Origin of the sequence: Hyphomicrobium sp. 2TAF46, assembly GCF_052114865.1 — a bacterium.
GTDB lineage: Bacteria > Pseudomonadota > Alphaproteobacteria > Rhizobiales > Hyphomicrobiaceae > Hyphomicrobium_B.
This window is the reverse complement of record NZ_JBFRFO010000007.1, coordinates 169,228-225,988: the sequence shown is the minus strand read 5'-3', so window position 1 is coordinate 225,988 and position 56,761 is coordinate 169,228. Positions and strand designations below refer to the sequence as shown.

The following is a 56,761-nucleotide window of genomic DNA, read 5'->3' as shown; positions in this document are numbered from 1 at the left end:
CCTGCAGATTTGGAAAAGCGTAGTCGAAGGTTGGGTCGAAACAGCTGGTCCAAAGGAGGCACTGGCCTCGGATATTTTTTTCGACAGTGTGCCTGTCGCCGGCGATCTCGCACTCGCAAATGATCTCATGACCTACAGTTATGCGCGAGCGGAAGCAGCCCCTTTATTTATCGCCGCATTAGCTCAGTTCGCAAAGGACTGGCGTCCCCCGATTGGCATCTTTGGCCGCCTCATCACAGACGACCATGGACGAGTAGATCTAAAACAAAACGGACTGCTTCCAATCGTGACCGCGGCACGGACACTTGCTTTGAAGCATGGAATTCGGCTCACCTCGACCATTGACCGTCTCACGGAGCTCAAGGCTCGATCCTTGGTCGACGCTGGCCTGATCGAAAAAGCCATTTCCGCGTTTACGGTCATTGTAAGGAGTGTGCTCAGTCAACAAATCAGTGACTCCCATCGCGGCATAAAACTTTCCGCGCAAGTCGAGGTCGCTACTATGAGCGCAGAGCAAAGAAGCTCAATTACGAAGTCCATGCGCGTCATCAACGAGCTGATCACCGCGACCTTGGAACGGTGACATTACTTGTTCCCGGTTCAGGCGGTTTGCGAGAACGTCCGGAAAAATCCAAATCGGCTGCGGCCCTCGTAGTCCCCGCCCGTAGGCGACGAGTGCTGCATGAAGTAAAATTTGACGGCTGGCGCGCTCAGATCCACCTCGAAGACGGCGACGCGGCGATCTTCAGCCAGAGCGGCGCGGATCTGACGAAGCGGTTTCGCGCCCTGTTGGGCGGTTGACCATCGGTGGCGCGGTCGTCTTCCTCGGTACCCAGACGACACTGCCACCAACGCTTCGTTCGCCGACCCCTTGGCTATGAAACTAGGCCTCAACCAAGCTACAGCGAACACGAACTAGCGGAATTGCAAAACAATCTGCATTTCCTGCCTAGTATCGCGCTTGTTCGTATCTGGGTGCCAGCGCTTCACGAGATCTTTGAAAGTTTCACGCTCGCGAAAGACATGGCGCTTGTGCACGTGCCACTCGTACAACTGATTGGTTCGCGACCGAGCGAACCGAGCCAGATACGCGCTCGCGGCACCGACGAACACTGCACCGAGAGATGATTATTGGCTTCGCTGAAATCTGTTGAGGCGGCAACTTGTTTTCCGATCTCAGAGAGGTCCACGCGCGTGAGTTCAATTTCATGCCGATCTTCCAGTACGGAGATAATAGCGTCGGTCAGGGTCGCGTCTTGGATGGCGATTTCCAACTTCCTCTGACGGCGGCCACCTTGAAGGTCTTAGGCGTCGTGCGGAAGTCACTCTGCTCGGGAACGATCATGGTCAGGCTCGTTGTGTTGGTGTGGAAGGTGCGGTGGGCAAAATGTGGAGCTCGGTCCACATTCGGGGCCGGGATATTCGTTTTTCTTCTATGCTATTCATCTAATTTGTGCTTTCCAGCTGCTTGTCCTGATGGCTGGCGCGCACTGATCCATGCTCACTAAAAAAGGAAAATACGGGCTGAAGGCCCTGATCTACTTGGCCCGGCTTGAGCCTGGTGCCGTTGCTCTGATCAACACAATTGCCGAGACCAATCAGATTCCTAAGAAATTCCTCGAGGCTATCTTGAGCGATCTCAAGAAAGCGAGTTTCGTTCATAGCAAGAAAGGCAAGGGCGGAGGCTATTGTCTCGCGCGTGCGCCAGAAGATATCTACATTGGTCAAGTGATCCGCGTCCTCGATGGTCCACTAGCGCCGATCGCGTGCGCCTCATCAAATTTCTTCCAGAGATGCGACGATTGCGAAGATGACGATATCTGCGCCGTCCGGTTGACGATGCTGAATGTGAGGAACGCCATCTCCAGCCTACTGGACAATCAGACACTTGCCGAACTTCGGGACTTGCCACGCCAACAACGCAAGCAAAGGCGCCGCGTTCGCTAAGGCTTGCCCGCGTCGATCCACTGCACGAGACGCTCGATTCCAATGGTCCCTGGGTCGTTGTTCGTGATGTCGGGCAGGTCTTCTGCAAACTCGTGGATCAGGCGAATGGCACCAGCATGGAAGTGCCCGAGTTCTCCAACGAGCCGCTCGCCTTCCGCTTGAAGTTCCGCCGCGGGTACGCTCCGGTTGAGAAGACCGAGGCGCACCGCTTCTTCTGCAGAAACGTCGCGCCCGGTATAGATCAATTCCTTTGCGATCTTCGGTCCAACGTAATCCGACAGATAGGTCAACACGACCAGCGGAGCGAGGCCATGCTTGATCTCATTGAAGCCGAGAACGGCATCGTGTGCACCCACTGAGATGTCAGCATGGAGCGCCAACCCACTCCCAAAGCCCATGGCGCGTCCTTGAATCAACGCGACGCTCACACCGGGAAATGCGCGGAGCCTGCTGTTGGCCTGGAGGATGAGCTTTAAGCTGTCTCGCCGGCTGACATTCTCCAGCTTCTCGCTTTGATCGCGCCCTAGCGTGAAATCAGCGCCGGTAGAGTCGAGCAACAAAATTGCAGCACCACTGCTCGCGGCAGAGGTCAGAGCAGCGATGAAATCGAGCATCAGTTTGTAGGTGAACTTGTTTCCAGTCTCGGGCGTATCAAGCGTAATTCGCGCTACGCCGTTCCTGGTCTCGTACCGGATCATGAGGATTTCCTAAGCCTAGATTCTCACGCAGCGTGTCGCCGCGATACTCACGCTGAAAAGTGCCCCGCCGCTGCAGCAGGGGCACAACCTCTTCGACGAAAGTGCGCAGTCCAGATGGCAACTCATCAATCATCAGATTGAAGCCGTCAGCCGCCCCCGCCCGATGCCAGCTTTCGATGAAGTCGGCGACCTGCTCGGGCGTGCCGACGACCTGCGGATGGCCGCCACCGTTGCGATAAAGAATTTCGCGAACTGTCAAATTTTCAGAGGCCCCGAGTTGCATGGCGGCGGCCTGAAATCCCCGCGAGGCGTTGAACTTGTCGTTCGCTTTGATCCGATCGAAAGGCAGCGGCTTGTCCAATGCGAGTTCGCTCACAGGGATGCCGACGCGCGCTGCCAACTTCCTGAGTTCGGCCTCCCCTGCAAGCTCATCGAGCTCCGTCTTTCGCTGCTGAGCTTCACGCTCGGTACCGCCGATTACCGGCACGAGACCGGGCAGAACCTTGATGCTGTCCGGGCTTCGCCCTTCGCGCACGGCCCGTTCGCGAATGTCCTTCCTGAAGGCGATCGCGCTTGGCAAGGTGTTCTGTACGGTGAAAATCACATCGGCGGCTCGCGCCGCGAGCGCGCGGCCTTCCTCGGACGAGCCTGCCTGATAAAGAATGGGCCGGCCCTGCGGCGAGCGCGGCAACGTGCTCGGTCCACGTACCGAGAAGAAGCTGCCGTCATGATTTACCGGATGCACGCGATTGCGATCAGCGAAAAGGCCGGAGGCCTTATCACCAACCAGTGCGCCATGCTCCCAGGATTCCCAGAGAGCAATAACGGTATCGACGAACTCTTCCGCCTTTGCATACCGCTCCGCATGCGGAAGTAGCGGGCCCTTCCCGAAGTTCGCAGCGACGTCAGGGATGAACGTCGTCACGATATTCCATGCCGCGCGACCGCGGCTGAGATGATCGAGAGAGGCGATGCGGCGCGCCAGATTGAAAGGCTCGTTGTACGTGGTTGATGCCGTCGCAACGAGACCGAGGCGGCTCGTCACGGCAGCGAGTGCGCCAAGAACGGCAGTCGGATCCATCGCTCCAAGGTTCGGCCGTTCGTAATTCTCCTCGCTCACAGCCAACGTATCGGCCAAGAAGAGCGCATGCAGCCGCCCGGCTTCGGCAAGCTGCGCCACCTCACGATAGTAATCGATGTTGATATAGTCAGACGGGCTTCCGCTTCTGTGCCGCCACGCACCAAGGTGCATACCGACACCCATAATGGTCGCATTCAGAATGATCTCGGAGGAGCTCATGATCGCGGCCTTCTCAAGCCACGCTGTTCGAGAAGCGGGAGGACGGCCTCGGCGAAGAAGTCGAGGTCAGGACCGTAGTCGTAGAAGCCAATCTGAATACCGTCCAAACCTGCTTCGTGAAGCTGAGTAATGGCATCAGCGACATCGTTAGGATCGCCGACGATCTGAATATGTCCGCCGAGGACACGGTCAGCGGGTACGTGCTTCAGCCACCCCTTGGCATCGCCCTTCGCATGCCTGTTGGAGTAGGCCGCGATCGAATCGAGATCCGCTTCAGCGACGATCGCATCGCGATAGGCGTATGCTTCTTCTCGCGTCTTCTTGCAGACGATCAGCGGAAAGATGATGGTTTTTCCGTTTCTTCCGGTCTGCGCGTAGGCCTGCCTGATTTGTCTTACGTGCTCAGGGAGTGCAGCGATCGCATTCTCGAAGACGGCTCCTGCAGGGCTCGACGTAAAAACGATGTCGGCATGATGCGCGGCATAGTCGAACCCGGCTTGAGATGCGCTGGCGGAAACGAGGATCGGACGGCCGAAGCGCGGTCGCGGCGAGATGTAAGCACTTTCGAGGTGGTAGTAATCTCCGTCATAGGTGAGGTTGTCTTCGCCGGCCCAGAGGTCCTCCATGATGGACGTAAACTCGTCGGCTTGCTCATAACGCTTATCGTGGTCGATGCGCGTCATGCCGAACATCAGCGGTTCTTTGGCGTCATATCCCGTCACGATATTCAGGCCGAACCTGCCCCCCGTGATGTGATCCGCAGTCGCTGCAAACCTCGCGAGGTAGAGAGGATGCAGACTGCCGTACAGAATATGCACGGTTGAAATCGTCACGATGCGCTTGGTGAGCGCGCCGATCGCTACAGTCGAGATGAAAGGATCGAGGAAATTCTCTCGATACTTTATCTCACCGCCGAACCCACCCTTCTGCACCCACTGCTGAAGTCCGAATACGAAGTCGAAGCCGTAACTCTCCGCCTTCAACGTCAGATCCTTGTTGTAATCGAAGTTCCACTGCGTTCCACGCGGCAGCTTCGACTGCGAAAAGCCGCCCGTCTGCGTCGGCAGAAAAAGGCCGATCATCATCGGCTGCTCCGCGATCCGAGACAGCGGACTTTCCGGGTAACTCAGCGGGGATTGAGGCTGGCGCAGCCGGACCTTTTCCAATGTATTCGATGTCATTTGTGATCTGCCGCAAGAGTTTCGAGAGGGATCCACGTGTCATCGGCGGGTACCTCAGTCCCTGGGAGCGGGAGACCTTTCGTTTCGGGTCCGATCCAAGGTGTGACGAGCAATCCGATAATGTAGCCAGAGCCAAGAACTGTCGCGGCGACGCTGATGCTTCCGAAGAAATGGATCGCAGCGGCGCTGAGCAACGTGCCTGCCGCAACGACAAAGCGTGTGGTGTTGAAAACAAACGTGATGGCAGTCGCACGTACTTGTGTTGGGAAAAGTTCCGCCGGGTAAAGCGCAACCCACGTCCACTGACCCATCGTGAAGAAGCCATTGATCGCCGCAAGAGCGATGAACTGATTTGGGGACGCGGGAGTAAGGAAAAGAAGCGGCACTACAACCAATGACCCGGCGAAATAGATCATCATCGCCGGTTTGCGGCCGAGCCAGTCAGCGAGCACGCCCATCAGGAAGTAACCGGCGAGCCCCACAACGTTATAGGCAACGACGACCTGCGTTATCGCGGTCGGCACGCTCGGCACTTTGCCCGCGAGCTGCTGAGCGGAGAAGAGCGGAATCCAGCTCGACACGGCCCACCAGCCCATTGTCGTGCTCAGCGCTGCCAGAAAGAGCAGAACGAGACGCCGACGCAGTTCAGGAGACTGAAAAAGCTGGGCGAGCGTGGATTTCGTCAACTGGCGTTCGCCGGCACCAACCACTTCGCCGTTTTGTATGCGCGTTCGAACTTCACGGCGCTTGCTGTCGGCAGCAAGCCAGAGATCGGGATCTTTCACGCGCCGCCTGACGAACAAGGAAACGAGCGCAGGCGCGGCGCCGAGAATGTACATCCACCGCCAATCGTCCGGAGAGCCGTGATTGAGGAGCTGCCATGCTCCCGCGGCAACGAGGAAGCCGACGCCGAAGCTGCCTTGGAGCAACGCGATTCCTTTGCCGCGATTTCTGTCTTCCCAGATCTCGGAAACGAGCGAGCTGCCTGCACCCCATTCGGCGCCCATCCCAACGCCTGTCAGGAAGCGAAGGACTAGAAACACGGCATAGTTTTGAGAGAAGGCCGCAGCGCCAGCAAAGATCGAGTACCAGAGGATCGAGTACATCAACACACGGCGACGTCCGAGATAGTCAGCGAGGATACCTGAAAGCAGACCGCCGAGCCCCCATGCAACCAACGTCGTTGCAAGGATGCCTCCGACATAGATTGGTTGTGCTTGTGCCGTGCCGGGTCCGATCAATTGATTGACGATTGCGGGTGCGACCAGAACCGTCGCAAACGTTTCGTAACCGTCGAACATCCACCCGAGAGCCGCGCCTATAAAGCCATTACGCTGGTTGGTGCGATGATAACGAGCAGGTGAATCACTGATCGCCATGTGATGCTGGTTCCCTCTGAAGAGCTGCGGCGTCCCTGCCGCTTTTTCGATTGGCGCGAAGCATCCCCCGGAAGCACCGCGATCGCTTCTTTTTGGCCTGCGCACGTCGATCCCGGATCGGGTCAGTCACATCGTGACGCGCAAGATGCGGAACCACATTCACAGACGTACCGACCACTTCATCAGAACGCGACGAAAGCGTCGCATCTCGATAGTCTACTAAATCTGTAGAGTCTATTGAATAAAAGATCGCACGATGTTATCCGCGCTATCCGGTTCGCTGCGACGCTCCGCGGCGAAGGGTCGGAAGTGATATGGCAATAGCGAAGCTCGATGTCCGTCGGCCTGGGATTCTTGTCCCGCCACTGACGCCTTTCACCGCAAAGCTGAAAGTCGACTACGTCGCCTTGAAGAAGGGCGTCGATGCCATCATCGAACGCAGCAAGCCAGCTCTCATTATTGCGGCCGGCGTCGAAGCGCAGGAATACCAGTTTCTGTCGTTCAAAGAGCGCTTCGATCTCATTCGAGCAACGATAGATGCGGTCGACGGGCGCGTTCCCGTTGCAGTCGGCATCTCTCACCCGTCCTATAAGATCGCTATCGAACTGGCGCACTTCGGAGAAAAGCACGGCGCCAAGGCCGTGCAATTGCTTGCTCCGCAGAAGCCGACTGGCGGCGCGCCGACCACATCGGAGCTCGTGCGCTACTTCGAGTCGATCGGACGCGAGACGTCTCTGCCGTTCGTTCTCTATCTCAACGCCGGTCCGGGCGCCGACCTCTCGATTCCTGCCACCGTCGAGCTCGCAAAGCTCGAGAGCATAAAATTCATCAAAGAGAGTTCGCGCGATCTTGCACGCGCCTCACGGCTAATCGCCGAAATAGAGCAACCGGGTCTCGCGCACTATTTCACGACGATGCAGATGCTGCTGATAACGCTGCAGCTCGGGGGATCGGGCGTCACCCTTCCGCCGCCCGCGTCGGACATCGCGCGCCTCATCATCGATGCTTACGAAGCAGGCGATCTCGCTCGCGCGACGAAGCTGCAGCAAATCTTCGCTACCTATCCGTCGCGATGGATGTCCTACGGGCTCGCTGCAGTGATGAAGGCGTCTTCCGAGGTGCTCGGTATTCCGGCAGGACGTCCGTATCCGCCCTACGACGCGGTTCAAGGCGCCGACCTTGAGGATCTGCGCGCGTTCGTTTCCGGTCAATTGGCCCCCCTCCAAGGTCTCGTCCATGCTTGAAGTTCGAAGGCTCTCTCTTTCCGATGCTGCGGTTCTCATCGACGGAGCAATCGCGGCTTCGAATGATATCCGCATACCGATGTGCATCGCGGTGACGGATGAATCGGGCCACCTCATCGACTTCAAGAGAATGGACGGCGGCAAGATCAGCAGCATTTCCATCGCTGTCGACAAAGCATTTACAGCCGCAGTCGCTCGCAAGGGAACGCACGTCTACAACCAGCTCTGTGTGCCTGGCCAACCGACATTCGGCATTCACATCACGAACAACGGCCACTTCTCCATCATCGGCGGCGGCCTTCCAGTCTTTGTCAGCGGGGAAATCGTCGGCGGAATTGGCGTGAGCTCGGGCACGGCCATCCAAGACCAGGAAGTGGCCGAAGCTGCGCTCTCGTATTTCTACAAACACACCGACTATCAGCCATGAGCGCAATGGCGCAGCAGTAACACTCAAAAGCAATCGGCCCGTGGGGGGCTTGGGGAGCGTCCGAAGGGGGACAATGATGATCAACTACCGCAACAGATTTCTATCCGGAGTGCTCGGACTGTCGCTTCTATGGGGCTCGATAGCTCCCGCCGCCGCAGTTTCCTGGACGCCTCCGGGCGTGACGATGGGCGTTCCTCTCGGCGCCGCCTTCGCCCCCGGTCTCTACGTCTCGAACCTCACGCATTATGGGGACGGGCCAGATAAAAGCATCACGGCGGATGTACCAGCCTTTACGTGGTCTTCGGGTTGGAAGTTCCTCGGAGCCTCCTACTCCGCTGTTGTGATCCCTGAGGTTCTTCAAGTCCAGAATAAGAAGACATCAAAAACCAGTACCGGCATTTTCAGCCCATTGCTCATTCCAGCAAGCCTGTCATGGAACCTGGGACAAGGCTTCTTTGTCTCCGTTGGCGAAGGCATCTATTTTCCGTTCGACAGCAACGTCTCCTTCACCACCCCCGGCCAAACCAGCGGATGGGCGGCTGAAACGCGCGTTGCGTTCAGCTATTTGAAAGATGGTTGGATCGTTTCTGCCAATACGATCTACGGCTTGACCACGGCGGACGCCGTCGGACGGCGACAACCGAACTATTTCAACGTCGACTGGACCGTCGCACATGCCTTCGGCAAATGGCAGGTCGGGGCCGTCGGCTACGGCGCGTGGGATTTAGAAGAAACCGTCACCAACGCAGCTGTTGGCAAGGGCCACATTGTCGGCGTTGGCGGTATGGTCGGATATGATTTCGGCAGCTCCAAGCTTTTGCTCGAGCTTACTCATGCGGTTGATCAAGGCGGAGCGACAAACTACTCCCGGAACGACACTCACGTCTGGGCTCGGTTGACATTTCCCATTTGGCAGCCCTCGCAGTCGAACATCGAGCACGCCGCGCTTAAATAACTGCGACGTAAGGCGCGTCGCATTTATACGAAAAAAACTTGGCCAAACGTGATTGAAGCGGCTTATGTCTGGCTCCGCCGCGCGCCGGAATGTCCCAATAGAGATTGTCGGGTCGTTCCGGTGTGCGTTTGCCGACAATATGAAGAGTGGTGTGTTGCAAGACTCCCTTCGAATTACGTCTAAGACCAAACGAAGCGGATGACGCGCAAATGGCTTGGGCGCTGTCTTGAAGTTCGAAGGTTCTGTCACTTCCCAAAATGAGCCCTCGCGAACGCTTGTCTCCTTGGTTGCCATCGCTGCCGGGGCGCTTGTCGCGAATCTTTATTATGCGCAGCCGCTGATCGGCACCATTGGCCGCGAGATCGGGATCCCATCGCATCTTGCGGGTTCACTCACGAGCGTCACACAGATCGGCTATGGCGTGGGATTATTTTTCCTCGTCTCTCTCGCCGATCTCGTAGAGAACAAGCGCCTCGTTTTGATCAACCTGCTTCTCACGGCCGTCGCGCTTGTCTGCGCGGCTATGGCGAGATCGGCGGTCTCTTTCTTCGTTGCGTCGTTTTTTGTCGGCCTATGCTCGACGAGTGCGCAGATTCTCGTTCCGTTTATTTCCCATCTCGTGCCGGACGCGAAGCGGGGACGTATTGTCGGCAATGTGATGGCCGGGCTGCTGGCCGGTATCATGCTCGCTCGCCCCGTGGCGTTGATGATCTCGGCGCACTTGGGCTGGCGCGCGGTGTTCCTTTTCTCGGCAGTATTGATGTTGAGCATCGGCATTATTCTTTTGCGCCTGATGCCGACGCGGCAGCCGCCGAGTGGCAAGCATTACCTGCAAATTCTGCGTTCGATGACAGGCTTACTGCGCGAGATGCCGATTCTGAGAAAGCGGTCGCTCTACCAATCAGTGATGTTCTGCGTCTTCAATATGTTCTGGACTGCCGCGCCTATCATGCTCGCTGATCGCTTCGGAATGGGTGAGCAAGGCATCGCTGTTTTCGCGCTTGCCGGCGCCGGCGGTGCGCTGGCTGCGCCATTTGCTGGCCGATTGGCTGATCGCGGCATGACGCGCGCCATGACGTTTGGCGCCATTCTGACACTCGCCATCACGAGCTACGGCGCGGGATGGGTGACCGACTTGCATTGGCTCGGCGCCCTCGTCATTTTCACCGTCCTTTTTGACGCCGCGGTGCAGACTAATCAGATCACCAGCCAGAGAATGATTTTCTCTGGTCCACAAGAAAGCCGCGGCCGAGTCAATGCGATCTATATGACGATCAACTTCGTTGGTGGGGCACTTGGATCTGTCCTTGGCACTCTTACGTATGGTTCCGGCGGGTGGGAGTTAACTGCACTGACAAGCGGAACGATGTGCTTTTGTCTGTTGCTGATATTTCTTCTCGGCGACCGGTCTCAGCCTGCTTCGAAACCGTCACGGGCAAATAATTGAAGCGGATTGGAGTGCCTGATCCAGCTTCCTAACATGTCCGCTTTCTCCGAGTAGACCGCAGGCGCTTCGGCCGTATGCGTGCTCTCCCATATGAATTTTGTACGAGTTGTCGTGCTTGATCAATATCTGATCACGTGACGACTACTCGAAACGACTTGCGTTGGTGGTTCAGGGATTTGCTGGCCCTAGGAGCCCCTCGAATACGCGTCCGGTTCCCTACCAATCGCTGAGCCCGAACTCATGACCGACTCTTGGCGTCCTCGGTCAATATTTCTGCCGGGCCTCCTGTCCGAAGGACGACAATGGCGCCGATCCTTCGGGCAGTGCGATCTCGCCGCGCGCACGACGCTCTTTCAAATAGGTAAAGCTCTGCATTGTCTGAGCAAAGAGGTGTTCACCTGCCTTCAGAGAAGCGCGCAGCGGTTTGTCGCCGGTCGCGTAACGCGGCAACGGAGCGACAACCGTGTCATAGTCGGCCGCGAAAAATAGCGGAAACGAATAGCGTTCTTCTGACACTTTTCGAACGCGATGCGAGGTTGCGGTGAACTCGCCATTCGTCCAGATCTCCATCATATCGCCGATATTGACGACGTAGGCGCCGGGAAGGGGAGGAGCATCGATCCATTCGCCGGCGCCGTTCATGACTTCGAGTCCAGGGCTCGTTGATCTCAACAGCGTAAAACACTCGTAATCGGTATGAGCTCCGATTCCAGGGCGATCTTCAGCGCTCGTGTCGAAAGGATAATGGATAAGCCGTAACTGACTTGGCGGCTTCGTGACGTATTGATCAAAGTACGTCGGCTCTTCGCCGATTGCCATCGAGAAGCCCCGCAATAGGACGCGGCCCAAAGCGAATACCGCCCTGTAGTAGTCGTCGACTGCATTGGCGAAACCCGGCAGGTCTGGCCATTGATTGGGTCCTAGAAGCGGATTGCCTGAAACAAAGTCCGGATCGTCGGCCGGCAAATCTATCGAAAGATCGTAAGCCTCTTTCTTGTCTTTCGTTCCGGAGGCGAACACCTCTTCGCCCTCCGGAACGTAGCCGCGATGACAACGCGAGTTGCCGATGTAGACCTTCATTTTCTCGTCGTACGGCAACGCAAAGAAGCGCTTGGTCGCATCGAGAACACCGTCAAAAAGCGACTCATCGATGCCGCCGCCGGTGATGTAGACGAAGCCGACTTCGCGAGCCGCTTTTCCAAGTTCTTCAGCGCCCGTTTTCTGCTCGGCAAGTGTGCCGACGCGGAGCTTGGTGATATCGACGATGGGGATACTCGAGAAGTTTTCCGATGTGCTCATCTCTTGCCTCGCAACTCCGTTGGATAAGGAACCTAATCGCTTTCCCTAAAGCTTATTGTCGGCGGCAAGCTGCATGAACGTATCGTCAAGCCGGAGCTTTATGTTCGAGCTGTCTCCGAGCGTCGTCCCTGGAAGCGCGATGCCGATCGCATCCTTGGACTTGGCACCATTGCCCATGAGCTGATGATCGAAACTGAAACTGCGGACGAGATCCATCGCTGTCACCATTTCCGGCGAGCGGATCGACTTCGCGCCAATCGCGGGATCGTAATAAAATGCCGTCGTCCCGATCTGCGAGTTGATGCTCTCCACGGTCGTTCCGGAGAGATCGGCCATGAACTTCCGCGCTGCCGTGCTTTTCTCGTCATTGCCATTGATGACGGCAAGCGTCTCGAACCAAGCCCCGGTGAGCGCCTTACCGAATTCGGGATGGTCCTTCAAAACCTTGGTGTTGACGAGCAGCGCGTCGACCAGCTCGCCGGGCATTTCGGTCGACTGATAGACGATGCTGACATTGGGCTGTTTCTTCAGCTCAATAAATGCCGGGTTCCAAGCGACGACCGCATCAACGTCCGCTGTCTGAAAGGCCGCGACGAAGTCCGCATCTGAAACATTCTGCAGCTTCGCGTCGTCTATATTCATGTGATGCGTCTGGAACGCGCGCGCCAGCATGTAATGCGAAACGGAGAATTGGACCAAATTGATCTTTTTGCCCTTCAGATCGGCAAATGTCTTGTTCGCACCCTTCAGGACGATCCCGTCATTCCCGTTCGAATAGTCGCCTAGGATCGGAATGGTCGTGTCGACGCCTCCGGCGGCGGGTATGGTCAGAGCGTCCATCGTTGTCGCGGCGACAGCATCGGCTTTGCCGCCGGTGAATTGATTGATCGACTCGATGTAGTCGTTGACCTGCACCAGCTCGATATTGATGCCGTATTTCTTCGCCCACTTTTGAAGAATGCCGGCATGTTGTGCATAGGGCCAGGGAAGGTATCCGGTATAAATAGACCACGCGACCTTGAAGGTGGGTTCTGCGCGCGCCGGATGCACTGCGCCCGCAAAAACAAGTACAGACGCGCAAAGGACGAGACGAAGGATCGAACGCATTGTCATAAGGCTCTCCCTGTCATTGATCGAAAAAAGGAAGGGCTCCTTCGCCGTGTTCCTGCCCTGATGAATTTTGTTGTTGAGCGTCAACTTCGAGGTCGACGATCTTCCAGTTCCGCACTGACGCCGTGCCTGCCCCAGTGATGTCCGCGATCGAAATACTTCCACTGTCGATCGAAAACGATGGCGCGAGATCAGCTTTGACGCGGAAAGGCAGGCTGGATCGATCGATCAGCCACGAGCCGTCCCGCACGCGCCCCAATGAGATTTCGCAATCCAGCAGTGACCGCGCTTCTTTTGGTGAGCAGGCACTCACGAGATCGGCAAGCGAACCTCTGGGGGGAAGCGCCACCGCTCGGTTTCGCGCGTACATGAAAACATCTCCGACCTGGACAAGAAACCCTTCGATGCCCTTCTGGTCTTGCAGTCGAGCTGCGAAGTGCAGAGGAGTGCGTGGAGATGTTTGATGCCAGTGCTCGATGTAGGGAATGTCTCGGCCGCGCTCGATGAGAACGCCGTCGGAGAAACTCAGATAACCAGCATCCGCAGTGTCAGTCGCGCACTGATAATCAATCATGCGGCGCCATTCGAAGGCGTCGCCCGCGCTGGCAAACCGGCCTGCGAAGCCCTCCTGACGCGCCAACCATTTAAAATGATCGGGCTGCAAGTCATCGAGGCAAGCGACGTCATCAAACGAAGGCGGATTGTGCGGTTGCCGCAGATCGGCGAACAGACTCGGGCCTTGCAGCCATGCGACGAATGTCGTCGTATCTTTTTGACCATCCGGCCAGATGATCAGCGAGCGCTCCCACAAGCCTAGTGTGTCTTTGACTTCAACCATCTGCGCCTCACGAAAGAGAGCGCAGCATGACATCGGTACGGGATCGTCAGAAGCCGTCGCCTATCGATGCGATCCATAGATAAAATCTATGGCTCGACGTTCCCCGGGCTGTATCCCATCGTCACCGGGCTTCGAATTCGGGTCTGTCATTTCGAGAAGCGCGCGTGCCGGCGCACTGAGCTTTGCGTCGCGCGTGATCAGGTAAACATAATACGTCGGCAAAATAGCCGGATCGAGCATCGGCCAAAGTTCACCGGCCGCGACGGCCTCAGCCGCAACGGCCGTCGGCAGAAAGCCGATCCCGATACCGATTTGAATGAGACGCTTCACCTCGTACAGCGTCTCCGCAGACCCTCCTGCGCGCTCGCCTAGTTCGTACCGTTGGCGAAAGTTGGTGAGTTCCGCAGGTTCATCCTTTCCCGTCAAAACGAAAATCTCGTCGGCCGCAAGTTCCGGTTCGTATATCGCCTTGCCGAATGCCGGATGCCCCCGGCCACAGTAAAGCTGCTGCCATTCACGCATCAGCGGGCGATAGCAAAGCTCCGGACTCGTGGCAGCGTCGCAGGCAATTCCAATATCGGCGCTGCCGTCCTTGACCGACAGAACCACATCGCGCCACGGCGCAATATCGAGCCGTATCTCAACGTCAGGATTGATTTGATGGAAGGCCACCATCGCCTGATCGAATTCGGGCGAGACAAGATCCGAAATTGAGCGCACGGTTACAAGCCCCTGCAAACTTGCCGAAGTCCTCGTGACTTCGCCCGGGAGGCTCGATATCAAAACCTCGATTTCCTCAGCAGCCTTGAGGAAGGAGCTCGCGGCTGGCGTCAACGCGACACCCCTTGCTGTCCTTACAAACAGCTGAGCCCCGACGTGATCTTCGAGGCGCTTGAGGCCCGCACTTATTGTCGGCTGCTGCTTGTTGAGCGCGCGTGCAGCCGTGCTGATGCCGCCGGATCGCACGATGTCGAGGAACAACTTGACCAGGTTCCAATCGAGATTGCGGGCGAAGAGCTGACCGTTCTTTGATACGCGTAGTCCGTCGGCCATATAGGACAGATTATCCTGTGCGTTAGCACTTCCAAACAGCACGTTCTTGCTCGACATTCATGGTCAAGCGCTCACGCAGAGTGACGAGAGCAAACGCTCAAGAGAATGCTCCAACTTTTGGCAATTGACGGATCGCGTCAAGCTCAATGCTTGTGCAAAGAGCGGCTGAATTTCGTGCATGAAGCCGGTGTCATCGGTGCCGTCCGTAAGCGGGCAAATCAATTGATGGACACATCCCGGCGCACTTCTTTGCCCCCTGGGTCGCTTGCGTTGCAGATTTCCGCTTATGGGATTTTGCTGGCGAGCGAGTCGGAGCTGACCTGGGCGACCGCGATTATTTCCTTCGGCGGTAGCGCAGTGCTTCGACCAGCAACGCAAACGCGGGAGAGAGTTGTCGACGGCTGGGATAGTAGAGATGATAACCCGGAAAGGGTGGTGTCCAGTCGGCTAGCACACGCACGAGCTTACCTTCGCGAATGAGTGGCTTCACATGGTCGTCCGGCAGAAAGGCAATGCCGAGCCCCGACATGGCCGCTCGCACGACCAAGCGCACTTCATTCAACACGATTTGTCCGTCGACCCGCACATTGAGTGGCCGCGCGCTCTTCTCAAATTCCCAGGCGTAGAGGCCTCCCAACGTGGGCAGGCGTAGATTGATGCAATTGTGATGCGTCAAATCATGCGGCGTCTTTGGCCTTGAGTTGGCGGCTAAGTATGCAGGCGAAGCGACCGCGGCCATCCGCAAATCTGGGCCGATCCGCACCGCGATCATGTCTTTCGCCACTTGTTCGCCGAGCCGTACACCGGCGTCGAAGCGTTCGGCCACGATGTCGACGAAGGCAGAATTGATCGACAGTTCGAACTTAATGTCCTGATACGCGGGGGCGAGCCTTTCGATCGCCGGCCAAAGAATTGTGTCAGCCGCGTGCTGCGGCGTGGTGATCCGCACGGAGCCGGCGGGTTTATCGCGAAGATCGGTGAGTGCCGCGAGCCGCGCATCAATATCGGTGAAGGATGGGCGCAAGGTTTCGATCAGGCGGTCGCCGGCATCGGTCGGAGCAACACTGCGCGTTGTGCGTGTCAGCAGCCGCACCCCTAGCTTGCTTTCGAGCCGCTTGATCGTGTGGCTCAATGCTGATTGAGACGTCGCAAGCTTTGCCGCCGCCCGCGTGAAGCTGCGCTCTTCGGCGACGGTTAGAAACGCCATAAGATCGCCGAGCTGATTTCGATCCATTGATGAATCTCAAGTATTGGTTCATGCCAACTTTAGCGTCTTATCGCTAGCCGGCCCAGCCTTTAAATTCGTATGAAAGACGGGAACGCGACACTCAGTCGGGCGGCGGTTCGAACGATTGCTGCTTCTAGCCTTCGGAGCTGAAACATGAAGAAGCGTAAATTGGGCAAAGCGGGCTTAGAAGTATCTGCCATTGGCTTCGGCTGCATGGGACTCGACTTCGGTTATGCCAGCAAAGTCTCGAAAGCGGAGGGCGTTGCACTCATCCGCAAGGCCGTAGACTTGGGCGTGACCTTCTTCGATACAGCGGAGGTCTATGGCCCCTTTACGAATGAAGAGATGGTCGGCGAAGCGCTTCGACCCGTGCGCGATCAAATCGTTATCGCTACCAAGTTCGGATTCAACATCGTCGCTGGAAAGCAGTCGGGTCTGAACAGCCGGCCCGAGCACATCAAGGAGGTGGCGGACGCGTCGCTGAAACGCCTCGGCGTTGACGTGATTGACCTGCTCTACCAGCATCGCGTCGACCCGAACGTTCCGATTGAGGATGTCGCGGGCGCAGTCAAGGACTTGATTGAAGCCGGCAAGGTCAGACATTTCGGGCTATCGGAGCCCGGCGCGCAGACTGTCCGCCGCGCTCATGCCGTGCAGCCCGTAACGACACTTCAAAATGAATATTCTCTTTGGACGCGCGGACCGGAGACGAACGGCATTCTTGCGACATGCGAAGAGCTCGGCATCGGCCTCGTGCCCTACAGTCCGCTCGGCAAAGGCTTCCTGACCGGCACGATGAACAAGGACACCAAGCTCGGAGAAGGCGACTTCCGGAACATCATTCCGCGGTTCACACCCGAAGCTATGGAGAAGAACCAGGCTCTGGTCGATATCTTGAAACGGATTGCGGTAGAGAAGCAGGCGACGCCGGCGCAAATTGCGCTCGCCTGGCTGCTAGCCCAAAAGCCTTGGATCGTTCCAATTCCCGGCACCACCAAGGTTCACCGGCTTGAAGAAAATCTTGGTGCCGTCAACGTCACGCTCACGTCGGCGGACTTAACAACCATTCAGACAGCTGCCGCTGCGATCCCGATTGAAGGGGAGCGCTATCCCGCAAACCTGTTGGCCATGACGGGGCGATGAGGTTTGGAAGCATGGCAGCCTCGTAACGATTGCGATCACGTTGCCGCACGCGCTGCGGACCGCCCCATAATTGAATGGATATCCCCATGACGGAACGAACTGCTACTCGCAAGAACCCCTTTGCCGATATTGCTCCGGCGCTTGGCGCCTATACCGATGAAATTTTGTTCGGAGACGTGTGGGAGCGGCAAGCGCTTTCAAAGCGCGACCGCAGCCTCATCACGGTGGCTACGTTGATCGCGCTCTACCGTGTGAACGAACTGCCCTTCCATCTGAAGCGCGCTCTGGAGAACGGTATCACTCGGACGGAGCTGACGGAGGTCATCACGCACCTGGCCTTCTACGCTGGTTGGCCGGCCGCGAGCACTGCGGTTTCCATTGCGCGTGGTGTGTTCGAGGAAGCCAGCGCGTGACGTCCCCGCACCCAAAATGAAAGACAAGGCACCAGATCGATGCGCGGCACTATGCTTTACGGACCGAGGGACGTGCGGTTCGAGGATGTCCCCGAACCAAAGATCATCAAACCAACCGATGCCATCATTCGGCTATCAGCCACCTGCATTTGCGGTTCCGATCTGTAGCCTTATCGGGGCCTGAACGACGTTGCCGCGCCGATGGCGATGGGGCACGAATATTGCGGCATCGTCGAGGAGATCGGTAGCGATGTGAAGTCAGTAAAGCCCGGCCAGTTTGTCGTCGGCTCCTTTTGCATTTCTGACAACACCTGCCCCCATTGCCGCTTTGGCTTCCAATCATCGTGCGAGCAGCGCGAGTTCATGGCGGGCGCCCAGGCGCCGCTTGTGCGTGTGCCGCTCGCAGACGGCACACTGGTTGCAACGCCGGAGATTCCTTCAGGCGATCTGATCCCTAGCTTGCTTGCCACTTCGGATGTGCTCGGTACCGGCTGGTATGCCGCCGATGCAGCGCACGTGCACCAGGGATCGACTGTCGTCGTTGTGGGAGACGGTGCCGTCGGTCTCATGGGAGTGCTTGCCGCCAAAGAATTAGGCGCGGAGCGCATCATCGCCATGAGCCGCCATAAGGACCGCCAAGAGCTCGCGCTCGGATTCGGGGCGACCGATATAATCGCAGAACGCGGCGATGAAGGTGTTGAGAGCGTCAAAGAGCTGACGCGCGGTGTCGGCGTCGACTCTGTTCTGGAATGTGTCGGCACACAAGAAGCCATGACGCAGGCGGTCGAATGCACGCGGCCAGGCGGCTCGATCGGCTATGTCGGCGTACCACACGGCGTGACGTTCGACGGGCAGGCCATGTTTTTCGCGCAACGGCGTATGCTAGGGGGCCCAGCTCCAGTCCGGAGGTTCCTACCTGACCTGATCAACCGGGTACTCACAGGCAAGATCAAACCGGGGAAGGTATTCGATCTCACGCTTCCGCTTGCGCAGGTGGCGGAAGGATACCGCGCGATGGACGAGCGTCGCGCGATCAAAACGCTACTCCAGGTCTAGCGGCCAGCTAGGCCATTGCGCTGAAAATCTTGGTAAGACTATCCCATCTGATTGCGCAGGCGGTCTCGCAGATGCGTCGGACGTCCAAAGCTCTCTCGACCGACTAAGGTGTGTTGCGCGCACGCCCGCCGAGCGACGGTCGCCACCGCCGAAGGGCTAGCTTGTGGTTCGCTCTCCACGTTCTAAGCCGGCATGAAGCTGACCTGTGGGAGCAGTCACTCGTGCTACATCCATGACGTTCGCTAATGGAATGAAGCGTCTTGCCAGACAAATTTCCCTCTGGTGGCGTCCGCCATAGTCGATGAGCGTGAGCGCACTTTCATTCCGACATATGGATTAAGCCATTGATGTTCGGTGGTAGGTTTTTGGCCGAGAAAGTCGGAATGGCCGTTGATCTACAACATAAAAGCGCTGACTCTTAATCAGCGGATCCACGGTTCGACCGTGATCACCCACTAATTAGATCAACAAGTTATCAAAGATCTCTATCTTCGCGGAAAATGTTGGGTGCGATCCCGGTGCGATAAAGGTCGACGATCCGATCTGGCGGCCCCTGGTCGGTCCCTGGGCCCCGCTCCAACGGGTGCCTATCATCGCTATTGCATCCGGTCCCGATGCGACCGCGCTTATCTGGCCGCGTCGAAGGCGCCGGGCCGACGGGCATAACTATACGCACTGGACTTGTTGGGTGGCTACGCGGCGACATTGAAGGGCTTGCTTTGTACGCGGCGATCTAGGCGGCGACCTATCAAATCAATATGCCCTCGCAGATCGTATAGCTCATCTGAAAACGGTACAGGTACACGTAATCGACTTACAGCGGCATCGATCCGGTCGAGCTCTAATTTTTTGTCCGCGAGTTGATCAACGCTCAGGCTCTCATCCAGGCTTGCCTCGAGCGTCTTCAACTGACGATACCAATAATACAACCGCCGCCGCACTGTCCAAGTGTACAATCCTGGCAGAAATCGAATGAGGGGCAAAACGATGCTCAGTAAAGGAATGGCAACGAGTAATGCGTTGGTGCCGTGGTCGTAGACAAACGCTGTCACCCAGAATGGTATACCGAGGCGCTGGTTGAGCGGAGCGAGGGTTCGCAGTACGAACGGCAATTCTCCGGTCTTATAGAGACTAGCCACCTCGGGAGTGACGGCAAACTCAGGATCATTGTCATTGGGGAATTCGCCCGCCCGGTAGAAAAGAATGGGCTCGCCGCTCTCATCGAACCCAGATTTCGGATTATGAATTACAGCGTAAGCGAGAAGGTCCGCGATTGCCGGATGAACATTATTGCGCACGACTAGCGCGGGCGTAGTGCCCAGGAGCGTAACGTTGCCCGACGGGATGTCGGGAGCGAATTCGATCGAACCCTGTTTCAGAACGCGTGAGGAGAGTGCAGGAATGCGCTCAACGTATGCGTCGGCTTCGGCGGCAAAGTCGAGAAGGCGGATCGTAGGGTTACGAAGCAATTGCTGGACGGTTCGCGCCTCCGTTGGAAGCACTAAAAAAGCCGCATCTGCTTTTCCCGAAGCCAATGGCGCGGCATCAATTGGTAGATCTTCTTCGATGAGCGTCGAGTTCGCGGCATCAATACCGTTAGAGCGCAGCATGTAGAGCGCTATTCGGCGCGCTCCACTCTGTTTGGTTCCCACGAGAATTCGTTTGCCCTTTAGCTCCTTCAGACTTCGGAGGTTCTGCGAGCCGGCGGAAAAAATCCAGACCGGTTCGTAAAAAAGACGGCCGACCGACCGGAGTACCTCGACCTGCCGATCATGCCACTTGCGCTCTTCAGCCGTTGCAAATCGCCCCTGCAAGCTTGCGGCGATCCCGCCCTTTATGAAGCCGACCTGGACGTCAGAATTCGCGTCAACGAAAAGAGCTCGGAGTGTGTCGCGGCCCTCCATTTGTGGACGAAGTTCAACATCAACCCCAAACCGTGCGAGTTCCCGCTGATATGCAAGCGCCAATTGATAATAGGCACCCTCAGATCCCCCGCTTGCGATCACGACCTTGCCCTGTGGCCCGGGCTTAAGGATGACAATAGCCGCCGAAGCAGCCAGCGCCAACACTCCCAATCCCAATACCGCGATAGCCAGAAAACGATGGAGACGCATGTGCATACTGTCGATGCCAATTGAAGGGCCGAATTGAAATCATCCATCACACATCGGTGGCCGTTCAAGGGCGCACGCGGGCATTCAGTGTTCTGACTGATCAAGAGTTTATCGCACGTCTTCAATCGTCGGCCATCAACAAACATCGAAAGCAATGCGCAGTGCTCTGCACAAACTTCGGCACACCTAGGCCTGTTGGCCTATCTCCAAGAACTGTCGCCTAAGTCCAGCACACTAGCTGAAAGGCCGGGACCAGCGGATGAAGTATGCCGGGCGGCGCGATGCCGGAGTCATAAACGTCACTGCGGCTCACGGCCCACCGGTCCGCAAGGTGCTGCTCGACCGCAACTGGATGGGTCGCAGTGATGATGAGATCGTTCATGCCAGGGACACCACGCCGCAACGCTTCTATGCCGTCGAGGGCGACATCATCGGCCTGCGCACCGGCGAACTGGTCGATCTGACTAGAGGAGGAAGCGTGGTTTCGTCCTTTGGCGCGAACAGCTGGTATCTCGCGGCCAAGCCGGTGTGGATCATCGCCGGGCGCGACATCATTGGTTCGGGAGAGCCGGTATCCTATGTCGGCGCGAATGGCGTCGCTCACTGCCCAGTGACGAACAGTTATGGAGGCGAGTCTCAGGGCAATCTGATCTACCACGCCAACGCGACTGACGTGTCGGTAGTTCGCGCCGGACGGGACATCCAGATGTCCAACTTCATGGTCGCTTATCCCGGCACGCTGGATCGTGCGCACCAACTTCGGCGGCGACATCCAGATGCTGACTCCCGGCGGTCAGATCGTCGTCGGCGTCGAAGGCCAGGTGCCACCGGCGAGCGCAGGCGTGATCACGGGCTCCGGCAACATTCAGATGTACTCAAAGGGCTCGGTCCTGCTCGGCCTGTCGCGCATCATGACGACGTCCGGCGGCGATATCCTCGCCTGGTCGGCGGAGGGCGACATCAACGCCGGCCGCGGCGCCAAGACGACGATCGTCTATACGCCGCCGAAGCGTGTGACCGACAACTACGGCAATGTCACGCTGTCGCCGCAGGCGCCGTCGTCGGGTGCCGGCATTGCGGCACGCAGCGCCGTGCCTGGGGCTGCGAGCGGCAACGTCGATCTGATCGCGCCGCTGGGGACGGTCGATGTCGGCGAAGCCGGCGTCAGCGGCTTCAACGTCAACATCGCGGCGCTGCATATCGTCAACGCGGCGAACATCTCCGCGCAGGGCAGCACGACCGGTGTGCCGCAGATCCAGGCGCCGAACATCGGCGGCCTGACGGAGGCATCGAACGCGTCGGGGGCCGCGGCCCAGTCAGCGGTCAACCCGGCGCAGTCCGGAGCGTCGGAACAACCGTCGGTGATCATCGTCGAGGTCATCGGCTTCGGTGGCGGTGACGACGCCTCGCCAGATGGCAATAACGACGGGAGTTCGCGCAGAAAGCCGGAGCGACAAACGTATAACATAAACGCACCGGTCCAGGTTCTTGGGCACGGCGAATTGACCGATCAGGAGAAAGAGCTTCTGAGCGAAGAGGAACGGAAAAAACTCTGGTGACTCGTCAGAGAGGACGAGGAACATCGATTTTGCCGCGCGGACATTCCAAGGATGCTCGATCCCAATTGGCCAGCCGCGCGGCTGCCTCGTATGTTGCTTCGAGAAAGTCCAGAAGCGATTTATCGGGATCAGACGCGCTTTTCACAACGCCGTACGGTAGGATGAACTCACCCGCCTTCTCATCAAAGAAAGCCAGATCGGGCGTGACCCGGTGGGATGAAAAGCCGTACGGTGCCGGATAGGCATAGGAATAGAATGCAGGGTAGTCGACCGGGCCGCCCCCCGGCCAAAAACCGGCAGAACTGACTTCGTGTGAATAGGCTTCACGCGCTACGGGATCAGGCAGCCCAGGAATGCCACCCGGATGGAGGGGCGCGCGGCGTCCCGAAAATCGCGTTACTGCAAGATCGAAACTGCCCCAGAAGAAATGGACGGGGCTGACCTTGCCCAGGAAGCCCGTTCGAAAACACTTCAGCACGCGATCTACTTGGACGAGCGCACGCCAAAACCGGTTCACCGCATCGGCGTCGTAGGACCTATGAATGGTGTCCCTCTCGAATGGAATCGCGTCAGGGACTTCGTTTGGTTTGCCATTGATTTTAGTCGGAACTCCGAGGTTGTCCGTCAATTCGCCGAAGCGCTTGTAGAAATTAGCCACGCTCATTGGCTGCAGTACGAAAGCTCCTCTCGAGCCGTCGGTGGCGGTGCCGATCAGGCTATGATCTATGAAGTCGAAGTCGAACTGCACGCCCCGACTGCCCGCAGGGATCAAGGATGTCGTCAGGCCGCGGGACGTGACATAGAACGTCGCGTGCCAGGAATGGTTTACCCATGGGGTGTGTGCGAGACGGTACTTGCCAACAATCTGGGTCCATAAATGCAAGGTGGTGCAGGAATCCTTCCATGGCGCATAAGGAATGTCGGGCCACGCATCTGTCATGTCTCGTCACCTTTCGCTACCGTGAGCGGCGGTCCTTGGGTGTCAGCTTCGCATCGAAATGCGGAGTTACGGGAGAGGACCCTGATTGCTGATGCCTCGCTATAACGATGACTGCAATTGGGATTCTATCGCTACCTGGATACCGTCAGCATGCTGATGTTATACGCGACAGCTATCGATGTGCGATAAGGAATTTAGCCAAATTTTCGCCGACCACGGATTTGGACGATAACCAGCCGTCAAGTTCGCTTGGGATATTTTCCGGGGTATTTCAGGTTGGGCGCTCTGTTGCAGCACGCAAATTTTAGCGCTGCTCTGCGCTTTGCTTTTGGCTCAAGGAGCTGGTGTATAGCTGATCAATGTGTGAGTAGCTCCATATGCCTGATCCAGAGATTGCGTTCGGCCGTGACATGCGCGTTCTATCGCCATTCGCGTTGGCTCAGGACGCTTGGACATATTCGATTGATGCTTGGCAGCGGAGCATTCTTTTCCTCGATGCGCTCGAGCAGAGAAGCGCGCGATATTATGAGCACGCTGCCAAATCCGCACCGCATGTTCTGAAGTTTGCGTGCGAGCTTTTAGTCGACGGTCGTAAATTGCCGAGGCCGGTGAACTACGGGCTGGTGCGTATCGTTCCGTCAGAGGAAGATAAGACCGACAGGTTTAAGCGGCCATTCGTCATTGTCGATCCGAGAGCCGGGCATGGGCCAGGTATTGGAGGGTTCAAGCCGCAGAGCGAGATCGGCGTGGCGATGAAGGCAGGCCATCCTTGCTACTTCATCGGTTTTCTTCCCGATCCGGTTCCGGGCCAGACCATAGCGGATATCGCCAGCGGGGAGGCGGCTTTCCTCGAGCATGTGATCAATCTTCATCCCGATGCCGATGGCAAGCCTGCCGTGATCGGCAATTGCCAAGCGGGTTGGGCCGTCATGATGCTCGCAGCGGAGCGACCTGAGCTTTTCGGTCCGCTCATCTTAGCAGGATCTCCTCTGTCGTATTGGGCAGGCGTGCCGAAGCAGAATCCGATGCGCTACACCGCCGGCGTGCTCGGTGGTACCTGGATCACCGCACTTCTCGGAGACGCCGGAAACGGCAAGTTCGACGGCGCGTGGCTCGTCTCGAATTTCGAGAACCTCAATCCGGCAAATACTCTGTGGACGAAACACTACAATTTGTACTCCAAAGTCGACAGCGAGGCGCCACGATATCTGGACTTCGAGCAGTGGTGGGGCGGCCATGTGCTGCTGAACGCCGGCGAGATGCAGTTCATCACCGATGAGTTGTTTGTTGGAAACAAGCTCTCATCGGCTGAGATCACATCCCCTAATGGTACGCGCATAGACCTTCGCAACATCCGCTCGCCGATTGTGGTTTTTTGCTCCAAGGCGGACAACATTACGCCGCCGCCTCAGGCGCTGGATTGGATTCTCGATCTCTACGACAGCGTCGACGATATCCGAGCCCATGGCCAGACGATCGTTTACTCAGTGCACGAGTCTATTGGGCATCTCGGCATCTTCGTTTCAGGCTCGGTAGCCAAGAAGGAGCACGATGAATTCGCAAGCAATATCGACTTGATCGATGCTTTGCCGCCTGGGCTCTATGAAGCCGTAATGACTCCCAAAGACGGGGCAGACCCTGCGGCCGATCTTATTGTTGGTGACTATCTGGTTCGATTTGAAGCGCGCACTTTGGATGACATCCGCGCGCTCGGTGACAACAGCACGGAAGATGATCGCGAGTTTGCGGCAGTGGCGCGTGTCTCGAAAATCAATCTCGGGCTTTACCGCACGTTTCTTCAGCCCTGGGTCAAAATGTGGGCGAACGAGAGCGCGGCCGAATGGATGCGCAGGCTTCATCCGTTGCGAATGCAGTATGAGATTTTCTCCGATGTCAATCCGCTCCTGAAGCCTCTCTTGTCCAATGTCGCGTTTATCCAAGAAAACCGCCAGTCCGTTCCGGAAGGCAATATTCTCTGGCAGGCTCAGGAGCGATGTAGCAACTGGCTTATTGAAGGGCTCGACGCATACCGCGACCTTCGCGACAACGCGACGGAAGCGTGGTTCCATGCGTTTTACGGTTCGCCGCTTCTGCAGGCTCTCGTTGGGCTCAGAGCTTCTCGCGACAATCCTCGCCATAGGCCGGGTGATGATCCAGCTCATCTTGCGCTGGTTAGCGAAAAAATTGCGGATCTCAAGAATCGAATGTCTGAGGGTGGTCCGCGAGAAGCCGTTATTCGCGCGCTGATCTATGTCCGCATGCCGGACGGAATCGTGGATGAGCGCGGGTTCAATCTTCTCCGCCGCATGCGAGAGGAGACCGGCAAAGGCATGTCCCTTGCCACATTCAAGCAGGTAATACGTGAGCAGTTTCTGATGCTGCTTCTGGACGAGCGCCGCGCCATCGATGGAATCCCAATCATGCTCGCGAGAAATCCGGACCTTGCGTCCCGGATGAAGGGAAAGTTCGAACGAATGATCGAGCTGGTTGGCGTCCATAGCAAAATGGCGCGGACCCGGCTGACGGAAATCGAAGCGATCTTCGAAAACGAAGACTCTCGGATTTCTCCTTCAAAGCAACCCGGCGCCGGGCCGTCCGATGCAACGGTGAGGGCTCCGAAACATCACTGAACTACGACGACCTACCGGCGGAGCCATTTCTGAGGAGCGCTCATTATGGCGAAGGCAGCTTTCTCGGAATTACATCGCCACGAGAAATACGAACGGCTCATCGCCGCCGCCCAACGCCTTCCAGCACTTCCTACGGCGGTGGCACATCCCTGCGACGCAAACTCTCTCAAGGGAGCGCTCGAAGCAGCCGATGCAGGATTGATTAAGCCGATCCTCATCGGCCCCCAAAATAAAATTACTGCGGTCGCCAACGATATTGGGCGGGATCTGAGCGGCGTAGAGCTGATCGATGTCCCTCACAGCCAGGCCGCTGCTGAGAAAGCCGTTGAGATCGTTCGTTCCGGCAAGGCGGAGCTGCTCATGAAGGGCAGCCTTCACTCCGACGAACTGCTAGGCGCCGTAACGAACCGGGAGAACGGGCTTCGGACGGGTCGGCGCATCAGTCACGTATTCGTAATGGATGTTCCCACTCACCCGCATACGCTATTTATCACGGACGCCGCTGTGAACATCGCGCCCGATCTCACGGCGAAGCGCGATATCGTGCAGAACGCCATAGATCTGTACGCCGGATTGGGACTGGGCAAACCCAAGGTCGCAATTCTTTCGGCCGTCGAGACGGTCACACCCGCCATCCCCTCAACGGTCGATGCCGCTGCACTTTGCAAAATGGCCGATCGTGGGCAAATTACTGGTGGTGAGCTTGATGGCCCTCTTGCATTCGACAATGCCATTAGCCCAACGGCTGCGGGCATCAAGGGCATTAAGTCGCCGGTTGCAGGGCAAGCACAGATCCTGGTCGTTCCGGATCTCGAAGCCGGCAACATGCTCGCCAAAAACCTCACTTTCATCTCGAACGCGGATGCAGCGGGAGTCGTTCTCGGCGCGAGGGTGCCGATCATTCTAACATCGCGTGCCGATACTGTTCGCGCACGTATGGCTTCGTGCGCCGTGGCGATGCTCCTTGCCCACAACCGGCGGGCAACCGCCCCAATCAGGGCCTAGCCGATGGCCGAAACAATCCTGGTAGTGAATGCCGGCAGCTCAAGTATCAAGTTTCAGCTGTTCGCCATAGGACAGGGCGACCAGCTCGACCGTCGCCTCAAGGGTCAGATCGAAGGTATTGGAACACGGCCACGATTGTCAGCGCGCGACGCGAACGGGGCAAGTGCGGTTGACGAGTCATGGAGCCCGGATGAAGTCGGCGAACTTTCCGATGCGCTCGACAGGCTTGTAGTGTTCTTGCGCAATTATGTCGGAAGGTTACCCGTGGCGATCAGTCATCGGGTCGTGCATGGCGGTCCGGACTTTGTCGAGCCGACGACGGTCACTGCCCGCATCATCGATCGCCTTCAACGTTTTATTCCGTTCGCTCCGCTGCATCAACCGAACAACCTCGCGCCGATGAAAATCGTGCTGGAGCGGCAGCCCCAACTCTTGCAGGTCGCCTGCTTCGATACTGCCTTTCATAGAGGTCATCCCGAAATTGCCGATCGCTATGCGATTCCGGAAAATCTCTACAGGGAAGGCGTGCGCAGATACGGATTTCACGGGCTGTCTTACGAGTACATCGCGATGCGGCTCCGTGAAGTGGCCCCGGAAATCGCCGATGGGGGAGTCGTCGCGGCTCATCTCGGCAGCGGGGCCTCGATGTGCGCACTGTCGGCCGGGAAAAGCATTGAGAGCACCATGGGCTTCACGGCGCTCGATGGCCTACCGATGGGAACGCGGCCGGGTCAGATGGATGCCGGGATTGTGCTTTATCTCATAAATGAGAAAGGCATGACCACGAAGGAGGTCGAGCACTTTCTCTATCACGACTGCGGTCTCAAAGGTCTTTCCGGTATCAGCAACGACGTCCGCGATCTGCTCGCAAGCTCCGATCCGCGGGCCAAGCTGGCCCTCGACTATTTCACGTATCGCATCGCGCTCTTTGTGGGTTTGCTTGCAGCCGCACTGGGCGGGATCGACGGCCTCGTCTTCACCGCAGGTATCGGAGAGAATGCGCCTGGAATTCGCCAAGCCGTCTCCGATCGCCTGTCGTGGCTTGGCATCGAACTCTCCGAAATGGCCAATAGAAAAAACGAGCTGCGAATTTCCAGCAAGAGGTCGCGCGTCGCCTGCTATGTCGTCCCGACAGACGAGGAACTGATGATCGCCAAGCACACGCTCGGGGTATTGCGAAAATCTACTTCAGAGCAACTCAAGGAGAAGCGGGCATGATCGATGTCTCGTCGCTCAACCTGCTCAAAGGTAAGAAGGCGCTTGTTACCGGCATAGCCAACGATCAGTCCATCGCGTGGGGATGCGCCAAGGCATTCCAGGCTTTCGGTGCGGATGTCGCCATCACCTATTTCAACGACAAAGCCAAGCCTCACGTCGAACCCTTGGCTCGTGAGGTCGGGGCATCGATCTTCATGCCGCTCGACCTTCAACAGGACGGCCAACTGGAGAGCGTATTTGAAAAAATAGAGAAGAATTGGGGTACACTTGATCTTTGCCTTCACTCGATCGCATACGCGCCCAAGGATGATTTGCAGGGGCGTGTCGTCGATTGCTCCAAGGACGGCTTCCTCAGCGCGATGGAGATCTCGTGCTGGTCCTTCATACGAATGGCCAAGCTCGCCGAGCCCCTGATGAAGTCCGGCGGGGCATTGTTCACGATGACCTATTACGGCTCACAAATGGTGGTCGAGCACTACAATATGATGGGGCCGGTAAAGGCTGCTCTTGAATCCGCGACACGGTATTTGGCCGCCGAGCTTGGTCCGAAGGGAATTAGAGTACATGCGATATCGCCGGGTCCGCTGAAGACACGGGCGGCATCCGGCATTACCGAATTTGATAAGCTCCTTCAGAAAGCTCAGTCAAAGGCGCCAAGCCGCAGCTTGATTTCCATCGACGATGTCGGAGTGGCAGTTGCCTTTCTGGGGACGGATGCCGCGAAGTTGATCACTGGCGAGACGATGTACATAGACGGCGGCTACCACATCATCGATTAGCCCAAGTCGCTCGAGATGGGCGTAGGCCTTGGGAACGCAGAAAGGCGTCTGGGCGTGCGGGGTTTGCTGACTTCAAATGAGCGGGCATGTTATTTATCTTTCGTCGTGGGATACATTCTCCAGAGCAAGTAGGATGCCGGAGCCTCGTCAACCGAAACGACGCCGTGCAGGGAATTTGCATCAAAAAATAATGTGTCACCGCGCTGAAGCACGGATTTGCCGTCTCCGTGCCTGTATCGAAGCTTGCCAGACAATGCATAGACGAAAGCGATACCAGCCTGCCTACTGTACGATGGCCCCGCATCCTTGCTCAATGAAACATAATAAAGCTCCATCGGGCCCATGTCCGAAATCCATTGGCCTTTTAATTGTTGTACGAAGTTATCTCGAAGACTGGTGTGAGACGGGCTGTTACCTTTTCCTGAGGGAATAAAGTAGCAAGGTCGGGATTTCTCCATCCCATCGCAAAACTTGAGGAGTGGAAGATCTAGTTTTTCAGCGAGAGACACTAAAGTTTCGACAGAAGCTGCGACCTTACCATGCTCAATTTTTGAGATCATTCCCACAGAAAGGCCTACCTTATCCGCAAGCTCAGTTACATTCAGATTCAATCTCTGGCGCACAGCGCGCAACTCGGCTCCGACGGCCGCCCGCGCCGTCGCAGCACAATGTTGAAGGTCTGCATCCTTTTCCGCTGAAGCAGGACCTGAGCGATGGCTCGCGCTGCCAGCGATTGCCTTCTTGCCGATATAATTTAGGCCACCGCTCAGACTCGCAGTAGTCGCATTGCCTCCGCTCTGGCTCGGGCTGCTTGCTGTGTTGAGGACGACTTTGCCATCACTTGAGCACTGAATTTTTTGGAGAAGCTCAGGCGAAATCTTTGCCTTGGTCCAGCCAAAGGGTGCGAGGGCATGTCCCGGGACCCCGGTTTGCGATGCGGCGTCGTCAATTGGCCTCAACTTCGCATCACCCGCAATTTTGATGCTAGCTTTGGCGGACAAACGCTGCCTCCCCATAATTAATTCGAGCCCCTGATGCGTTGAGTTGTTGGTTTCCGTACGGAGCGTGTTGACGGCGTCCGGAAGTCTGGCGACGCGGAAATGCTAAGCATGCGCTCCACTCAGTGCTTCTGAATATCGGGAGGAACTCCGGATCGATGCGATTTGATCATCTGAAGCAGCTCGCGAAATTTGGGATGATCACTCCTGCGAAGCCATTCGAACAGCACCATTTCCAAGCTGACCAATGTGGCCCCGAGTCCGCGCAACCGTTCAAACGCGAGGGCACGATCGGACGGTGAATGCGAACCGGTAGCGGAGGTAACTATCCATACGCTGAAGCCAGCATGCAGCAGACTGATGGCGGTCTGTAGAACGCAAACGTGCGCTTCACATCCCGAAATGACGATCTGCGTCCGTTCTTGATTGTGACCGATAGTATCGATTACGCCATCAGCACAGGCGTCGAAGTGAACCTTCGATATCACTGTGCTGCAGTATCGCCGGATGTGCGTAGTGAGCGGCCCAATCTTTTCTGGCGTTTGCTCGGTGGCGACGATGGGTATGTTTAGCAGCCACGCCGCTTCTGCGAGCCGCGCCGCATTTGCCAACACTTGCTCCCCATCGTCGATAGATGGCCAAAGTCTCGTTTGGTGATCGATAAAAAGAAGCAACGAAGACTGCGCGCAGAGAAGATTTGTGCGCCGGTCGGCCGAGCGGGACCCCACCACTTCTTGGCGGGCCCCGCTCGATCGTGGTCTCGACGGGAGACGCATTAGTATTGCAGCTGTAGGCCTGCGATGAACTGATCGACAGACGCGACATTGGGATCTTCGAAGTTCGTTTTTGAATAGAGCAGTGAGACCCGTGCGTCGCTGCCCCGGATGATATAGTTCACTCCCGTTTCGACACGTGAAATGTCGTAGGAATTCTTGCTCATAAGATCCTCGTAACGGATGACGGGCTGCAATTTACCAGGTCCGAAATCATGATCTATGAGGAAGCTTGCGAGGAGGAAGTAACCGTTTCCGTTCACCAGCGGCGTCGATTTATCGTCGGTGTCGTAGTGATAGTACGCCCCTTCGAGCGTGAGTACGTTATTGCCGATCACCTTCTTCTGCATCAGACCATCGACGTTCCACCCAAAATAGCGTCCAGGATCGAGCGAAGATCCAGTGGCGCGGTCTTGGTATGTCGTCGAGAATCCGACAGATAGAATTTCCTTTTTCCCGTAGTAATCACTGGCCACGTAATAGCCGGGCTCAGGATCCCAGAAGTCATAACTGGCACGGCCGACGTAGAGGAAGTTTCCACCACCTCCGGGAACAGTTGCACAAGGACTCTCTCCTCTGCAGCCCTCGTAAGCGCCGGCCCAATATTTGAATTTTCCACCGCCTGTCTGGCCCCAAATAGTGACGCCATCATCGCGACCTTGAAAATGATTAGGGAAGGCCGACACAATCGGATAATCCCAAACTCCCAGATAATACGGGCCGTCTAAATTCGATCTATCTTGGGGCAGAACCATGCGTCCCGCCCATACATTGAAGTAATCATTGAACTCGAAGCGTACGGCCGCGTCGAGCACGTGGATTCCGCTCGGATCCCCAGGCAGGTATGGGAACGCTCCACCGGTGGATTCAATCTCGGTATTGAAAGTGAACCCGAGGACCTTGTTGAACTGACCACTTGTAAGAATACGGGCGCTTTCGAGAAAGCCGTCGGTATCACCATCCGTCGACCTTATCGAAGCGCGAACAGCACCCCAGATGGTAAAACTCGCACCATTCCCGAGGTCGATTGTCTCTCCTGCGTGAGCTGATCCCACGCCAAGAAGCGCGAGTATGGCCGACGTTACGCACACACGTGTCCTATAGGCGGCAAGCATGACTTCCCCCATTGTTTAAGTGTCTATTTTTCTGAGTGGAAAGTGTTACATGGCCACCGCCATGAGACCGGCACCCACCAACGCCACGCCCGCCCCCAGCGAGCGCATTACCACGTCACCGTAACGGCCCGTGATCCTTGTAATGAGAAGCCCGATGCAGATACCGGCCGCATGTAAGGCGGCAGTCATCAGAATGAAGCCGGCTGCGTAAGCTAGACCGTTGGCACTCTCCGGCATCTCCGTTCCATGAGAATGACCATGGCAAAGGCCAAATAGCGCGACGAGCGTCATCGCCGAAACGAGACCCAGATGCGATCGGCAAGCAACGATTGCGCCGAGCGTAAATACCGACGAAGCTATTCCAAATTCGGCCAAGCCGAACTTGAAGCCGAGCACACCTAAAGCTGCGCCTATCGCCATCGATCCAACGAACGAAGCTGGAACCAGAAAGAGCGCACGGCCTCCGAGCTGAGCCGCGAATGTACCAACCATAACCATCGCAAGCAGATGATCGATGCCGAATATCGGGTGCAAAAGACCGTTGGAAAAGCCAACGGTCGGTCCGAAACCAACGTGCGCGTAAGCAGCGTTAGCGCAACACATCAAACCGACCGTGGCGACAGATCTTGCTGTCAAGGTGTGCATTGCAATTCCTTTCATCCTCCTGAACTCATTTTCTACGTTTCTGCGGGATTTTGCCGAATGCCGATTGGACGACGGTTGAGAACAGGTCGTCAGTGACTGCGCGCACCACGGCCGCGCTTGAAGCGAGCATTTTGATGCTAAGTCCTGCATGGTTCGGCAGCTCGCTCACACCAACCACACAGTCCATTCCGCGCGCGGCGATATCTTGAATGGCATCGCTGGCGGGCAGTCGGGCGCGATTTCCAAGGAGAAGAAAGTTCGAAACGATTGTGAATTGACCGATTGGTGTCGTTGCCGATGCGAAGTCCGCGCCGCGGATTTCGAAGCTCTCGCGCACGAGCAGCCGTTCAGCTATATCGCGAACTACGGTCTCCGAGCTGTACTTCTCGAACGTCCGCGATTTCTTTGCGAAGTCGTGCTCGGTGAATGACTCACCGACCATGAGAGCGGATGTCGGGTGGAGAGCAATGTCGAGCGTCGTAGTGTATTCAGCGCCCGGGAAAAAGACCAACGCCTCCGGGACGACACATAGGAAGGTGTCTTCTTCCATTGTTATTTGCGTGCTTTGCTTGGCAGCCTGGCCATAGCAATCGTGGACGAGCGTCGCTGCCTGGGTGGTAATATGAGCCGCTGTCCGGGTCCCCATCCTGATTTGGCATGTGAGGTGATCCGATCGGTACACACCTCCCGACGATGACTGCTGATAAACAGTAGTTAGGGCAGGGATGAGGGGATCGAGTGTGAACGGCCTGGTTAGGTGAAACGGGTAAGAGACATACTGACGTTCCAGAATCGTGCGGTCACCGTGACGGCCGAAAGAGAGGTCAAAGCAAGCCTTGCGGTCTTGCTCGACTCTTCGCTCCACACGCTGATCGGATTGCCCGTTCCAATAAACGTTCATCGGAACAAAACCTCAGACATCAGCCTGTCGGTAACTTCTTCGATTCCTTTCTGATGGCGACAGTTCGTGAATGACAGAGGCTTGCCGTTGCGCGCCGCGGTTGCCTCGCGCTCCATGAGGCTCAGATCAACACCGACGTGCGGAGCGAGATCAGTTTTGTTGATGACCAGAAGATCGCATTTGATCAGGCCGGGGCCATTTTTCCGCGGAATATCATCTCCACCCGCCACGTCAATAACGAACATCCACCAGTCGACGAGGTCCAGTGAGAAAGTCGATGCGAGATTGTCGCCGCCGCTTTCAATTAGGATAAGCTCCACGTCCGGAAACCGATTTTCGAGATCATCCGCCGCCGCGATGTTCAAGGTAGGATCTTCGCGGATTACTGTATGAGGGCAAGCGCCAGCCTCGACCGCCGCGACACGGTTAGGATCGATGAGACCCGATCGGCGAATCCGGTTCGCATCTTCCGCCGTTACAAGATCGTTGGTCACGACTGCGATCGATACACCACGACGGGAAAAGGAGGGAATTAGCCGCTCAATCAGCGCCGTTTTTCCCGATCCGACTGGCCCGCCGATGCCCACACGAGCGGCGCCGATCCGTGATTTTTGGGTGAGCGAATGTTGTGCTGATACGTTCACGGATCACCTCAACATATATCGTTGCGATAGCGGTAGCTCATGAGCGGGCTCGCAAGTCGCCAATTGGCCGTCGACGAAAACATCGAAAGTCTGCGGATCGACGCGAATATCCGGGCACGCGTCGTTGCGCAGCATGTCCTTCTTTGAAAGACCGCGCGTGCCTCGTGCGGGCAGCAAGTACTTTTTCAGATCCAAGGTCTTTGAGATGCCGCGATCGATAGCGGCTGGATTTACGAAACACGCCGATAGCGATCCGCTAGCACGGCCGAAGGCACCCCATTGAGGTCGCAACGCCCTGGGTTCGCATGTCATGAGAGAGGCGGAGCTATCCCCCATCGCGCCCCATGCGATGAACCCGCCCTTCAGGATAAGCTCTGGCTTGATCCCAAAGAAGGCCGGGTTCCAAACGACGATGTCAGCGAGTTTGCCGTCTTCGAGCGAACCTATGTGGTCAGCGATTCCAAAGGTACGAGCGGGATTGATCGTGTATTTGGCGATGTACCGCTTAATGCGCTCATTGTCGCCAAACGGCGTCGCTTCTTCAGGTAGCCGCCCGCGTTGATTTTTCATCTTGTCGGCGAGTTGCCACGTTCGGCATATGACCTCGTTGATCCGCCCCATGCCCTGGCTATCTGAACCGAGCATCGAGATGGCGCCAATATCGTGAAGGATATCTTCAGCCGCTATTGTCTGGGCGCGAATGCGGCTTTCCGCGAATGCAACGTCCTCTGGGATTGCCGGATTCAAGTGATGACAAACCATCGTCATATCGAGATGTTCGTCGAATGTATTGATGGTGTAGGGATTAGTTGGATTGGTTGAGGAGGGCAGACACCACGAGAGGCCTGCGACGCGGATAATGTCGGGGGCGTGCCCTCCACCGGCGCCTTCGGTGTGGTACATGTGAATTGTGCGCTCCGCGATGGCGGCAAGCGTATTCTCGACAAACCCGGACTCGTTGAGCGTATCGGTGTGGATTTGGACCGGGAAGTCCATCACATCGGCTACTGCAAGACAGGTATCGATGGCAGCCGGCATCGACCCCCAGTCTTCGTGCAGCTTCAGCCCCAGGCAGCCAGCTTCAATCTGCTCAACGAGGGATGCGGGCTTATGAGAATTGCCTCGACCCAAAAATCCGAAGTTGAGCGGCCATTGCTCAGCCGCTTGGAGCATTTTTCCGACGTTGAATGCTCCCCCACAATCGATCCCGACAGTGATGGGACCAAGAGAACCACCGAGCAAGGTCGTAACGCCCGATGCGATCGCGTGCTCGCAGAGCTGCGCACTGTCGAAATGGACGTGCACGTCGATTCCGCCGGCCGTGGCAATCATCCCCTCGCAGTCTCGTACTGCCGTCGCGGCTGAAACGATGAGGCGAGGATCCACTCCCTCCATGATTGCCGGATTTCCGGCTTTTCCAATCCCTACAATTCTGCCGTCCTTGATGCCGAGGTCACCCTTGACGATCCCGACGACTGCGTCGATGACCGTGACATTGCAAAGTAGGAAATCGAGCGCGCCCTCGCTACTTGTAACGCCAGCTGCGAGACCGGCTCCGTCGCGAAGTGTTTTTCCGCCGCCGTGAAGACACTCGTCGCCATAGCTAGCGAAATCCCTCTCAACAACCGCGATAAGCGAGGTGTCTCCCAATCGCACGCCATCCCCAACTGTGGGACCGTACATAGCGGAATAATCGCGACGTGATAGTACAGCCAATGTTTAGTCTCCTTTATCAGCTCGTCCGGAAGCCGCGCGCGCGGGCGCGATCGAGTGCCGCTGCTTTGACAGCCGGGTCTCGTGCGGAGCCGTTGGTGAGTCCGTTCAATCCAGAGAGGTGGCGTTCGCCGCCGAATTCCGTGAGTTCAACTACTTTCTCTTGTCCCGGCTCGAAACGGACTGCAGTTCCGGCTGGGATATCGAGGCGCATGCCGAACGCAGCGTCGCGATCGAAATCGAGCGCTCGATTCACCTCGAAGAAATGATAGTGCGAGCCAATTTGCACGGGCCGATCACCTGCATTCGTGACTCTCACGCTGATCTTGCGACGGCCGGCATTGAGTTCGATATCTCCCTCGATCGCGAATACTTCCCCGGGCGTGATGGCGTCATGGTCCGAAGCGCCCGGCTTCGGCCGTAAGGGATCGTGGACGGTGACGAGTTTCGTACCGTCTCTGAAAGTCGCTTCCACCTGCAGCATCGGCAACATGGCCGCGACACCGGGTAGGACATCATCTTGCGTGAGAATTTGCGATCCGATTGACATCATTTCAGCAACGGATTTCCCGTCGCGCGCGCCTTCGAGTATTTCATCGGAAATGAGCGCCACGGCCTCCGGATAGTTTAGTTTCAGCCCCCGGCTTCGCCGCTTTCGAGCAAGCTCTGCCGCGGAAAAGATCGTTAAGCGTTCGAGTTCGGTAGGTGTAAGCAGCATCTGTGACCTGTCTCTCGCCTTTCAATTCGAAAACAATCGCTGCCCGGTCGTGCCGTGCAATGAAATCGCAATCTCCGAAAGTGGGATGAAAGCGCGCAAAGGTTCATTTCGCGACACTGGAGAGTCGGAAGCTTTTGCGATGACGGGAATGATTCTCGTGAGGTACGATTGGGCATCGATCGCGCCGACGAGCCCAAGGCGAATGGCTGCCGTTGTCAGAGACGCGGCGGATTGATAGCCGCTCATTAGAACGGCATCTTCCTCATCGATTTCGAGTGAGTTCCACAGAAGCCCTTGTGCAACCGCAACATGGCCATGTGCCTTCCCATCACGAACCATGCCCCGATACGTTTTTGCGTAGCGCGTACCGATCCTTTCGTGAGTAGTGAGAAGACCCATTCCATTTCGCCGCGAACCTACTCTAAGCGGCTCGCTTATCGTGGATGCCTCTACTTCCGCATCTAATTCTGCGAGCGCTTCTAGATCATTGTAGAGCCTATAAGCTCTGATGATTGCGATGCGTTCGCTGGAAGCCCAGCGGTGTACGATCTGCGCATAGAGAAAATTCCATAAGTCAAAGGATCCCAGCCGCTCTTGTTGCTGCGAGAACGCTTCGAGCCCCTGCGAAAATGCGAAGGCGCCAGATGGAAATTGGCTGTCGGCATGCTGAAAGGTTCGGAGAAGCTTTTCGCGCAATATCATTGGATTTCCTGAGCGGTTGCTCGCCCTTCCCGGACTATGGCGTCTAGCCGCGCCATATAGGTGTCGAGCGGACCATCAAGCGAGACAAGGATGTGTTCGCTTTCGAAGCGCACACGCCAGTGCAGATTGCCGACGAGATACCCGAGCTCAAGCGCATCCCGGAGCGTTTGAGGAACGATCCGAAGCCAGCGTTGTTCTTCTGCTCGGACCACGATGGCCTTATCGCTATTGAGATAAAGAATAGCGCCATCGAACAAGCGATCCTGCCGCGATAAGGCTATCGCCAGGTCTTCGCCATGATCGGTACGCGCGCGCAAACGCCGGCGATCGAGGTCGGTCGGCGCAACGCGCACGAAATCGAGCGTCATTCCTTGATGCTCGTATTCATGAAGCTTGTGATGAAGATCGGGATCGTTTCGATCCCCGATAATTCTATCGATGAGAAGCATAGCTTTTCACAAACCCATATGCCGATGAATGAGGTCGTTGGAGAGTTCATTCGCAGTGCCGGTTACGCGCACACGTCCCTTTTCGAGAATCGCAAACCGATGGGCAGCACTGCGCGCAAACCGGATTTTCTGCTCGATAAGGATGATCGTGAGACCGTGAACACGATTGAGATTGGTGATCGATCTTTCGATGTCCTCGACGATATTTGGCTGAATCCCTTCGGTGGGCTCATCCAACAGGAGAACACTTGGATCGGTCGCGAGCGCTCGCGCTATTGCCAGTTGTTGTTGCTGACCACCCGAAAGATTTGTTCCACGCCGGTGAAGGTGGTCCTTAAGCATGGGAAAGGTATCCCACACGAGTTCCGGAACTGACCTCCGGCCATCATCGCGCGCGTTGCATCCCAGCAAGATGTTTTCAAGAACCGACAAGCCGGGAACAATTTCGCGACCTTGAGGAACGTAACCAATTCCGAGTCGGGCGCGCATATGTGTCGGCATGGACGAGATATCCTTGCCCTCAAATTCGATGCGCCCCGTTGTGTTGACGGTTATTCCGACCAGGCTGCGAAGAAGAGTGGTCTTGCCGACACCATTTCGGCCTAGAAGACAGAAGATCTCACCTTCACGAACCTCTAGATCGAGATCGTGGATGATGTGGCTGGTGCCGTAGAAGGCGTTTAATGCTTGCAATTTAAGCATGGGTGAGCGTTGCCGATCCGAGATAAGCCTCAACTACCGCCGGGTTCCTCTCAATTTCAGAGGCGGTACCTTCAGCGAGAATGGCTCCTTGATGCATCACAGTGATTTTTCGACAGATACGTTTGACGAATGCCATATCGTGTTCGATGACCAGCACGGTATGCGAGCCCGCCAGATCGAGAAGGAGCTCTGCGGTCTTGTCGGTCTCAGCGGCCGTCATGCCCGCCGCCGGTTCATCCAGAAGGATGATTTTAGGATCTTGGCTAAGCACCATCGCGAGCTCTAGCCATTGAAGCTGCCCGTGTGAGAGTTCTGAAGCTCTGCGATTCAGCACGCCACTGAGGCCGGTTCGGAAAGCAACGTCTGCTTCGACATCAGTTGGTCGGGGAGGTCGCCACGAGAACAGGTTCGAGAACACACTCGTTCGACGGTTGCTGGCGACCTGAAGATTTTCGAGAACCGTCATCTCCTTAAATACGCTCGGCGTTTGAAATTTTCGCCCAACGCCGCTACGGGCGATTGCCGCTTCTCCGATGCCGGTGATGTTTCGATCCCGCAACCAAACTTCACCTTCGGTGGGAAGCGTTTTTCCGCACAGCAGGTCTAGTAGCGTGGATTTCCCGGCTCCATTTGCCCCAATTATGACGCGCAACTCACCACGCGAGACATCGAGATTGACTTTGTTTACTGCGGCAAAGCCGTCGAATTTGACGGTAAGATCCTTTGTACGCAGGACCGGTTGAGCGCAGTGGTTCCTGTCGACCTGGGAGATATTGGGGATGGCGTTCATTGAGTGACCTCTTTCAGAGAACGAGGTTGCCCGGCCTTGGCCATCCACGACTTTACGACGCCGGCAATTCCCTCCGGCATAACCAGCACGACAAGAACGAACATCAGTCCGAGCACGATTGGCCATACCGGCTGAAGCGTGGCATTCTCGCTAGCTACGGAACCAATGAAATTGACGATCAGCGCGCCCACGCAGGCGCCTAATAGCGAACTTCGTCCGCCCAACGCTGCCCAAATGACCATAGAGATGCTGAAGGACGTCGACATAAGTGATGGCGACGCGAACTCGGATGTTACCGCAAAAAGTATTCCCGCAATTCCGGCAACCCCAGCGGAAAGACAATAGATAAAGAGCTTATAGTTTTCGACGTTGTAGCCTAGATAGCGAACGCGTGAGTCATCCTCGCGCACGGCTTTGAGAACGTGACCCAAGCGCGTGGAGACGACGAGTCGAGACAGAAGAACAACGATTAGTAGGACTGCCGCTACCAGATAGTAGACAGTCTTTCCGTACGGATCGAATTCGACACCGCCGACGCTCAATGGAGCAAGATCGGCTAGCCCGTTGAAGCCACCCGTAAGGGGCTGATTGTTGATTATCAGCATTTGGCCGATCAGTGCCAACGCCAACGTTATGATGCTCACGTAGACGCCAGACGTGCGGCGCTTGAACATGACGTATCCAAGCGCGGTGGCGATGGTACAGGGAACGACTATCCCCGCAAGAACTCCTATCGAAAGATATCGAAAGGGCTGCCAAAGGAAGGAACCAGGTGTAACGCAACACAGGTCTCGAAGCGCATTCGGCTCCATATTGAGAAGCATGAATTGCGGGATAGGATTATTGTCAGGAACCGCCAATGTCAGAGACATCGCGATCATGTAGGCGCCAATTCCGAAGAAGAGGCCTTGGCCAAGACTTAGTATTCCCGCATAGCCCCACGATAGGCTGATGCCCACCGCACAAATGGCGTAAACCAGGTAAACGGCGATCCGATTTGTCCAGAAGCTGTTCAACGCAAATGGTAATGCGAAAACAACTGCGAAGAACAAGAGATAGGCTGCTAATGTAATAGTGCGGTCTTTCATAGGCTTTCCATACGTCAGCGATTGCGGCTCACAAAAAGCCCCTGTGGCTTGAAGAGGAGGATGAGAATTACGAATGCGAAGAGAACGGTGCGGCCGTACACGTCGTTCGACCATGTAGCCACGAAGCTCTGGACTTCGCCGAGGATGCCGGCGGACAAAACCGTACCGAGCAGGTGCCCGACTCCGCCTGCCACGACGACTAAGAACGCATCGATAACGTAGGGTGCGCCCATGTCGGGAGAGACTGTCTTGAAGCCAGAGACAAGAACTCCGGCAATACCCGCAAGGCCAGACCCATACGCGAATGCCAGTGCATTAATGCGTTTGTCGTTGACGCCACAAGCCGCGGTGATGTTGCGTGCCGCGGAAACGGCTCTTAACTGGCTACCAAATCGCGTTTTGTAGATCAGCCACCAACTTACGAGACCGAGAACAACCGCAACGCCAAAAACATAGGCGCGGTACACAGGGATATTTGTTCCCAGGACATGCAGCGTTTGTTGGAGCTCAACAGGAACTGGAACGTTCTGCAGATCTGAACCGAGACCGTCGATCTGGATTCCGAAGAGTGCGAATCCGAAATGGATTCGGATCAGTTGCTGCAGAATGAGCGCTATGCCCCATGTCGCGAGTAGAGTGTCAAGCAGGCGTCCGTAGAGCGGACGCACTACGAGGAGTTCAATGGCAAGTCCGAAGAGCGCGGCGACGAGGAAGGCAAGTGGTAAGCAGCTGTAGATGCTCAATCCCAAATGCTTGGAAGCGAGCACCGTGACGTATGCGCCGATCATCACCATCTCGCCGTGAGCAAGATTGATGACTTTCATCGTGCCGTAGACGATCGCCAAGCCTAGGGCAACGATGAATAGAATCGAAGCTATGCTAAGCCCAATTACGAAGGTTTCCATGCGAGATCTCAGACAAACTATTTCTCGTGCAAGGGAAGGCCGTTAATGGAGGTGCGCTCAGAGAGACGCACCACTCGCCTTGCAAATGCGATTGTCTGCGGTTTCGCCAACGCTTGAATAGGGCAACGGAACCAGCGGCTCGGTATATTGATCGACGATATCAAACATGCCGTCCGATCGTGCCTTGCCGATGCGTGGAGTGAGGAACGAATGAAGGTTCTGCGGATCAATCGTAACCTTGCCCTGGGGCGCATCAAATGACATGCCCCCCACGGTGGCCACGACTGCCTGGGAAGAGACGTCGCCAGCTTTTTCTGCGGCCATGGCCCACATGTGGACGCCGGTATAGACAGCTTCCATTGCGGCGTGCGTTACCGAATCTGCGCCAGCAAATTCCTTGAAAGCCTTTACGAAGGCTTTGTTCTGCGGAGTGTCTACCGTCTGGAAATAGGGCAGCGATACATAGCTGCCTTTCGCATATTCGGGACCCATGGCTCGGACCTCAACCTCAGTCGTGGTGGAGGAGCACAGGGGTAGTTTCTCGAAGTCATAACCCTGGTTACGAAGTTCGCGATAGAACGCGACGATGGAATCCCCGACCACGTTCGAGAAAATCACATCAGCGCCGCTCGAACCGATCTTGGAGACCATCGAAGCCCATTCGGTGTGACCGAGAGGGAGGTATTCATCACCGACGACTTGCATTCCAATTTTTGCGCAAAGCGTTTTTGACGTTTTGGCCATCCCGCGAGGGAATGCATAGTCGGAGCCAACAATGAAAAGCTTGTTTTTTCCGAGCTTGCTCTTAAGCCAAGGTATAGAATTCTCGAGCTGTTGATTGGGCACCGCCGATCCGGCGTAAAGAACACTCTTTGAACATTCCTCACCCTCGTACCAAGTGGGCCATACCAGCAATCCCTTACGGCGCTCTACGACGGGCAGCACAGCTTTTCGGCTTGCCGTCGTATAGCAGCCAAATATCACTGGCACCTCGTCCTCGATCGTCAATTTACGGGCTTTTTCACTGTAGGTTCTCGGTTCAGATGCCGGATCCTCGATGACGGGACGCAATTGCTTTCCGAGCACACCGCCCTTCGCATTGATCTCAGCGATCGCCATCAACGCGCACTGGTTCATCGACTTTTCGACGATCGCCGTAGTGCCGGTTAGTGAGTAAAGTATTCCGACGGGGATCGTGCCTTCGGCTTTGACCGAACGAGAGCTCAGAATGGTTGGCGCAGCCAACCCTCCTGCAGCAACTCCCATAGCTTTGATAAATTGACGTCTGTCGGGATTTTTCATTTTTCCTATTTCTCTCCCTGGCGCCGCCGCGTTTTTTGCGGTCTGTGAAAGTCGAAAAACAAAAAAGCCCACGTCCTCCCGGTGAAGGGAGAACGTGGGCTTCATAGCCTTACGATGCACGACGGCACTGTCGTGCATCAGAAATGGAATCGCTCGTGTCCTGAGCGTTAGTTCATTTTTATACTAGTCACCGCGCAGATTATTCGTCAATAGCGTGTGCGCTGCAATAATTGCGTCGGCAAGTTCATCCATCGACATCCGTTTCGCCATCGCTTGCTGCCTGATGCATTCGTAGGCGCCATCTTCGGTCAGTCCCTGAGTCTGCATTAGGATCTCCTTGGCGCGGAGGATCTGTTTGTTGCTTCGCAGACGGCGTTCCAACTTTCTGATGCGTTTGCTTGCGTTCTGCCGTTCGAGCCAAATCGCTCTTGTAATCATAAGGTTCGTCAGCAGCCCAAATGGTCTGATCGGCCGATCGATAAATCCGAGCGCACCACACTCAAGAACGATCTGAAATGTCGATGGATCTTCGAAAGATATCACGGCCAAAAGCGCCGGGTCTAACGGCTCAACCGGTCGAAACAAATTTAGAATTTGCTCACGACACGATGGTTCGATCGCAATGATCACGACAGACGCGGTCGGACTAATCTGGTCCGGTAGTGGCCATGTGGCCTCACACGTGCAGCCTATACGATTGAGATGTTCGATAAGGACTTTGCCCTCCGCATCAGGCGGATGAATCACCTGTACGCGCAATCCCTTCAAACTTTGAAGTAGCTCTTTGGACACCTTACCCCATCATACATTGCAGTTGGACTGGGGCTCAGGGGCGTGCCAGCCGTCGCCTGAAGACGTTACAAAGTAAACGTCAGGCCGGATTCGGTTTTCGGACTGCCATACGATCTCGAACTGCCCGGCTTCGTTTATACGCGCAATGCGTGACCAAAGTTCTGTGTGGTGGTTGTCGGGATCGATGCGTATTCGTCCCTGAGGCGCCTCGAATTCCATACCCCGAAGGTGTTTCGCAATGAGCTCGGGATCATCGTCGCCCGCAAGCGCAAGCGCCTTTGCGAACAGATGAACCTGACAGTAAACAGCTTCGGCGCTCGATGTAATGGGTGCGCTCGGGCCAAATCGCTCTTTGAATGCCGTAACAAAGCGACGAGCCTCGGGGCGATCAAGGTTTTCGAAGAACGATGCTGACGTTAGATGGCCAGCAACAACCTCCGGCAGCACTGTGGCGACCTCGGCCTCGGTCATCGTTAAGCTCGCGATCGGCGTCTTACGCGCGTCTAGGCCTGCAAAGTGGAAACTTTCAAACAGCTGCTGCGATCCGAGCCCAACGACCGTAGATACTATGACATCTGGCGCATTATTTTTGATGCTCCTGATGATTTTCTGAAAGTCCTTTGCCGTGGCTTCTACCGGAACATAGATCTCATCGACGACTTGGCCGCCCGAGAGCTCCACAAGCTCCGAAATCACACGATTGTACTCCCGGGGGAACACGTAGTTTGAACCGACTAGTAAAAACCGGGACCCGAACTTCTCGATAAGGTATTTCGCTAGTGCGACAGCATTTTGGTTAGCAGCGGCTCCGCCGTAGAAACATCGACTTGAGTACTCAAAGCCCTCGTAAAACGTGGGGTAAAACAATAACCCTCGGAAAGCTTCGATCTGGGGGAGTACCACTTTCCTTTCTGAAGACATGTAGCAGCCGAAGACGATGCGGACTTTGTCCTCCTTCAGCAACCTGATTGCATACTCCTGAAACCTTGGCGGTGAACAGCCCGGATCATAATGAATCGCGCGTAGATTCCGCCCGAGCACACCGCCGGAAGAGTTGATTTCTTCGATCGCCAGGAGCGCTGCATTCAACTCCGACGTCTCTGCGCCCGCGGTGACTCCTGTCCTTGAGAACAGGATGCCGATCTTCCATTCTTCCGCCACAACCGCCGTCCCAAGTCCACCATTTATGTCTCTGCGATTCCGAGTGGCACCGCTCAACGTAAGCTTCCCATAGTATTTCTATGATTTCAAACCCTGCTTTGAGCGTCGTACTTCCAGCCGTCGATCACACAATCGAGCATCGAAGCATCTGCAGCGGCCGTCTCCTTGGCGAACATCCGTGGACCGGGTGATGCGTCCCAGCCCGTCACCGGAAGCAGATTGTCGGCGGGCGGGAATAGTCCATCTCCCGCGACCGAACTCCTGAACAGCCGCTCACTGACGACGTCGAATTCGACGGGGTCGTCTGCTCCTGCGCCGAGCCCGTACCCGACGGGCATTGTTGGAGATCAGAAACGCGACATAGATAAAAACACTTGCCTGAATCGCCTGGACCCCAGCCGGCTATTTCATGTCTTCGCCCGGAGGAGACAATCTGGGCGGCTGGCACATCAATCGCGGGTTTAATCACGCGGCGGATTTGTTCCCCATGTCTCGCTTCCGCGACCGCTTTTATCGGCCTGACATCTGGTCGATCCTTCTCGCGTCCACGCCGGGTAAGCGGCTGGAGCTTGCCGACAAGGCTTCGCGCAAATCGATCAAGGGAGATCTTTGAGGGACGACAAGACGAATAAGATGTACCGAAACTAAACTGTACCGGAAGAATTTCGGCCAACATTCGGGTTTCATATAGCTGCCGTAGAGCTGATACTCGAAATTTATCGGGGTGAACATGCAATCTTCGAAGGCAAAGCCTATCGTCAACGATGCCACCGAAATCGCGGGGGAAGCCGCAACGCATGGGACGGGCAATTGGCTGGCAGTTCTGATATCTGGATTGGCGTTGACCGGGTCTGTCGTCTCCTTATGGGAGACCACGCTGAGACAGCCGGAAATCAAGCTCTATGTTTCGGAAAACATTCAGTATACACGCGATCCCTATGGTCCTTTTGAGGTCCTGGCCGTACCGGTTACGATAACCAACAGCGGAGCGCGCGATGGTGCTGTTCTCTCGCTTCAACTTGAAGCGAAGAGCCCGGCCACAGGTCAAATCGAAAAGTTCAAGAGCAGCTATTTGGCTGACGCCCAATATTTCGGGAGCCGAGATGACGTTGCTGAGCGCCTGAAGCGTCCAAAAACTCCATTTGCCCCGATCTCCGTGTCGGGCCGCAGCGCCTTCACCGGCACAATATTATTTTACCGTTCGGCCTCGAACGGAAAAAATCTCATTGAACCCGTCTCGAAACTCGACATGACGGTTTCCGTCACGCTACCCCCCCGGACCGGATGGCTGGACAAAGCCTTGGCTACCGACCCACCAGCCGTCACCATCAAAGCCGACGTGCCAACATTCTTCCCTGGCGCCCTGGTGAGCGGAGACAACGCGCCTCTGCAAGTAACATCAGGCGCGTTCTAAAGATCGATGCGGCCAGTGAGTTGGACGTCCGGATGCTGATGTTCGCTACCGGGCAGCCGCAGACTTCGGCGATGTGTGCTTGAAGTTCTGCATGTGTAACACACCGGTCCAGATCTTGCGTGCCCTCGCAAAGAGCGCGCTGAAACTCGGTCAATTCGCAACGCGGAGTTCGACACGCCTGTCGAGCTGGTACAGCTCTTCGGGTGGATATTTGCTCCTGTCGACTCCCGTGAAGGGTTCGTTCGCCCCCTTCGGCACCAATTGCAGCTTGCCTTGATAGCCACCATTGCGAAGCACGCGCTCAATGGCGATGAGCCGCTCATGGGAGAGTTCCATGTTGTAATCGGGTAAACCACGCTCGTCGGCGTGACCGGACAGAACGACAGACGCGAATTTTTTCAATTTCAAAAATTCCAGCAGCAGGCCGGCAGCGCTGCGTCCTTCCGGTGTCAGAGTTGCTTCATTGTAGACGAAGGTAATCGGGACAGGCATCGTCGTAGCAGTTGTTTGAGAATGGGGAGGTTGTGATGCCGATTGCGCCGGAGGCGAAGGGGGCGAAAGCATCGGCTGCGCGACTGAAGACTGACTTGCCGGAGATTCCGGTGGGTGAGAGGACTGAACGTCCGCGGAACCGCCCTGTTCGCTCACCCCGCCGCTTGGCGCACCAGGGGTCTGATGCTTTGCCTCCTCTCGAGCAGCGGCGACGACGCCTTCGAACTTCTTCAGGAGCTGAGCGGCTGGGGTTTCATGGCCTGAGACTGTCGGTGGCGAAGGGGATGCAACCTTCGGCGGCTCGGACGCCGTTGCTGCGGCATTCTCGGGGTTTGCTTCAACGCGCAAGCTAATATTGGGTGAGGTATTTGCGAACCGGTATTCCGTCACGATCGACCAGTCGCCCCTATCGTTGGCTGTAGCAGTACCGACGCGCGTCGACCCGTCCAGAACCGTCACTTGCGAAAATGGGGCGGCAGTACCTCCGAACACGGATGGCCCAGTTGGGGAGATGCGCGCAATCGTCAAAGCCGGGGCGTCGGAATTCTTTTGTGAGGGAGGCTCCCTCGACGGCGGTTCGGATGCAGCGCTTTCTTTCGCCGTTGTGGTTGCGGGTGTTTCTGAATTCAACTGCGGCCGAGGCGCATTCTTCTCATCACGTCGCTGGGCCGTCGCTTTGGTCGTCGTGGTATCGAGCCCTGCCGCTTGTCTCCATTTCGTTTGTATCCCCAGGTCCAGGGTGACGGCGAGCTCCACGGGCCACGTGAGTAGGCCGACCTGCGCCAGCACAATGAAGCTGCTGAGCAGAAGGAGGATCAGAGTGAACAAGAGTCTGGCGCGCATACGAGATGCCTTCGTGATGTTGTGCCGGGGCTTGCCGACGTCCGGTCAGCCGACCTTATCTTAAACGAAATTGATGGAAGAATGATGCTGAGTTCCTGCCGTTTCATCAGCGTGAGCCCGTCATGGAGCGCGATCGCTTGATCCTTGCTCAACTTCGCTTTCTCGGAAACGAGAAGGGGAAGCCCTTCAAGCCCGATGAGCGTCAGGCAAAAATTTTCGAAGATGGTGTCGTCGTCGGCGAAGCCATGGCCAAAGCCAATAGGTCCGACAAGCGTGTCGAGCCGCCTTTTCCGGCCTGGAAGACATTGGAAGCATGCACTGGTCGTGTCGGTCGATCAGCGAGCGCCTGACTACGATCAATTGGATGAGCGCGAAGCGTGGTTCTACAAGGCGTCGTTATCTCCAAAGGGAGAAGCCGACGGCCTGCCTCAACCGAAACTAAACGAAGTTTTATAATTGAGCGGGGGCTCGTGACACTCTCTGACTCTAAGCGTCTTCCTCTTGACTAGTGGCGCGGTGGTCGACACCGCGCGTTCCTCCTCGTGGTAATTCCACGAGTGTATCTTCGGCCTCGCGCCACCGTGCAGGCTCCGAAAGAGTTCCCGTCGGATTTCTGTCCTATCCGACTTCCCTCATAACAAAGCCGTTCCCTCGGAATCATCAAAAGAGTGTCGAATGAACCACAGCGCAATTCTTTGCTCCGCCGATTGCGCGATTTTCTAGACGCGCCCGTCAAAGTGCCGTTAATCACTATACTGACTGAATGGAGATTGGAGGAACAGCTTAGAACTCTCAATGGACAATCAGAATGTCGCTTGTTTCTAAGTTGCGAAGGGGATTTGCAACTAACCCTATTGTTTTGTCTGCGTTCGTATTAGCTGGGGGGCAATATGCGTAAATGGATCGTTTTTCCAGTCGTTGCTTTCAGTCCGCTCTTATTAACCGCTTGCGCTTGGACAACAAGCAAACTTCTTTTGCCCGGCGAAGAGCCGCGTGGTTTCGTCTATTACGAATGCAAGCCGTTGTTGGTTGTTTCAGGATCCACCGTGTCGGTTTCGTACGTCAAGAATCCCAGCAAGAGATATTCGGTCCAGTTCGGCGCATTCCTCGCGAAGAACGACGTGCTGATCAATTTCGATAAGGATTGCGGAATAACGAGTGTCAAAAGCACGATGGACACTACGGATGTGCTGAAGCTCATTCAAGCCCTCGCCGAGAAGGCGCTGCCCGCTGTCGGAGGTCAGAAAAACACCGTTGGCGAGACCAATCAGACGATCGTCCAAGTCTACGACGTCATTTTCGATGACGAAGGAAATATTGTGTCGCTTCGCCCGCTGGTAAAGCCCGGCACCCTGGCCCGAGTGCCCGTGAGCCCTACCTGACAGGGACTAGGCTCTGCGCTTAGCAAGATGGTCGCTGAACCAAATTCGCCCAACGCTCTAATGGTTGGACCTATGATTGCATCCTAGACGGAGGCTCGACATGAAAGTCACTTACGCCCAAATTTTGGTGCTCAGTTGGATTTTGCTCGTCGATCTCACGGGGATGGCTCATTGCGAAAGCGGGCACTTCGTGAAGAACAATGGAGAGCTTAAGCTGATGCAGGTCAGTCAGCTTCCTGAGCCGGTTGAGCCCAAGGTTATCAAAGGGACCCGTGCCCGGCCTGCCGACTTTCCCGCGTCCTTCTACCAGTCGTCGGGGGTCGGTCGATGCACCGCGACATTGGTCGGGCCAAGTGTCCTGCTAACGGCCGCTCATTGCGTCGCGAATGGAGGCAAAGTTACCATCTCGATCAGCGCCACGACCTTTAAAGGAAAATGCACTCACCACGAGAAATGGCAGAACGGAGAGGGCGACGTATCGGCCGATTACGCGCTCTGTCTGATTGATCGCGAACTCGCAGGGGTCACGCCAGAACGACTTGACCTCTCCGGAAGCGGCCTCGATGTCGGGCAAAAGCTCTTGCTGGCTGGGTTTGGCTGCACCCAGGAGGACATGTCGGGCGGCAACGACGGCGTGTTTCGCATAGGGCTTACGAAAATATCGGAGATGCCGAGTTACAATCAACAACAACCCAACGACATGCTGAGCGAATCGGACCCGAATGAAAACGCCCCTGCAATCGTGTGCCCCGGAGATAGCGGCGGCAGCGTGTATCGCTTGAAAAGCAATTCGACAGTCGCTGGCGCGCGTTCGATCGTGGCTCTCAATTCCAGGGTGGGTCTCGAGTCGGACACTAAAGTGAATGGCAAATCATATTTGGTCGCCACCTTCACTTCCGATTTCAAATCCTTCGTTGGGACATGGAGTAAAAAAAACAAAGTCGAAGTGTGCGGACTGACGAAATCTATGAGTGTCGCCTGTCATCGCTAGGAGATATGAGGGTTTGGGCAAATCCATGCTGTCGTCCTCGATCCGGTTTCTAACAATCCTTTGCCTGATTTGCGGAACTGGGGTGCCCCGTTGTTCTGCTGCAGACGACCTTCTGGTCTACATGGGACCACACATCGGTGCTGAATTAGAGCGGTTTCTTGCGCAAAAAGCGAAGCCGACAATCGCAACGTCTGAGAACGGCGACACCGCTTCGTCGATCATCACACGCCAATGCGGTCATATGAGCGATGTTTTGGTTTTAGAAGCGAAGAAACTCAATCCCAGCCTTGCCACTTTTTTTGCTGAGAACAGCCCATCACTTGAGATTGGGACGCCAATCGTCGTCCCGGCCTGCGCTTATTGGGAAGTCGGCCCCATACCCTACATCGCAAAGGAAAGCGAAACACTGGAGCAGATAGCGTCCAACTTTGTCGGCCATAGCGGCAAGCGTACGACGGGCGCGATAAAGTTTGAGACGAAGAGGAATGAACCCGCTCTCGCGAACGTCGACCTCGACCGATTCCTGAAGGAGGGCGACAGACTTTACCTCCCCTACCTTTCCCGGCCTGTGCGGCTTCAGCCCATCAACGGCAGCATCGGGGAGTTTGTGACCGAACTCCAAGCTAAAAGCGCGGCTTCAAAAACCAATGGCGTAGCTTATTCCCTCGAAGATCGATTTGAATTCATCGTTGAGGCGAAGCCTGGATTATCCGACCTCAGTTGCGCCGGAAGCGGAACGGGCTATCCGCTGTCTGAAGGTGACGTGGCACGCGTGATCAAACTCAACGATTGGTTTGTCTCCAAGTTCGCACGCAATCCCTATGGCAACGAACCCGTTGTCATCTTGGTTGTCGACGATGGGATCCAAGGTTCCGAAGCCGTCGAACTCGGAGACGAGAAGACTTACCCGAAATCCATCCCAATTGCGTTTGCCCACGCTTATTCGGCCGGCGAGTCGAGCCAGGTCGACAACACATTTGGCCAGCGGTACGACGAGTTTTCGACAGATCGGTTGGCACCCACAATTTCTTATCTACCCATACCGCACAATGGGAACATGCTCCACGGCACACACGTGACCGGGATCCTGCTCGGCGGCGGATTTGCGCGCACATTTCCAGAGTTGTTCAAAGGGCGCTTCAAAATCGCGCACAGAAATGTCGTCAGCCGAGTTGAGGGCGCATCAATCTGGAAATTTAATCCGTCTTATACGACTCTCGCGATCCGGGACCTCGATAACATTGAAAAGACTTCACACGAAAAGGTAATCATCAATCTGAGCGCGAGCGGAATCGGCGAAATCGCTCACATCGATCAGAGGCTGAACCAAGAAGAAGCATTGCTCGTCGTCGCAGCCGGAAACGAATCTTCCGACCTTGATGACTCGAGGATTCCGAACGTCTATCCCGCAAACTATGGAGGTGAACATTCGACTAATGTCATTTCTGTTGCCGCACTAGATGCCAACACTTCGCTCATGCCGGAATCAAATTATGGGCGCAGATCCGTCGATGTTTCCGCGCCAGGTTGTCAGATCGTCTCGAATGTTGGTGGGCAAAATGAAAATCTGAAGGCGATGTCGGGCTCTTCAATGGCCGCACCGTTTGTCACCCTGACAGCCGCAATCCTTGCCAACTACGGCGTGCAACTCGATGACATCAAAAGACGGATCTGGAAGACTGTCGATATTGATGATCCCGATAGTCAATCCAAAATAGCGAGCGGGGGTCGCTTGAATATTCCCCGCGCCTTGGCACTTGGTTTCGATACCGTGACCACGAAGAACGGAGATTTGTTATTTGGCGCATTGCGTCAGCAGGTGTTTAAGCTCTGTGGCGAGGCCCCAGATAGCGAGCCTGAAGACGTTGGACCGGAAGCTTTCGAGCGGGTCGATTTTGGCAATTCCTCGTCCTGTAACCAATCGCCTGGTCTCGTCTGCGTGCAAATGGCGATGCAGTTCAAAGGGGACTCGGATCGCCACGACATGAGGCGTCTCCGCGCGGACGCGCGTCGTTGCAAATTGTCAGAAGACTTGATCACGGGTGAAACTGTCAAGTTTGTAGCTGTGGAACAAAATCCTACTACGAACGAAATTTCTACACGAGAGGAGGACATTCCCCTCAGTGACGTCCGCAACATTGTACCGTCCGAACTTTCGGGGTCGACGCTCCAACCTTATAGAAATGCGATCGTTCGTTTGCACGACGGTCGATAAGCGTGAGTTGTGACGCAGGACCGCTCTATGCGTATCGCCTCTGTCGAACCAACATCTGTAAAATCGCTTCGCCTACCAGCACGACCGTCAAGGACGCGCCCGCAAGTGGAAAGATCGCACAGATGAGAATGATCCCGATCAGAACGCTGGACAACGATAAGTCGCCTGCCGTTTTTGGTGCCGCAAAGCGTCCCTTTGGCCGGCGGAGCCACCACATATAAGGGCCAGTCACGGCCAAGAAGAGAATCCCGACGCAGGGTATCAGCATAACGAATTGATTGGCGCGACCGAAATAGTTGCCCATATGAATTTGAACGCCAAGCTCGACGGCCTTTGCTGCCCAACCGTAGTCGCTGAATTTCACATCCTTCAAGACTTCACCCGAGTACTGATCGATATAGAGCGTGCGCTGACCCTCGGGCTGGTCAGGATAGCGAAGCGCAGTATAGACGCCTGTCGCGTCCGCGGGGAGCGTTAAGCGATAGGGGTCTGTCATGCCGTTCTTTGCAACAATCGCAGCGACAGCGTCCACGTCGATTGGCTGGCTCGACTTACCCGGCATCGACGCCAGTCCCTGTGCTCCGTGATGATGGTGTTGAGATGCCGGGGTAGTCGAACCCTCCAACGTCCAAGGGCGCGAACCCGAGGGGTTGTCGAGAGGAGCACTTTGTGAAGAACTGACTATCCGCCCGTATGTGCGATAGTCACCAGGATAGCCGACGCCGGCAGTATTTATAACTTCGCGGAAGATTCCGCCCCAGACCGAGGCCCATGGCAATCCAGAAAAGATCAGGAACAGGATGAAGAGAGCCGTCCAGACTCCAACGGTGGCATGCATCGATTTCCAGAAATTGCGGCCCCGGGCCGACACGCGCGGCAGCAATACGCCGACAATGCGCAACCCCGCGCGCGGCCACCACAGATAGAGCCCGGTTAGAATGAGGATCACCGCCCAGCATGCCGCGATCTCGACAATAGCGTCGCCGAATTTGCCGAGCATCAGCGAGCCGTGGAACTTATCCGCAAAGCCGACAAGGGTGTGCGTGTAGACGTAGCTTCCAAGGACGGTGCCTGTCCCCGGATCGACAAAGACGCGGACAGGCTCGCCCTTAGCGGGAGTTACAAAAACTTCTACCGTGCGCCCTGCCTCGTGCGGCGTATCTATCCGCGTGGCCTGGCCATCTGGATAGGATGCCAGTGCGGCGTCCATCAATTGCGAAAGCGGCAGCGACGTCGTGGAAACGGCAGGTGCAAAGCGCAGGTCGTGATAGACCACATCATTGATTTCGTCATTGAAGAGATAGATTCCGCCTGTCACCGCGAGGATGAGAAGAAACGGCATTACGACAAGCCCGGCGTAAAAGTGCCATCGCCAGACGATCCGGTAGATCATCGCATTTGTCGACATGGATTAGCGATCCTGCAATGCGCGAGGCCCGGTCGGAGAAACCTCGAACCGGGCCGCATGCAAATTACCATTTGATGGTGTAGCTGACGTCGAAGCTTCGCGGAGCCCCGAGATAGACCGAGCCAGGATTATAGTCCGCCCAGTATGCATAGATTTCATCGGTCAGATTGCGGCCGCGAATTCGCAATGTGCCGCCGCCGATGTCATAGGAAATCCACGCGTCCAGAAGCGTGCGCTCGTTCACTTTGATCGTGTTTGCAGTGTCCGTGTAGAAGGGGCCGACGCGATTGACCGACATTCCGACGGTGGCGGGCAGCGATGCCAAGCGATAACTCGTCGATGCGGAAAGTGAATAGGGTGACGCGTTTACCGGCATATTGCCGTTTCGGCTGACGAGTTCTCCGCCGACGTTCTGATAGAGATTGGTATATTCGGCGTCGATTACGGTTCCCGCCACAGTCACATTCCATCTCTCAGTCAAAGCAACGGTGGTGTCGAGCTCGATGCCACGGGACCTGAGACTTCCACCCTGAACAGTCTGTGTGGGATTATTCGGATCGTTCGTAAGGATGTTGTCCTGATCGATTTGATAGAAGGAGGCCGTTGTCGTGACGCGCCCGCCAAAATATGTGGACTTGATACCTGCCTCAGCTGAGCGCCCCTTCGAGAGGTCGAATTGCGCTCTGCTAAGAGAACCGGTCAGCAGAGATGAAATTGGTACGGTAGCGGTCGCGTATTGAGCGAACAGGGATGTGTTTTTGACGATTTCGTAGGTCGTTCCCACACGCCAGGTGACGTCTTCGTAGTCCTTCGTAAATGCCGTCGTGATTTGATTGGTGTTATCGTCTCTGATGCTCCGATCGAGATTGATGTATTCGTAACGCAGCCCACCGAGCACAAGCCACGAGGGGGTAAGGTTCAGCGCGTTCTCGAGGAAGACCCCTGTCGTTCCGTAGTGCGAGAAATATGTTTTCCTGCCATCGTCGAAATTCGTGGCGTTATCTACTGGAAACGGTCCTCGATCCGGGTCGAAGATATCGACGGCATTCGCCGAGCCAAAGTGGCGCGCGGAGTTGAATTGCGTATCGATGTATTCTGCGCCGGTTGTAAAGCGGTTTCGAAGCCCTCCGATATTGCCGTCGAAGTTGAAGCTTGCGCGCTCTGACCAGAACGAGTGATCGTGCGTGATGATGGTCGGGGAGCGCGTAATGGACCCGGCGTCGTAGTTGAAATATTCAGCGTCTCTCCAAGAGCGGTCGGCAGTGTAATAGCTGCTTTCGTTCTTGAAGGTCCAATAGGGGTTCAACTTGTAGTCCGCGGAACCACGTAGCCATACAGCGTCCGACTCCGCTTTACCGTTCAGATAATTGTAGTTCGTGCTGCGCAGAGCTTTGTCGAGAACCAAGCCAGCCGAGCCGCTCACGACATCCGTCGGGTCCTTGGCCAGAGCACGCGGAATAAGGGGCGTTCCCCAGTAAGGCGGTGTGAACTTATCCTGATAATAATCGACCGATCCTTTCAGCGTCAGCCGGTCCGACGGCTTCAAAAGGATGTTGTTGGTGATGGCAAATTTCTCGGAGCTTGTATCGTCGATGAAGCTATCGGCGTTCGAATAGCTGATCGTTGAACGAAACGCCGCAGCGGGACTGAGGGCGACGTTCATTCCGGCGCCAAACCGCTGGCTATCGAAGCTGCCATATTCGGCCATGCCTTCGAAGAAGGTTCTATCCGTGGTGGCCTGCTTTGTGACTATGTTTACGGAGCCAGCGAGAGCATTGGTGCCCGACACGACGGAGGCCGGCCCTTTCAAGAATTCGACGCGTTCGAGATTGAAAGAGTCGTAATTGCGAGAGACGAAGTTGGGATCGGTCACCCGCGAGCCATCGATGGAATATCCGAGACCCGCGTAAATTCCTCTTGTGACAGTCGAGCCGGGTTCTCCCGGGTTATCGCCCACAAGAACGCCCGGCACGGATTGGAATATCTCGACGATGTCGCGCAATCCGTTTTCTTCAATTTCTTTTTCAGTCACGACGTTGAGCGTTGCAGGCATTTCACGCGGCGTGAGATTGAGCATGCTTCCTGCGCCGTTCGGAACATCAAGCTTTGCAGCGGCCGCGGCAGCGGTGTTCGCAGGAGGGCCGCCGGTATTGCCGGCTCCATCGGATGGAGCGCCGAGGCCAGGTTCAGTGGAAGGCAGAACCTGATTAACGGCGGACGGTTGCTGGGCGACGGTTGTCTTCTTCTTCGGCTTTGCTTTGACGTTTGCCGAACCTTTGGCTTTTGCAGCTGAACGAGCAGACTCGTCCGGCATATTTGATGGCTGCGTGACCTCGACGGGCGGCAGCGGCACGTCGAACAGTTGCGGGGAAGATGAGGAAGAGCCAGCTGGCTTGGCGACCTCCTGGCCGAACGCCTCTGGCAGAAAACACAAAAGCGCAAGGGTCGAAATAGAAAATGCGGCGGCTGTTTGCAGCGGCGCGCGACGCAGTGACGAAGACAGCATTATGGGAAAGCTCCGAAAGCACGAAAGGGACGCAGATCAGCTGCGTCTTGCGATGACGTGGTTCAGGAGAATGCAGGCGGTCCGCGCGAGCCGAGATGGGGCCCGGCACGAACAGGCGGTAATGTATCGAAGATACGATGTCGTGCGACCACAACCGCATTGTCGGATGGGGCAACGGTTATGCCGGTGGCATAAAGGTCGGCGACGGCATTCGACGCAGAAAACGCGCAAGGCTGGTGATGGGAGCCCCCGGATTTCGGAGGAAGCTTGTGGCCGTTGACATCGAGATCGAGGATTTGCGGACCGTAGCCTGTGCAAATGACGATCCGGAAGGCACCAGCCGAAGCGCCGGCAAAATCCGGCATAAAGCCGACGGGAATGAAGGAACGAGCGATAAATACAAAAAGCACCAGATGGCTGAGCCACCGGCGCATTGCTTCCGATCTTCCGACATCCCCCCGGATGTTCATTTCCAGTCCTGCAGAGCGCCTTTGCAATCGCCAGATTTTCTCAATCTGCCGAATAGCCTAGCTGTATGGCTCAACTCGTCATCAAGGCCAAGGGTTATTTGTGCTCGCGCGTTACCTTCCGACCACATGTCGAGCCCCGAGCGAGGCGGCGGAGCATCTTGCGGGCTGCCGTCGCGCCGTTATGCAGCTTCAGCGGCAGCATTTCCTTGAAAATGAACGTTTGCTTGAGCCTAAGTGTGGGCGAACTTCTCACCTCCGACGATGTCCACTTGTGTACATTACGCCTAAATGCGCGAACATATCATTCAATCCGCTAGCAGTTGTTTTGGGGCTTTTTCGTTCTGGCTGTAACGGGAGGACTGGCTCCAATAGGCCGGAGAGCCGCGAGAATCGAGCCACCAAATAGCGAGCTGATTTTTTCTGGTAACTGAAGTTATTCTGTTTGCCCTGTGACTGTCGCGCCATTGCGCAGCGCGCGCCGAAGTGCTGGTAGTAACGCTATGTGGAGATTGAGAACGCGTCAGTTCAAGCGAACTGTAGGTGCCCTTGCGGTTTTGGGCGCTCTTCTCAATGCGTGGGTGCTGACCGTCCACATTACGTCTGTCGCCTTGGCACAGCTTCAACCGAGCGCAGGCGATATTGTCATCTGCCATAAAGGCAGTCTCAAATACGTTGCCGA

Annotated in this window: 56 protein-coding genes and 1 pseudogene (2 of these 57 running past the window's edge); 22 read left to right on the top strand and 35 right to left on the bottom strand. The window is 56.2% G+C overall.

The features are described from left to right. Both AB4Z24_RS16055 and AB4Z24_RS16050 read left to right on the top strand, forming a co-directional pair. Positions 1 to 583 carry the 3' end of a DUF294 nucleotidyltransferase-like domain-containing protein gene (locus AB4Z24_RS16055; RefSeq protein WP_441709847.1) on the top strand. Its footprint begins 1,484 nt before the window's first position, so only the last 583 of its 2,067 coding nucleotides appear in the window; its start codon lies beyond the left edge, outside the window; its stop codon occupies positions 581 to 583. After that, complete coding sequence (locus AB4Z24_RS16050; RefSeq protein WP_441709845.1) at positions 580 to 801, top strand: ATP-dependent DNA ligase; 222 nt, start codon at positions 580 to 582, stop codon at positions 799 to 801. Before AB4Z24_RS16055 ends, AB4Z24_RS16050 begins: the two co-directional genes overlap by 4 nt. Before the next feature lie 185 nt (positions 802 to 986). Here AB4Z24_RS16050 and AB4Z24_RS16045 read toward each other — a convergent pair whose 3' ends face one another. Then, positions 987 to 1,274, bottom strand: a complete 288-nt coding sequence (locus tag AB4Z24_RS16045) for a hypothetical protein (RefSeq protein WP_441709843.1) — start codon at positions 1,272 to 1,274, stop codon at positions 987 to 989. Between the two features lie 223 nt (positions 1,275 to 1,497). Between AB4Z24_RS16045 and AB4Z24_RS16040 the strand changes: the two genes are divergently transcribed. Then, positions 1,498 to 1,947 (top strand): RrF2 family transcriptional regulator, encoded by a 450-nt coding sequence (locus AB4Z24_RS16040; protein ID WP_441709841.1) that lies wholly within the window; start codon positions 1,498 to 1,500, stop codon positions 1,945 to 1,947. Here AB4Z24_RS16040 and AB4Z24_RS16035 read toward each other — a convergent pair. Genes AB4Z24_RS16035 through AB4Z24_RS16020 form a run of 4 tightly spaced genes read right to left on the bottom strand, consistent with a single transcriptional unit; the run spans position 1,944 to position 6,505 of the window. Next, positions 1,944 to 2,645: an enoyl-CoA hydratase/isomerase family protein gene (locus AB4Z24_RS16035; protein WP_441709839.1), complete on the bottom strand. Its 702-nt coding sequence runs from the start codon at positions 2,643 to 2,645 to the stop codon at positions 1,944 to 1,946. The two genes, AB4Z24_RS16040 and AB4Z24_RS16035, sit on opposite strands and share 4 nt — an antisense overlap. Beyond that, entirely contained in the window at positions 2,599 to 3,945 is a 1,347-nt protein-coding gene (locus AB4Z24_RS16030; RefSeq protein WP_441709837.1) for an LLM class flavin-dependent oxidoreductase, read from the bottom strand. Before AB4Z24_RS16030 ends, AB4Z24_RS16035 begins: the two co-directional genes overlap by 47 nt. Beyond that, a complete protein-coding gene (locus AB4Z24_RS16025; RefSeq protein WP_441709835.1) occupies positions 3,942 to 5,126 on the bottom strand; it encodes an LLM class flavin-dependent oxidoreductase in 1,185 nt (394 codons plus the stop codon). Before AB4Z24_RS16025 ends, AB4Z24_RS16030 begins: the two co-directional genes overlap by 4 nt. Next, the gene (locus tag AB4Z24_RS16020; RefSeq protein ID WP_441709833.1) at positions 5,123 to 6,505 is read right to left on the bottom strand and encodes an MFS transporter; all 1,383 of its coding nucleotides are present in this window, start codon (positions 6,503 to 6,505) and stop codon (positions 5,123 to 5,125) included. Before AB4Z24_RS16020 ends, AB4Z24_RS16025 begins: the two co-directional genes overlap by 4 nt. A gap of 314 nt (positions 6,506 to 6,819) precedes the next feature. On the opposite strand from AB4Z24_RS16020, the gene AB4Z24_RS16015 reads away from it, so the two are divergent. From AB4Z24_RS16015 to AB4Z24_RS16000, 4 genes are all read left to right on the top strand, one after another. Next, complete coding sequence (locus AB4Z24_RS16015) at positions 6,820 to 7,749, top strand: dihydrodipicolinate synthase family protein (protein ID WP_441709831.1); 930 nt, start codon at positions 6,820 to 6,822, stop codon at positions 7,747 to 7,749. Next, entirely contained in the window at positions 7,742 to 8,176 is a 435-nt protein-coding gene (locus tag AB4Z24_RS16010) for a GlcG/HbpS family heme-binding protein (protein WP_441709829.1), read from the top strand. The genes AB4Z24_RS16015 and AB4Z24_RS16010 overlap by 8 nt, the downstream gene beginning before the upstream one ends. Positions 8,177 to 8,249: 73 nt before the next feature. Further along, entirely contained in the window at positions 8,250 to 9,131 is an 882-nt protein-coding gene (locus AB4Z24_RS16005) for a transporter (protein WP_441709827.1), read from the top strand. Positions 9,132 to 9,414: 283 nt separating this feature from the next. Then, entirely contained in the window at positions 9,415 to 10,578 is a 1,164-nt protein-coding gene (locus AB4Z24_RS16000; RefSeq protein ID WP_441709825.1) for an MFS transporter, read from the top strand. A gap of 264 nt (positions 10,579 to 10,842) precedes the next feature. Here AB4Z24_RS16000 and AB4Z24_RS15995 read toward each other — a convergent pair whose 3' ends face one another. The 5 genes from AB4Z24_RS15995 to AB4Z24_RS15975 all read right to left on the bottom strand — a co-directional run bounded on the left by AB4Z24_RS15995 (position 10,843) and on the right by AB4Z24_RS15975 (position 16,112). After that, positions 10,843 to 11,877 carry an isopenicillin N synthase family dioxygenase gene (locus tag AB4Z24_RS15995; RefSeq protein WP_441709823.1) on the bottom strand — a complete coding sequence of 345 codons (1,035 nt, stop codon included), beginning with the start codon at positions 11,875 to 11,877 and terminating at the stop codon, positions 10,843 to 10,845. Between the two features lie 45 nt (positions 11,878 to 11,922). Beyond that, positions 11,923 to 12,990: a putative urea ABC transporter substrate-binding protein gene (locus AB4Z24_RS15990; protein ID WP_441709822.1), complete on the bottom strand. Its 1,068-nt coding sequence runs from the start codon at positions 12,988 to 12,990 to the stop codon at positions 11,923 to 11,925. 13 nt (positions 12,991 to 13,003) lie between these two features. Continuing rightward, complete coding sequence (locus AB4Z24_RS15985) at positions 13,004 to 13,825, bottom strand: hypothetical protein (protein WP_441709820.1); 822 nt, start codon at positions 13,823 to 13,825, stop codon at positions 13,004 to 13,006. 60 nt (positions 13,826 to 13,885) lie between these two features. Next, entirely contained in the window at positions 13,886 to 14,935 is a 1,050-nt protein-coding gene (locus AB4Z24_RS15980) for a LysR family transcriptional regulator (RefSeq protein ID WP_441709819.1), read from the bottom strand. A 277-nt stretch (positions 14,936 to 15,212) separates the two neighbouring features. Then, positions 15,213 to 16,112 carry a LysR family transcriptional regulator gene (locus AB4Z24_RS15975; protein WP_441709817.1) on the bottom strand — a complete coding sequence of 300 codons (900 nt, stop codon included), beginning with the start codon at positions 16,110 to 16,112 and terminating at the stop codon, positions 15,213 to 15,215. Between the two features lie 147 nt (positions 16,113 to 16,259). Here AB4Z24_RS15975 and AB4Z24_RS15970 point away from each other — a divergent pair, with 147 nt between their 5' ends. The 3 genes and pseudogenes from AB4Z24_RS15970 (at position 16,260) to AB4Z24_RS15960 (ending at position 18,718) form a co-directional block, all read left to right on the top strand. Continuing rightward, on the top strand, positions 16,260 to 17,249 hold the full coding sequence (locus AB4Z24_RS15970; RefSeq protein WP_441709815.1) for an aldo/keto reductase: 990 nt from the start codon (positions 16,260 to 16,262) through the stop codon (positions 17,247 to 17,249). A gap of 86 nt (positions 17,250 to 17,335) precedes the next feature. Next, positions 17,336 to 17,662 (top strand): carboxymuconolactone decarboxylase family protein, encoded by a 327-nt coding sequence (locus tag AB4Z24_RS15965; RefSeq protein WP_441709813.1) that lies wholly within the window; start codon positions 17,336 to 17,338, stop codon positions 17,660 to 17,662. A 39-nt stretch (positions 17,663 to 17,701) separates the two neighbouring features. Beyond that, a pseudogene (locus AB4Z24_RS15960) lies at positions 17,702 to 18,718 on the top strand (zinc-dependent alcohol dehydrogenase family protein). Between the two features lie 692 nt (positions 18,719 to 19,410). On the opposite strand, the gene AB4Z24_RS15955 reads toward AB4Z24_RS15960, so the two are convergent. Continuing rightward, positions 19,411 to 20,832, bottom strand: coding sequence for a TAXI family TRAP transporter solute-binding subunit (locus tag AB4Z24_RS15955; RefSeq protein ID WP_441709811.1), 1,422 nt, complete (start codon positions 20,830 to 20,832; stop codon positions 19,411 to 19,413). Positions 20,833 to 21,052: 220 nt separating this feature from the next. After that, positions 21,053 to 21,604 (bottom strand): hypothetical protein, encoded by a 552-nt coding sequence (locus AB4Z24_RS15950; RefSeq protein WP_441709809.1) that lies wholly within the window; start codon positions 21,602 to 21,604, stop codon positions 21,053 to 21,055. On the opposite strand from AB4Z24_RS15950, the gene AB4Z24_RS15945 reads away from it, so the two are divergent. Then, positions 21,579 to 22,391 (top strand): filamentous hemagglutinin family protein, encoded by an 813-nt coding sequence (locus tag AB4Z24_RS15945; protein ID WP_441709808.1) that lies wholly within the window; start codon positions 21,579 to 21,581, stop codon positions 22,389 to 22,391. The genes AB4Z24_RS15950 and AB4Z24_RS15945 overlap by 26 nt on opposite strands. 4 nt (positions 22,392 to 22,395) lie before the next feature. Here AB4Z24_RS15945 and AB4Z24_RS15940 read toward each other — a convergent pair whose 3' ends face one another. Then, positions 22,396 to 23,331: a DUF5996 family protein gene (locus AB4Z24_RS15940; protein WP_441709806.1), complete on the bottom strand. Its 936-nt coding sequence runs from the start codon at positions 23,329 to 23,331 to the stop codon at positions 22,396 to 22,398. Positions 23,332 to 23,741: 410 nt separating this feature from the next. Between AB4Z24_RS15940 and AB4Z24_RS15935 the strand changes: the two genes are divergently transcribed. Genes AB4Z24_RS15935 through fabI form a run of 4 tightly spaced genes read left to right on the top strand, consistent with a single transcriptional unit; the run spans position 23,742 to position 28,963 of the window. Beyond that, complete coding sequence (locus AB4Z24_RS15935; RefSeq protein WP_441710064.1) at positions 23,742 to 25,961, top strand: DUF3141 domain-containing protein; 2,220 nt, start codon at positions 23,742 to 23,744, stop codon at positions 25,959 to 25,961. A 45-nt stretch (positions 25,962 to 26,006) separates the two neighbouring features. Next, positions 26,007 to 26,966 carry a bifunctional enoyl-CoA hydratase/phosphate acetyltransferase gene (locus tag AB4Z24_RS15930; RefSeq protein ID WP_441709804.1) on the top strand — a complete coding sequence of 320 codons (960 nt, stop codon included), beginning with the start codon at positions 26,007 to 26,009 and terminating at the stop codon, positions 26,964 to 26,966. Positions 26,967 to 26,969: 3 nt separating this feature from the next. Continuing rightward, positions 26,970 to 28,184 carry an acetate/propionate family kinase gene (locus AB4Z24_RS15925; RefSeq protein ID WP_441709802.1) on the top strand — a complete coding sequence of 405 codons (1,215 nt, stop codon included), beginning with the start codon at positions 26,970 to 26,972 and terminating at the stop codon, positions 28,182 to 28,184. Next, the gene (gene fabI / locus AB4Z24_RS15920) at positions 28,181 to 28,963 is read left to right on the top strand and encodes an enoyl-ACP reductase FabI (protein ID WP_441709800.1); all 783 of its coding nucleotides are present in this window, start codon (positions 28,181 to 28,183) and stop codon (positions 28,961 to 28,963) included. The genes AB4Z24_RS15925 and fabI overlap by 4 nt, the downstream gene beginning before the upstream one ends. An 89-nt stretch (positions 28,964 to 29,052) precedes the next feature. Here the strand turns inward: fabI and AB4Z24_RS15915 are convergent, their stop codons facing one another. From AB4Z24_RS15915 to AB4Z24_RS15830, 18 genes are all read right to left on the bottom strand, one after another. Then, complete coding sequence (locus AB4Z24_RS15915; RefSeq protein ID WP_441709798.1) at positions 29,053 to 29,964, bottom strand: formate--tetrahydrofolate ligase; 912 nt, start codon at positions 29,962 to 29,964, stop codon at positions 29,053 to 29,055. A gap of 119 nt (positions 29,965 to 30,083) precedes the next feature. Then, on the bottom strand, positions 30,084 to 30,737 hold the full coding sequence (locus tag AB4Z24_RS15910; RefSeq protein WP_441709796.1) for an isochorismatase family protein: 654 nt from the start codon (positions 30,735 to 30,737) through the stop codon (positions 30,084 to 30,086). After that, a complete protein-coding gene (locus AB4Z24_RS15905) occupies positions 30,737 to 31,849 on the bottom strand; it encodes a porin (RefSeq protein WP_441709794.1) in 1,113 nt (370 codons plus the stop codon). Before AB4Z24_RS15905 ends, AB4Z24_RS15910 begins: the two co-directional genes overlap by 1 nt. 45 nt (positions 31,850 to 31,894) lie before the next feature. Further along, positions 31,895 to 32,494, bottom strand: coding sequence for a HupE/UreJ family protein (locus tag AB4Z24_RS15900; protein WP_441709792.1), 600 nt, complete (start codon positions 32,492 to 32,494; stop codon positions 31,895 to 31,897). Between the two features lie 25 nt (positions 32,495 to 32,519). Further along, positions 32,520 to 33,395 (bottom strand): urease accessory protein UreD, encoded by an 876-nt coding sequence (locus tag AB4Z24_RS15895; RefSeq protein WP_441709791.1) that lies wholly within the window; start codon positions 33,393 to 33,395, stop codon positions 32,520 to 32,522. Further along, positions 33,392 to 33,997: an urease accessory protein UreG gene (gene ureG, locus AB4Z24_RS15890; RefSeq protein ID WP_441710062.1), complete on the bottom strand. Its 606-nt coding sequence runs from the start codon at positions 33,995 to 33,997 to the stop codon at positions 33,392 to 33,394. Before ureG ends, AB4Z24_RS15895 begins: the two co-directional genes overlap by 4 nt. Positions 33,998 to 34,042: 45 nt before the next feature. After that, a complete protein-coding gene (ureC, locus tag AB4Z24_RS15885) occupies positions 34,043 to 35,755 on the bottom strand; it encodes an urease subunit alpha (RefSeq protein WP_441709789.1) in 1,713 nt (570 codons plus the stop codon). A gap of 16 nt (positions 35,756 to 35,771) precedes the next feature. Further along, positions 35,772 to 36,470, bottom strand: coding sequence for an urease subunit beta (ureB, locus tag AB4Z24_RS15880; protein ID WP_441709787.1), 699 nt, complete (start codon positions 36,468 to 36,470; stop codon positions 35,772 to 35,774). A 21-nt stretch (positions 36,471 to 36,491) separates the two neighbouring features. Further along, on the bottom strand, positions 36,492 to 37,172 hold the full coding sequence (locus AB4Z24_RS15875) for an urease accessory protein UreF (protein WP_441709785.1): 681 nt from the start codon (positions 37,170 to 37,172) through the stop codon (positions 36,492 to 36,494). Continuing rightward, positions 37,169 to 37,621 carry an urease accessory protein UreE gene (ureE, locus tag AB4Z24_RS15870; RefSeq protein ID WP_441709783.1) on the bottom strand — a complete coding sequence of 151 codons (453 nt, stop codon included), beginning with the start codon at positions 37,619 to 37,621 and terminating at the stop codon, positions 37,169 to 37,171. Before ureE ends, AB4Z24_RS15875 begins: the two co-directional genes overlap by 4 nt. Positions 37,622 to 37,627: 6 nt before the next feature. After that, positions 37,628 to 38,323 carry an urea ABC transporter ATP-binding subunit UrtE gene (gene urtE / locus AB4Z24_RS15865; RefSeq protein ID WP_441709781.1) on the bottom strand — a complete coding sequence of 232 codons (696 nt, stop codon included), beginning with the start codon at positions 38,321 to 38,323 and terminating at the stop codon, positions 37,628 to 37,630. Beyond that, complete coding sequence (gene urtD / locus AB4Z24_RS15860; protein ID WP_441709779.1) at positions 38,316 to 39,113, bottom strand: urea ABC transporter ATP-binding protein UrtD; 798 nt, start codon at positions 39,111 to 39,113, stop codon at positions 38,316 to 38,318. Before urtD ends, urtE begins: the two co-directional genes overlap by 8 nt. After that, on the bottom strand, positions 39,110 to 40,201 hold the full coding sequence (urtC, locus tag AB4Z24_RS15855; protein WP_441709777.1) for an urea ABC transporter permease subunit UrtC: 1,092 nt from the start codon (positions 40,199 to 40,201) through the stop codon (positions 39,110 to 39,112). Before urtC ends, urtD begins: the two co-directional genes overlap by 4 nt. Before the next feature lie 14 nt (positions 40,202 to 40,215). Continuing rightward, the gene (gene urtB / locus AB4Z24_RS15850; protein ID WP_441709775.1) at positions 40,216 to 41,106 is read right to left on the bottom strand and encodes an urea ABC transporter permease subunit UrtB; all 891 of its coding nucleotides are present in this window, start codon (positions 41,104 to 41,106) and stop codon (positions 40,216 to 40,218) included. A gap of 57 nt (positions 41,107 to 41,163) precedes the next feature. Then, positions 41,164 to 42,408 (bottom strand): transporter substrate-binding domain-containing protein, encoded by a 1,245-nt coding sequence (locus tag AB4Z24_RS15845; RefSeq protein WP_441710060.1) that lies wholly within the window; start codon positions 42,406 to 42,408, stop codon positions 41,164 to 41,166. A gap of 183 nt (positions 42,409 to 42,591) precedes the next feature. Beyond that, on the bottom strand, positions 42,592 to 43,155 hold the full coding sequence (locus AB4Z24_RS15840; protein WP_441710058.1) for an ANTAR domain-containing response regulator: 564 nt from the start codon (positions 43,153 to 43,155) through the stop codon (positions 42,592 to 42,594). 54 nt (positions 43,156 to 43,209) lie between these two features. Continuing rightward, the gene (locus AB4Z24_RS15835) at positions 43,210 to 44,361 is read right to left on the bottom strand and encodes a transporter substrate-binding domain-containing protein (protein ID WP_441709774.1); all 1,152 of its coding nucleotides are present in this window, start codon (positions 44,359 to 44,361) and stop codon (positions 43,210 to 43,212) included. An 86-nt stretch (positions 44,362 to 44,447) separates the two neighbouring features. After that, on the bottom strand, positions 44,448 to 44,699 hold the full coding sequence (locus AB4Z24_RS15830; protein WP_441709773.1) for a hypothetical protein: 252 nt from the start codon (positions 44,697 to 44,699) through the stop codon (positions 44,448 to 44,450). A gap of 149 nt (positions 44,700 to 44,848) precedes the next feature. Here AB4Z24_RS15830 and AB4Z24_RS15825 point away from each other — a divergent pair, with 149 nt between their 5' ends. Beyond that, positions 44,849 to 44,974 (top strand): hypothetical protein, encoded by a 126-nt coding sequence (locus AB4Z24_RS15825; protein ID WP_441709771.1) that lies wholly within the window; start codon positions 44,849 to 44,851, stop codon positions 44,972 to 44,974. Positions 44,975 to 45,091: 117 nt separating this feature from the next. Continuing rightward, positions 45,092 to 45,775 (top strand): hypothetical protein, encoded by a 684-nt coding sequence (locus AB4Z24_RS15820; RefSeq protein ID WP_441709769.1) that lies wholly within the window; start codon positions 45,092 to 45,094, stop codon positions 45,773 to 45,775. Between the two features lie 150 nt (positions 45,776 to 45,925). Here the strand turns inward: AB4Z24_RS15820 and AB4Z24_RS15815 are convergent, their stop codons facing one another. Beyond that, positions 45,926 to 47,110 (bottom strand): OmpA family protein, encoded by a 1,185-nt coding sequence (locus tag AB4Z24_RS15815; protein ID WP_441709767.1) that lies wholly within the window; start codon positions 47,108 to 47,110, stop codon positions 45,926 to 45,928. Positions 47,111 to 47,247: 137 nt separating this feature from the next. Here AB4Z24_RS15815 and AB4Z24_RS15810 point away from each other — a divergent pair, with 137 nt between their 5' ends. The 4 genes from AB4Z24_RS15810 to AB4Z24_RS15795 all read left to right on the top strand — a co-directional run bounded on the left by AB4Z24_RS15810 (position 47,248) and on the right by AB4Z24_RS15795 (position 51,698). Beyond that, positions 47,248 to 47,460, top strand: coding sequence for a hypothetical protein (locus AB4Z24_RS15810; RefSeq protein WP_441709766.1), 213 nt, complete (start codon positions 47,248 to 47,250; stop codon positions 47,458 to 47,460). A gap of 696 nt (positions 47,461 to 48,156) precedes the next feature. Continuing rightward, positions 48,157 to 48,492 carry a hypothetical protein gene (locus tag AB4Z24_RS15805; protein WP_441709764.1) on the top strand — a complete coding sequence of 112 codons (336 nt, stop codon included), beginning with the start codon at positions 48,157 to 48,159 and terminating at the stop codon, positions 48,490 to 48,492. Positions 48,493 to 48,592: 100 nt separating this feature from the next. Next, the gene (locus tag AB4Z24_RS15800; RefSeq protein WP_441709762.1) at positions 48,593 to 49,483 is read left to right on the top strand and encodes a trypsin-like serine protease; all 891 of its coding nucleotides are present in this window, start codon (positions 48,593 to 48,595) and stop codon (positions 49,481 to 49,483) included. Between the two features lie 13 nt (positions 49,484 to 49,496). Then, on the top strand, positions 49,497 to 51,698 hold the full coding sequence (locus AB4Z24_RS15795; protein WP_441709760.1) for a S8 family serine peptidase: 2,202 nt from the start codon (positions 49,497 to 49,499) through the stop codon (positions 51,696 to 51,698). Positions 51,699 to 51,723: 25 nt separating this feature from the next. Here the strand turns inward: AB4Z24_RS15795 and AB4Z24_RS15790 are convergent, their stop codons facing one another. The 3 genes from AB4Z24_RS15790 to AB4Z24_RS15780 form a co-directional block, all read right to left on the bottom strand. Then, on the bottom strand, positions 51,724 to 53,106 hold the full coding sequence (locus tag AB4Z24_RS15790) for a PepSY-associated TM helix domain-containing protein (RefSeq protein ID WP_441709758.1): 1,383 nt from the start codon (positions 53,104 to 53,106) through the stop codon (positions 51,724 to 51,726). Positions 53,107 to 53,170: 64 nt separating this feature from the next. Further along, the gene (locus AB4Z24_RS15785) at positions 53,171 to 55,612 is read right to left on the bottom strand and encodes a TonB-dependent receptor (protein ID WP_441709756.1); all 2,442 of its coding nucleotides are present in this window, start codon (positions 55,610 to 55,612) and stop codon (positions 53,171 to 53,173) included. Between the two features lie 62 nt (positions 55,613 to 55,674). After that, positions 55,675 to 56,082: a hypothetical protein gene (locus AB4Z24_RS15780; RefSeq protein ID WP_441709754.1), complete on the bottom strand. Its 408-nt coding sequence runs from the start codon at positions 56,080 to 56,082 to the stop codon at positions 55,675 to 55,677. A 500-nt stretch (positions 56,083 to 56,582) separates the two neighbouring features. Between AB4Z24_RS15780 and AB4Z24_RS15775 the strand changes: the two genes are divergently transcribed. Then, positions 56,583 to 56,761, top strand: partial view of a DUF2946 family protein gene (locus tag AB4Z24_RS15775; RefSeq protein ID WP_441709752.1) — the 5' portion only. The gene runs 214 nt beyond the window's last position; the window shows 179 of its 393 coding nt (coding positions 1–179); the start codon lies at positions 56,583 to 56,585; its stop codon lies off the right edge, out of view.

Coding starts and splice junctions, on each gene's coding strand:
- AB4Z24_RS16040 (WP_441709841.1), top strand. CDS start 1,498: ATGCTCACTAAAAAAGGAAAATACGGGCTGAAGGCCCTGATCTACTTG.
- AB4Z24_RS16035 (WP_441709839.1), bottom strand. CDS start 2,645: ATGATCCGGTACGAGACCAGGAACGGCGTAGCGCGAATTACGCTTGAT.
- AB4Z24_RS16030 (WP_441709837.1), bottom strand. CDS start 3,945: ATGAGCTCCTCCGAGATCATTCTGAATGCGACCATTATGGGTGTCGGT.
- AB4Z24_RS16025 (WP_441709835.1), bottom strand. CDS start 5,126: ATGACATCGAATACATTGGAAAAGGTCCGGCTGCGCCAGCCTCAATCC.
- AB4Z24_RS16020 (WP_441709833.1), bottom strand. CDS start 6,505: ATGGCGATCAGTGATTCACCTGCTCGTTATCATCGCACCAACCAGCGT.
- AB4Z24_RS16015 (WP_441709831.1), top strand. CDS start 6,820: ATGGCAATAGCGAAGCTCGATGTCCGTCGGCCTGGGATTCTTGTCCCG.
- AB4Z24_RS16010 (WP_441709829.1), top strand. CDS start 7,742: ATGCTTGAAGTTCGAAGGCTCTCTCTTTCCGATGCTGCGGTTCTCATC.
- AB4Z24_RS16005 (WP_441709827.1), top strand. CDS start 8,250: ATGATGATCAACTACCGCAACAGATTTCTATCCGGAGTGCTCGGACTG.
- AB4Z24_RS15995 (WP_441709823.1), bottom strand. CDS start 11,877: ATGAGCACATCGGAAAACTTCTCGAGTATCCCCATCGTCGATATCACC.
- AB4Z24_RS15990 (WP_441709822.1), bottom strand. CDS start 12,990: ATGACAATGCGTTCGATCCTTCGTCTCGTCCTTTGCGCGTCTGTACTT.
- AB4Z24_RS15985 (WP_441709820.1), bottom strand. CDS start 13,825: ATGGTTGAAGTCAAAGACACACTAGGCTTGTGGGAGCGCTCGCTGATC.
- AB4Z24_RS15980 (WP_441709819.1), bottom strand. CDS start 14,935: ATGTCGAGCAAGAACGTGCTGTTTGGAAGTGCTAACGCACAGGATAAT.
- AB4Z24_RS15975 (WP_441709817.1), bottom strand. CDS start 16,112: ATGGATCGAAATCAGCTCGGCGATCTTATGGCGTTTCTAACCGTCGCC.
- AB4Z24_RS15970 (WP_441709815.1), top strand. CDS start 16,260: ATGAAGAAGCGTAAATTGGGCAAAGCGGGCTTAGAAGTATCTGCCATT.
- AB4Z24_RS15965 (WP_441709813.1), top strand. CDS start 17,336: ATGACGGAACGAACTGCTACTCGCAAGAACCCCTTTGCCGATATTGCT.
- AB4Z24_RS15955 (WP_441709811.1), bottom strand. CDS start 20,832: ATGCGTCTCCATCGTTTTCTGGCTATCGCGGTATTGGGATTGGGAGTG.
- AB4Z24_RS15950 (WP_441709809.1), bottom strand. CDS start 21,604: ATGTCGCCGCCGAAGTTGGTGCGCACGATCCAGCGTGCCGGGATAAGC.
- AB4Z24_RS15940 (WP_441709806.1), bottom strand. CDS start 23,331: ATGACAGATGCGTGGCCCGACATTCCTTATGCGCCATGGAAGGATTCC.
- AB4Z24_RS15935 (WP_441710064.1), top strand. CDS start 23,742: ATGCGCGTTCTATCGCCATTCGCGTTGGCTCAGGACGCTTGGACATAT.
- AB4Z24_RS15930 (WP_441709804.1), top strand. CDS start 26,007: ATGGCGAAGGCAGCTTTCTCGGAATTACATCGCCACGAGAAATACGAA.
- AB4Z24_RS15925 (WP_441709802.1), top strand. CDS start 26,970: ATGGCCGAAACAATCCTGGTAGTGAATGCCGGCAGCTCAAGTATCAAG.
- fabI (WP_441709800.1), top strand. CDS start 28,181: ATGATCGATGTCTCGTCGCTCAACCTGCTCAAAGGTAAGAAGGCGCTT.
- AB4Z24_RS15910 (WP_441709796.1), bottom strand. CDS start 30,737: ATGCGTCTCCCGTCGAGACCACGATCGAGCGGGGCCCGCCAAGAAGTG.
- AB4Z24_RS15905 (WP_441709794.1), bottom strand. CDS start 31,849: ATGCTTGCCGCCTATAGGACACGTGTGTGCGTAACGTCGGCCATACTC.
- AB4Z24_RS15900 (WP_441709792.1), bottom strand. CDS start 32,494: ATGCACACCTTGACAGCAAGATCTGTCGCCACGGTCGGTTTGATGTGT.
- AB4Z24_RS15895 (WP_441709791.1), bottom strand. CDS start 33,395: ATGAACGTTTATTGGAACGGGCAATCCGATCAGCGTGTGGAGCGAAGA.
- ureB (WP_441709787.1), bottom strand. CDS start 36,470: ATGCTGCTTACACCTACCGAACTCGAACGCTTAACGATCTTTTCCGCG.
- AB4Z24_RS15875 (WP_441709785.1), bottom strand. CDS start 37,172: ATGATATTGCGCGAAAAGCTTCTCCGAACCTTTCAGCATGCCGACAGC.
- ureE (WP_441709783.1), bottom strand. CDS start 37,621: ATGCTTCTCATCGATAGAATTATCGGGGATCGAAACGATCCCGATCTT.
- urtE (WP_441709781.1), bottom strand. CDS start 38,323: ATGCTTAAATTGCAAGCATTAAACGCCTTCTACGGCACCAGCCACATC.
- urtD (WP_441709779.1), bottom strand. CDS start 39,113: ATGAACGCCATCCCCAATATCTCCCAGGTCGACAGGAACCACTGCGCT.
- urtC (WP_441709777.1), bottom strand. CDS start 40,201: ATGAAAGACCGCACTATTACATTAGCAGCCTATCTCTTGTTCTTCGCA.
- urtB (WP_441709775.1), bottom strand. CDS start 41,106: ATGGAAACCTTCGTAATTGGGCTTAGCATAGCTTCGATTCTATTCATC.
- AB4Z24_RS15845 (WP_441710060.1), bottom strand. CDS start 42,408: ATGAAAAATCCCGACAGACGTCAATTTATCAAAGCTATGGGAGTTGCT.
- AB4Z24_RS15830 (WP_441709773.1), bottom strand. CDS start 44,699: ATGCCCGTCGGGTACGGGCTCGGCGCAGGAGCAGACGACCCCGTCGAA.
- AB4Z24_RS15825 (WP_441709771.1), top strand. CDS start 44,849: ATGTCTCGCTTCCGCGACCGCTTTTATCGGCCTGACATCTGGTCGATC.
- AB4Z24_RS15820 (WP_441709769.1), top strand. CDS start 45,092: ATGCAATCTTCGAAGGCAAAGCCTATCGTCAACGATGCCACCGAAATC.
- AB4Z24_RS15815 (WP_441709767.1), bottom strand. CDS start 47,110: ATGCGCGCCAGACTCTTGTTCACTCTGATCCTCCTTCTGCTCAGCAGC.
- AB4Z24_RS15800 (WP_441709762.1), top strand. CDS start 48,593: ATGAAAGTCACTTACGCCCAAATTTTGGTGCTCAGTTGGATTTTGCTC.
- AB4Z24_RS15790 (WP_441709758.1), bottom strand. CDS start 53,106: ATGTCGACAAATGCGATGATCTACCGGATCGTCTGGCGATGGCACTTT.
- AB4Z24_RS15785 (WP_441709756.1), bottom strand. CDS start 55,612: ATGCTGTCTTCGTCACTGCGTCGCGCGCCGCTGCAAACAGCCGCCGCA.
- AB4Z24_RS15780 (WP_441709754.1), bottom strand. CDS start 56,082: ATGAACATCCGGGGGGATGTCGGAAGATCGGAAGCAATGCGCCGGTGG.